The organism is Bartonella sp. ML70XJBT.G (assembly GCF_028618575.1).
GTDB lineage: Bacteria > Pseudomonadota > Alphaproteobacteria > Rhizobiales > Rhizobiaceae > Bartonella.
The window spans coordinates 1-53,778 of record NZ_JAQITA010000015.1 but is presented as its reverse complement, the minus strand read 5'-3'; the positions used below and the strand labels follow the sequence as shown (position 1 = coordinate 53,778).

The 53,778-nt window shown below is 36.9% G+C and carries 43 protein-coding genes, 3 tRNA genes and 4 pseudogenes; 15 read left to right on the top strand and 35 right to left on the bottom strand.

Annotation, left to right across the window (positions count from 1 at the left end; genetic code table 11):
- Positions 1-97, top strand: a pseudogene (locus PVV64_RS07790) (integrase); the annotation flags it as partial.
- A gap of 204 nt (positions 98-301) precedes the next feature.
- On the opposite strand, the gene PVV64_RS07785 reads toward PVV64_RS07790, so the two are convergent.
- Entirely contained in the window at positions 302-2,182 is a 1,881-nt protein-coding gene (locus PVV64_RS07785) for an AsmA-like C-terminal region-containing protein (RefSeq protein WP_273760490.1), read from the bottom strand.
- A gap of 321 nt (positions 2,183-2,503) precedes the next feature.
- Here PVV64_RS07785 and folD point away from each other — a divergent pair, with 321 nt between their 5' ends.
- A complete protein-coding gene (gene folD / locus PVV64_RS07780) occupies positions 2,504-3,403 on the top strand; it encodes a bifunctional methylenetetrahydrofolate dehydrogenase/methenyltetrahydrofolate cyclohydrolase FolD (protein ID WP_273760489.1) in 900 nt (299 codons plus the stop codon).
- A 40-nt stretch (positions 3,404-3,443) separates the two neighbouring features.
- Here the strand turns inward: folD and edd are convergent, their stop codons facing one another.
- The 12 genes from edd to PVV64_RS07725 form a co-directional block, all read right to left on the bottom strand.
- Positions 3,444-5,270 carry a phosphogluconate dehydratase gene (edd, locus tag PVV64_RS07775; RefSeq protein WP_273760488.1) on the bottom strand — a complete coding sequence of 609 codons (1,827 nt, stop codon included), beginning with the start codon at positions 5,268-5,270 and terminating at the stop codon, positions 3,444-3,446.
- A gap of 66 nt (positions 5,271-5,336) precedes the next feature.
- Entirely contained in the window at positions 5,337-6,074 is a 738-nt protein-coding gene (gene pgl / locus PVV64_RS07770) for a 6-phosphogluconolactonase (protein WP_273760487.1), read from the bottom strand.
- A 10-nt stretch (positions 6,075-6,084) separates the two neighbouring features.
- Entirely contained in the window at positions 6,085-7,560 is a 1,476-nt protein-coding gene (zwf, locus tag PVV64_RS07765; RefSeq protein WP_273760486.1) for a glucose-6-phosphate dehydrogenase, read from the bottom strand.
- A gap of 119 nt (positions 7,561-7,679) precedes the next feature.
- Complete coding sequence (locus PVV64_RS07760; RefSeq protein WP_273760485.1) at positions 7,680-8,963, bottom strand: FAD-binding oxidoreductase; 1,284 nt, start codon at positions 8,961-8,963, stop codon at positions 7,680-7,682.
- 11 nt (positions 8,964-8,974) lie between these two features.
- Positions 8,975-10,402, bottom strand: coding sequence for a glutamine synthetase family protein (locus PVV64_RS07755; RefSeq protein ID WP_273760484.1), 1,428 nt, complete (start codon positions 10,400-10,402; stop codon positions 8,975-8,977).
- Between the two features lie 648 nt (positions 10,403-11,050).
- On the bottom strand, positions 11,051-12,820 hold the full coding sequence (rimL, locus tag PVV64_RS07750) for a 50S ribosomal protein L7/L12-serine acetyltransferase (RefSeq protein ID WP_273760483.1): 1,770 nt from the start codon (positions 12,818-12,820) through the stop codon (positions 11,051-11,053).
- A gap of 26 nt (positions 12,821-12,846) precedes the next feature.
- Positions 12,847-13,107 carry a hypothetical protein gene (locus PVV64_RS07745; protein ID WP_273760482.1) on the bottom strand — a complete coding sequence of 87 codons (261 nt, stop codon included), beginning with the start codon at positions 13,105-13,107 and terminating at the stop codon, positions 12,847-12,849.
- On the bottom strand, positions 13,076-13,375 hold the full coding sequence (locus PVV64_RS10555) for a methyltransferase domain-containing protein (protein ID WP_404978423.1): 300 nt from the start codon (positions 13,373-13,375) through the stop codon (positions 13,076-13,078). Before PVV64_RS10555 ends, PVV64_RS07745 begins: the two co-directional genes overlap by 32 nt.
- A gap of 370 nt (positions 13,376-13,745) precedes the next feature.
- Complete coding sequence (locus tag PVV64_RS07740) at positions 13,746-13,829, bottom strand: hypothetical protein (protein ID WP_273760492.1); 84 nt, start codon at positions 13,827-13,829, stop codon at positions 13,746-13,748.
- A 1,202-nt stretch (positions 13,830-15,031) separates the two neighbouring features.
- Positions 15,032-16,384, bottom strand: coding sequence for an MATE family efflux transporter (locus PVV64_RS07735; RefSeq protein ID WP_273760481.1), 1,353 nt, complete (start codon positions 16,382-16,384; stop codon positions 15,032-15,034).
- 1,583 nt (positions 16,385-17,967) lie between these two features.
- Positions 17,968-18,044 (bottom strand) — tRNA-His (locus tag PVV64_RS07730).
- 136 nt (positions 18,045-18,180) lie between these two features.
- Positions 18,181-19,269, bottom strand: a complete 1,089-nt coding sequence (locus tag PVV64_RS07725) for a quinone-dependent dihydroorotate dehydrogenase (RefSeq protein ID WP_273760480.1) — start codon at positions 19,267-19,269, stop codon at positions 18,181-18,183.
- 598 nt (positions 19,270-19,867) lie between these two features.
- Here PVV64_RS07725 and mscL point away from each other — a divergent pair.
- The gene (gene mscL / locus PVV64_RS07720; RefSeq protein WP_273721434.1) at positions 19,868-20,281 is read left to right on the top strand and encodes a large conductance mechanosensitive channel protein MscL; all 414 of its coding nucleotides are present in this window, start codon (positions 19,868-19,870) and stop codon (positions 20,279-20,281) included.
- Positions 20,282-20,584: 303 nt separating this feature from the next.
- Here mscL and PVV64_RS07715 read toward each other — a convergent pair whose 3' ends face one another.
- Together PVV64_RS07715 and PVV64_RS07710 are read right to left on the bottom strand one after the other, a co-directional pair.
- The gene (locus PVV64_RS07715) at positions 20,585-22,846 is read right to left on the bottom strand and encodes a PAS domain-containing sensor histidine kinase (RefSeq protein WP_273760479.1); all 2,262 of its coding nucleotides are present in this window, start codon (positions 22,844-22,846) and stop codon (positions 20,585-20,587) included.
- A gap of 202 nt (positions 22,847-23,048) precedes the next feature.
- Entirely contained in the window at positions 23,049-25,589 is a 2,541-nt protein-coding gene (locus PVV64_RS07710; protein WP_273760478.1) for a DNA translocase FtsK, read from the bottom strand.
- A gap of 448 nt (positions 25,590-26,037) precedes the next feature.
- Between PVV64_RS07710 and PVV64_RS07705 the strand changes: the two genes are divergently transcribed.
- The 3 genes from PVV64_RS07705 to rpoH all read left to right on the top strand — a co-directional run bounded on the left by PVV64_RS07705 (position 26,038) and on the right by rpoH (position 29,538).
- Entirely contained in the window at positions 26,038-27,468 is a 1,431-nt protein-coding gene (locus tag PVV64_RS07705) for an aldehyde dehydrogenase family protein (protein WP_273760477.1), read from the top strand.
- A 32-nt stretch (positions 27,469-27,500) separates the two neighbouring features.
- Positions 27,501-28,505, top strand: a complete 1,005-nt coding sequence (locus tag PVV64_RS07700) for an RluA family pseudouridine synthase (RefSeq protein ID WP_273760476.1) — start codon at positions 27,501-27,503, stop codon at positions 28,503-28,505.
- A 148-nt stretch (positions 28,506-28,653) separates the two neighbouring features.
- Complete coding sequence (rpoH, locus tag PVV64_RS07695) at positions 28,654-29,538, top strand: RNA polymerase sigma factor RpoH (protein ID WP_273760475.1); 885 nt, start codon at positions 28,654-28,656, stop codon at positions 29,536-29,538.
- 133 nt (positions 29,539-29,671) lie between these two features.
- On the opposite strand, the gene PVV64_RS07690 is transcribed toward rpoH, so the two are convergent.
- From PVV64_RS07690 to PVV64_RS07680, 3 genes are all read right to left on the bottom strand, one after another.
- Positions 29,672-31,120 (bottom strand): hypothetical protein, encoded by a 1,449-nt coding sequence (locus PVV64_RS07690; RefSeq protein WP_273760474.1) that lies wholly within the window; start codon positions 31,118-31,120, stop codon positions 29,672-29,674.
- Positions 31,121-31,370: 250 nt separating this feature from the next.
- Positions 31,371-32,660 carry an adenylosuccinate synthase gene (locus tag PVV64_RS07685; protein ID WP_273760473.1) on the bottom strand — a complete coding sequence of 430 codons (1,290 nt, stop codon included), beginning with the start codon at positions 32,658-32,660 and terminating at the stop codon, positions 31,371-31,373.
- Between the two features lie 402 nt (positions 32,661-33,062).
- Positions 33,063-34,226, bottom strand: a complete 1,164-nt coding sequence (locus PVV64_RS07680; RefSeq protein ID WP_273760472.1) for a phosphoserine transaminase — start codon at positions 34,224-34,226, stop codon at positions 33,063-33,065.
- A gap of 407 nt (positions 34,227-34,633) precedes the next feature.
- Here PVV64_RS07680 and PVV64_RS07675 point away from each other — a divergent pair.
- A tRNA-Phe gene (locus PVV64_RS07675) sits at positions 34,634-34,709 on the top strand.
- 101 nt (positions 34,710-34,810) lie between these two features.
- On the opposite strand, the pseudogene PVV64_RS07670 reads toward PVV64_RS07675, so the two are convergent.
- Positions 34,811-35,137, bottom strand: a pseudogene (locus tag PVV64_RS07670) (XRE family transcriptional regulator).
- Positions 35,138-37,082: 1,945 nt separating this feature from the next.
- Between PVV64_RS07670 and PVV64_RS07665 the strand changes: the two are divergent.
- From PVV64_RS07665 to PVV64_RS07655, 3 genes are read left to right on the top strand one after another with little or no spacing between them, the layout of a single operon-like run.
- Positions 37,083-37,745: a lysozyme gene (locus tag PVV64_RS07665; protein WP_273760471.1), complete on the top strand. Its 663-nt coding sequence runs from the start codon at positions 37,083-37,085 to the stop codon at positions 37,743-37,745.
- The gene (locus tag PVV64_RS07660) at positions 37,742-37,969 is read left to right on the top strand and encodes a hypothetical protein (protein WP_273760470.1); all 228 of its coding nucleotides are present in this window, start codon (positions 37,742-37,744) and stop codon (positions 37,967-37,969) included. Before PVV64_RS07665 ends, PVV64_RS07660 begins: the two co-directional genes overlap by 4 nt.
- Complete coding sequence (locus tag PVV64_RS07655) at positions 37,902-38,117, top strand: hypothetical protein (protein ID WP_273760469.1); 216 nt, start codon at positions 37,902-37,904, stop codon at positions 38,115-38,117. Before PVV64_RS07660 ends, PVV64_RS07655 begins: the two co-directional genes overlap by 68 nt.
- Positions 38,118-38,254: 137 nt before the next feature.
- Here the strand turns inward: PVV64_RS07655 and PVV64_RS07650 are convergent, their stop codons facing one another.
- From PVV64_RS07650 to PVV64_RS07625, 6 genes are all read right to left on the bottom strand, one after another.
- Entirely contained in the window at positions 38,255-38,563 is a 309-nt protein-coding gene (locus tag PVV64_RS07650) for a hypothetical protein (protein WP_273760468.1), read from the bottom strand.
- Between the two features lie 557 nt (positions 38,564-39,120).
- Positions 39,121-39,675, bottom strand: a complete 555-nt coding sequence (locus tag PVV64_RS07645) for a biotin transporter BioY (protein ID WP_273760467.1) — start codon at positions 39,673-39,675, stop codon at positions 39,121-39,123.
- Between the two features lie 279 nt (positions 39,676-39,954).
- Positions 39,955-40,509: a biotin transporter BioY gene (locus PVV64_RS07640; protein ID WP_273760466.1), complete on the bottom strand. Its 555-nt coding sequence runs from the start codon at positions 40,507-40,509 to the stop codon at positions 39,955-39,957.
- Positions 40,510-40,555: 46 nt separating this feature from the next.
- On the bottom strand, positions 40,556-41,158 hold the full coding sequence (locus tag PVV64_RS07635; RefSeq protein WP_273760465.1) for an energy-coupling factor transporter transmembrane protein EcfT: 603 nt from the start codon (positions 41,156-41,158) through the stop codon (positions 40,556-40,558).
- Positions 41,155-41,835, bottom strand: coding sequence for an energy-coupling factor ABC transporter ATP-binding protein (locus PVV64_RS07630; RefSeq protein ID WP_273760464.1), 681 nt, complete (start codon positions 41,833-41,835; stop codon positions 41,155-41,157). Before PVV64_RS07630 ends, PVV64_RS07635 begins: the two co-directional genes overlap by 4 nt.
- A gap of 41 nt (positions 41,836-41,876) precedes the next feature.
- A complete protein-coding gene (locus PVV64_RS07625; RefSeq protein ID WP_275064796.1) occupies positions 41,877-43,247 on the bottom strand; it encodes an amino acid permease in 1,371 nt (456 codons plus the stop codon).
- A gap of 225 nt (positions 43,248-43,472) precedes the next feature.
- Between PVV64_RS07625 and PVV64_RS07620 the strand changes: the two genes are divergently transcribed.
- A complete protein-coding gene (locus PVV64_RS07620) occupies positions 43,473-43,793 on the top strand; it encodes a hypothetical protein (RefSeq protein ID WP_273760462.1) in 321 nt (106 codons plus the stop codon).
- 469 nt (positions 43,794-44,262) lie between these two features.
- On the opposite strand, the gene PVV64_RS07615 is transcribed toward PVV64_RS07620, so the two are convergent.
- A complete protein-coding gene (locus PVV64_RS07615; RefSeq protein ID WP_273760461.1) occupies positions 44,263-44,469 on the bottom strand; it encodes a SlyX family protein in 207 nt (68 codons plus the stop codon).
- A 465-nt stretch (positions 44,470-44,934) separates the two neighbouring features.
- Between PVV64_RS07615 and PVV64_RS07610 the strand changes: the two genes are divergently transcribed.
- A tRNA-Thr gene (locus PVV64_RS07610) sits at positions 44,935-45,010 on the top strand.
- A gap of 99 nt (positions 45,011-45,109) precedes the next feature.
- Here PVV64_RS07610 and PVV64_RS07605 read toward each other — a convergent pair.
- The 8 genes and pseudogenes from PVV64_RS07605 to PVV64_RS07570 all read right to left on the bottom strand — a co-directional run bounded on the left by PVV64_RS07605 (position 45,110) and on the right by PVV64_RS07570 (position 50,590).
- Positions 45,110-45,313, bottom strand: coding sequence for an AlpA family transcriptional regulator (locus PVV64_RS07605; RefSeq protein ID WP_034454822.1), 204 nt, complete (start codon positions 45,311-45,313; stop codon positions 45,110-45,112).
- A 624-nt stretch (positions 45,314-45,937) separates the two neighbouring features.
- Entirely contained in the window at positions 45,938-46,561 is a 624-nt protein-coding gene (locus tag PVV64_RS07600; RefSeq protein ID WP_273760460.1) for a lambda exonuclease family protein, read from the bottom strand.
- A gap of 1 nt (position 46,562) precedes the next feature.
- On the bottom strand, positions 46,563-47,423 hold the full coding sequence (locus PVV64_RS07595) for an ERF family protein (RefSeq protein ID WP_273760459.1): 861 nt from the start codon (positions 47,421-47,423) through the stop codon (positions 46,563-46,565).
- Positions 47,424-47,861: 438 nt separating this feature from the next.
- Positions 47,862-48,047 (bottom strand): hypothetical protein, encoded by a 186-nt coding sequence (locus PVV64_RS07590; RefSeq protein ID WP_273760458.1) that lies wholly within the window; start codon positions 48,045-48,047, stop codon positions 47,862-47,864.
- 154 nt (positions 48,048-48,201) lie between these two features.
- Positions 48,202-48,933: pseudogene (locus PVV64_RS07585) on the bottom strand (phage antirepressor KilAC domain-containing protein).
- Between the two features lie 12 nt (positions 48,934-48,945).
- Positions 48,946-49,362, bottom strand: coding sequence for an antA/AntB antirepressor family protein (locus PVV64_RS07580; RefSeq protein WP_273760457.1), 417 nt, complete (start codon positions 49,360-49,362; stop codon positions 48,946-48,948).
- 62 nt (positions 49,363-49,424) lie between these two features.
- The gene (locus PVV64_RS07575) at positions 49,425-49,799 is read right to left on the bottom strand and encodes a hypothetical protein (protein WP_273760456.1); all 375 of its coding nucleotides are present in this window, start codon (positions 49,797-49,799) and stop codon (positions 49,425-49,427) included.
- 173 nt (positions 49,800-49,972) lie between these two features.
- Positions 49,973-50,590 carry an XRE family transcriptional regulator gene (locus PVV64_RS07570; RefSeq protein WP_273760455.1) on the bottom strand — a complete coding sequence of 206 codons (618 nt, stop codon included), beginning with the start codon at positions 50,588-50,590 and terminating at the stop codon, positions 49,973-49,975.
- 109 nt (positions 50,591-50,699) lie between these two features.
- On the opposite strand from PVV64_RS07570, the gene PVV64_RS07565 reads away from it, so the two are divergent.
- Complete coding sequence (locus tag PVV64_RS07565) at positions 50,700-50,951, top strand: helix-turn-helix transcriptional regulator (protein WP_273760454.1); 252 nt, start codon at positions 50,700-50,702, stop codon at positions 50,949-50,951.
- Positions 50,952-52,003: 1,052 nt separating this feature from the next.
- On the opposite strand, the gene PVV64_RS07560 is transcribed toward PVV64_RS07565, so the two are convergent.
- Positions 52,004-52,225: a hypothetical protein gene (locus tag PVV64_RS07560; RefSeq protein WP_273760453.1), complete on the bottom strand. Its 222-nt coding sequence runs from the start codon at positions 52,223-52,225 to the stop codon at positions 52,004-52,006.
- Between the two features lie 133 nt (positions 52,226-52,358).
- On the opposite strand from PVV64_RS07560, the pseudogene PVV64_RS07555 reads away from it, so the two are divergent.
- Both PVV64_RS07555 and PVV64_RS07550 read left to right on the top strand, forming a co-directional pair.
- Positions 52,359-52,551 (top strand): annotated as a pseudogene (locus PVV64_RS07555) (hypothetical protein); the annotation flags it as partial.
- 3 nt (positions 52,552-52,554) lie between these two features.
- Positions 52,555-53,712 carry a DUF1376 domain-containing protein gene (locus PVV64_RS07550; protein WP_273760491.1) on the top strand — a complete coding sequence of 386 codons (1,158 nt, stop codon included), beginning with the start codon at positions 52,555-52,557 and terminating at the stop codon, positions 53,710-53,712.
- The last annotated feature ends 66 nt before the right edge of the window (positions 53,713-53,778 follow it).

The window sequence follows — 53,778 nt, the reverse complement described above, 5'->3', positions numbered from 1 at the left end:
TGGCTGGACAGAAGACCAAATGGCATCTCTTTACACAAAGAGCGCAGACCGTAAAAGACTAGCACTAGAAGCGATAAAAAAGCTCCAAAAAAGTTAGGGTTAGAGGCAAAAAAACGTAATAGAATCAGAATCCACCAATCCCCTTATATTCAACATAACTTTTTGATTTTATTTGCTTTCTTTTTGCCTTCTAAAACTTCAATAAAAGCTGGTTAGCATATCCTAAAAAATTTTACGACAACACTCTATTTTCTAGAAATTCTCTGAAATTCTTGCTACTAGCAATGATAAAAAATAGCAATTAATCTGCATCGATCTCTTTTACAACCCAGAAATTGCCATGTTTTTGTCCTTGCGAACTAAGAGAGAATGTAAAGGGCTGTGTAAGGCTGTTAGCAAGGCACTCAACATCTCTACAGAGGGTTTCTGAACTATGACTTTTTCGCAATTGTGCCTGTAATGTGAATGCATTTTGCTGGTTTTGCATGACAGTAGATACAATCCTTCCCCAAATGGATAAACTCCAATCTGCTGTACGCAACAATGATTCTGTTATCTTTATGGTACCATCTGAAAAGATGGTTTGAATATCCCAAAGATCAAAAGCTGTTGAAAGGGCATCATCACTCATTAAAAGAAATTGTTCATTTTTTGAAAGCTTTGTTTGTAAATCATTTAAATCATATCCTAATAGTCGACCAGAAGACATACTCAGTGCTAATTCACCTTGCATTTTCGCAAACATTTCTGACCAAGAACGAGCAAGCGTTCGTACCAACATGGTAAAATTCGTTTTGCTCTGTGCAAATGGGACAATCCCCAAAAGCTCTGAAGCAGTCTGCATATCAATGGAAGTCCCTGTCACGCGTCCTTCAAGTCGCATTTTCTCACCAGCTGGTGCAATTTCAATATTGCTTTGCAATGATCCACCAAAAATATTCGCATGACCAAGATCAAACATACCATGCCCATTTCTTATTTGTATTGCAGCAGCCAAATTCGTAAGAGCAATATTGCCTATTTTTGCTTGTGGCGCAGAAAGCCGTATATCTACCCCAATATGATCAAAAATTGCCCTGTTAAGAAGCAGATTCTTCTTGTTAACCGGCGAAAATGCTGATCTAAAGAGGTTAAAATCGAGGTTATCAAATGCTAAAGATCCCATTATAATTGGTACATAGTCCTGAAACTCAACTTCTAAAGCTCCACGCGCATTTGCTGTTCCTACAGTAAAGGTAACATTATCCATTTGGATGTGCCTTGGCTGTGCTAAAAAATCAGATTCCCATATGATAGGTGCTTTTAACTTATGTCCCCAAAACTGATTTCCTCCAATCCAAGATAATGTCTGACTCCACCCTGGAGAACGCATTAATATTTTCCCATCAAAAATATAATATTCAGACAATCGTGCCTGCCCTATAAAGGTTGTACCACCACGCACAGAATTGAGACTTGCCTTAACTTGACTTTTCCCTCCTGCTAAAAGAAGCAACGCTTGATCGGCATCAATGGATAATTTTGTTAATTCTCCACGCCAACGAGCATCTGCACGAAACCGCGCTTCTTTGGTCAATTCTGGCCAATCTAAAGTCGCATTTAATCCTGTTATTTTTTCTGCTATATTGGAGAGACTATCACGATATACGAGCACACCATTCTCAATAACAATACGCCCAAAAGGCTGATTTAAAAGACGATCTATCTCTGAATGATCGCGACTATGCTTCAATATTTCACGCGCATTGCGTATTGCCAATCCTAATGCACCTTGTGATCGTGAAAATCTCTCAAAAAAATCCGCTACTGTTTTTATAGGTCTTTCCATAACAAATTGGGGGCGTACAATGCGCGTCTCCGAAAAAGAAATATACCCCCGCAGCAAATCTATTAAAGAAAGATCAACTTCTATGGATTCAGCTTCCATCAACGGTACAACATGATTCATTTTTGCTGTTAAAGTAACACCCGAAAGATATGCTTTAGGATAGGGAAAAAGATTCAACCGAGGTGGATCACGCAATTGCACATTATAGCCTGTCCATGCACTTAACTCCTGTGCTAAACGAATACGAATCATATCTGTAGATACAAGATAAGGTAAAATGAGAATACCAACTCCAAATACAAAAGTAATTGTAATAAAAATCCCGCTCAAAAATTTTATTATTCTGGCGCGCACAATATTCCTCTACACTTTTACCCCAATAACAAATTAAAAAATAATCTAAATGATTGTAAAAAAAATTCTTATAATTTTAAACTTTGCTCTATTTCATTTAGTAACTTCATTATTCTTGTTCTTATCCAAAGTTTATTCAAACAGCAATGTTGCTGCTTTTTTACAAAGCAATTATTTTAAGATCTTCTAAAAACTATAGAATCTATATAACACTATCGAACCATTCTTATAGCTCTTATATAAATATTGCATAAAACTCTATTGTATTGTCAGCAAATGCTTTACACAAAAATAAACAGCTCTATCGAAAGGATCTCTCTCATGAATCATATTATTGACGGAAAAAAGCTCGCTGAAGAGATTATTGTAAAGGTTAAGGCTGAAACAACAAAACTCTACAATAACTATAATATACAGCCTGGTATTGCTGTTATCATTGTTGGAGATGACCCTGCAAGTCAGGTGTATGTCACATCAAAAAGTAAAAAAGCCGAAGAGTGTGGTTTTCTTTCAACCAAACATATGCTTTCCAAAGAAACGCAAGAACAAGAGCTTCTCCAACTCATTGCAACATTAAATTCTGATCCCAAAATTCATGGCATTTTGGTGCAACTTCCTTTACCCTCCCACATCAATACGGACCGCATAACACAAGCTGTTTCTTACCAAAAAGATGTTGATGGTTTTCATTATATCAATATAGGAAAATTGGCAGCCAATGCCCTTGAGGATGCTATCATCCCCTGCACACCAGCTGGCGCTATGATGATGATTGAACAACGATGTGGACAAGACTTATCTGGTCTTGATGCTGTTGTCGTTGGTCGTTCTAACATCGTCGGAAAACCTATGGCTGCCCTTTTAACAGCAGCCAATGCTACTGTAACAATAGCTCACAGTCGTACTCGTGACCTTGATGATGTGTGTCGTAGCGCCGATATTTTAGTAGCAGCTGTAGGACGTCCACAAATGATTAAAAAAGACTGGATTAAAAAAGGCGCCGTTGTAATTGATGTCGGCATTAATCGCATTGCGGCTCCAGAAAAAGGTGAGGGGAAAACGCGTCTTGTTGGTGATGTCGATTTTGAAGAAATAAAAGAAAAAGCAGCTGCAATTACCCCTGTTCCAGGAGGGGTTGGACCTATGACAATCGCTATGCTGATGGTTAATACGCTCAAAGCAGCTGCTCGAGCACACAATTTACCCGTGCCCAAATTTTAAATATCGATTATATGTATATCACTGTCGTTCTTTTCGTACTTTATTCATGCATAAGAACAGATGCTCCTTGATCCGCACGATTAACAAACTGGCGAAAAACGTGAAAAAGCTCACGCCCAACACCGTATTCATTCTTTGAAAGATCAGGAGCTACAATTGCGCGTGCGTTAAATTTTGATAAATCTTCCAAAAGAGTGAGCTTTCCCACATGTGCATCAAGGCACACAATATCACCATCTTGCAAACGCGCAAGAGGACCATTATCCAAAGCCTCTGGTATGACATGAATTGCGGCAGGAATTTTGCCTGATGCACCTGACATACGACCGTCTGTTACCAGTGCTACCTTTTGCCCTTGATCTTGTAAAACACTTAAAATTGTTGTTAATTTATGAAGCTCTGGCATACCATTGGCTTTTGGTCCTTGATAACGAATAACAGCAATAAAATCTTTGTCATTCAATGACCCCGATTTAAAAGCCTTTTGCAATTCCTCTTGATTATTAAAGACAAAAATAGGAGCTTCAATACGCCAATGCTCACGCTTAACAGATGAAACTTTCATAATAGCTGTCCCTAAGTTTCCTGACAAGACACGAATACCACCCTCAGGCTGAAATGGCTTTCTCCATCCTGCTAATATTTTATGATGAGCACTTTCAGTCACAGCAGGCTCACGTACTATATGACTATCGGCATAAAGCTTTACTTCAATTGCATAAGAATTGAGACCTGTACCAAAAACTGTGCAAATATCTTCATGCACTAAACCCGCTTCAATGAGCTCGCGAATGACAAATCCCATACCGCCAGCTGCGTGAAAATGATTGATATCAGCTAAACCATTGGGGTAAATCCGTGCTAAAAGAGGAACAACTGACGAAATTTCTGCAATATCATGCCATGTCAATCGAATACCGCAAGCAGCAGCCATGGCAATCAAATGAATCGCATGATTGGTAGATCCTCCCGTCGCATTTAAACCTACAATAGCATTCACGAAAGAGCGCTCATCTACTATCATACCAAGTGGACTGTAATCATTGCCAAGAGCTGTCATTTCAAGTACACGCTTTGTTGCTTCCTTTGTTAAAGCATCACGCAATGGTGTATTCGCATTGATGAAAGCGCTACCTGGCATCTGTAGCCCCATCATCTCCAATATCATCTGATTTGAATTAGCAGTCCCGTAAAATGTACAGGTTCCTGGTCCATGGTAAGAACGTGCTTCTGATTCCAATAATGTTTGACGATCCACCTTATTTTCCGTGTAAAGCTGGCGTATTCTTGCTTTTTCATTATTGCCTTGACCACTTGTCATGGGACCAGCAGACACAAAAATTCCTGGTAGATGACCAAATGTGAGCGCACCAATCATTAAACCAGGTATAATTTTATCACAAACCCCAAGATACAGTGCAGCATCAAACATATTGTGTGATAGACTGATAGCGGTAGCCATTGCAATTACATCTCGTGAAAAAAGAGAAAGTTCCATCCCCGCATTCCCTTGTGTTACACCGTCACACATCGCGGGAACACCACCTGCAACTTGTGCAACACCACCCACTCGGCGGGCAGCCTCTTTAATTAAGCGAGGAAAAGACTCAAAAGGTTGATGGGCTGAAAGTATATCATTATATGCTGTAATAATACCAATATTCCCAGCAACATTACGCTTCAAACGTTGTTTATCTATTGGACCACAAGCAGCAAAACCATGCGCCTGATTGGCGCAGCCTAAAAAACTCCGCTTGGGATGATTGGTTTGTGCACTCGCGATACGATCTAAATAAATTTCTCGCGTTGGTAGAGAACGTTCATAAATCCTTCGTGTAACCTGAGCAATTGTCTTGGAAAGTGCCATGTTTTCCCCCCTTTACTTACAGATCTCATCATCAGTGAGAGAGACCGCGTATCATCTGCATCTGTATCATCTATTCACTTCGCTTATTTCATTTTCATCCGGAGACCAATAAACCTGAACAAGATGATGGGCATTGCGTAAAACCGCACGAACAGGCATTTCCATTTCAGATCCATCCTGACAAACCGCTTCAAAACAATCCCGTTTCTGAAGACCTTCAAAATGGAGAATAATGCAACGAGATTGAATGATAACTGGCAAAGTGAGCGTGAGTCTTGGCTCAATGGCACTTTTTGCATGAAGTGGTAAAACAAGTGCTCGTGTTTGAAGATCAAGTGCTTGCTTTAGACGATCTGCATCAGGAAAAAATGAAGCCGTATGCCCATCATTCCCCATTCCTAAAACAATGACATCAAAGGGCTGAGATAAAGTATTGATACGACTAGCCGCTGAAAAAGCAGCAAGCTCAACGGTGCGTGCCTTATGATAAAGCCCTACAAAATGCGCTTTAGCTGCAAAATTTTGTAACAAATGATGCCGTACCATATGTTCATTGGAACGCTCATGATGGGCAGGGACAAAACGTTCATCGACCAAAGTGATAATAATATTTTGCCAATCAATATCGGCTTTTGATAAATAATGAAAAAACAGTTTTGGTGTTTTTCCACCAGAAACTGCTAAAATTGCGCGCTTACGCTCCAGAACCGCTACACTCAATTCTGCTGCAACATGGTCAGCCAACGCTAAAGCAAGAGTCGTTGGTGTTTCAAAATTTAAACGGTCAATATTTATTCCATGCATAGTGATTGCTCTAAACCAAATTATTCCATATCCGCCCATCACGTTCCATCAAAAGTGTCGAAGCAGATGGACCCCATGAACCAGCACTATATCCATGAATAGGCTGCTTTCTTACCCGCCACCCCTCAAGAATAGGGTCAATCCAACGCCACGAAGCTTCAATTTCATCACGACGCATAAAGAGTGTTTGATCTCCACGAATAACATCCATCAATAAGCGTTCATAAGCATCAGGATTACGCTGCGAAAATGCAGATGCAAAACTCATATCTAATGGAATATGACGAAATCGCATACCACCAGGACCTGGATCCTTAATCATCAACCATTGTTTTACACCTTCATCAGGCTGGAGACGAATAACAAGCCGGTTAGAAAAAATCTCATGCGAATCTATATTAAAAATATTATGTGGTATGGATTTGAAAACAACAACAATTTCAGACATCCGTGTGGACATGCGCTTACCAGTTCGTAAATAAAAAGGTGTCTCTGCCCAACGCCAATTATTAATTTTAACTTTAAGTGCTACAAATGTTTCGCTCTCGCTGGCTTTTTTCCCCAGATCGTCAAGATAAGATCCTACATGATCGCCCTTCAAGACACCAGAAAGATACTGCCCACGTACAGTATGGTGCTCTACATTATGAACATCAAGAGGTGTTAAAGAATGTAAAACTTTCAGTTTTTCATCCCGCACAGCATTTGCTTTATTGGTAAATGGTACTTCCATGGCCACTAAACAAAGCAATTGCAGCATATGGTTTTGCACCATGTCACGTAATGCACCTGCACTTTCATAATATTCCGCACGCCCCTCTAACCCTAAAGATTCAGCAACCGTGATCTGAACATGATCAACATAATTGGAATTCCATAACGGTTCATAAAGTGTATTAACAAATCGCAATGCCATCAAATTCTGAACAGTTTCCTTGCCAAGATAATGATCAATGCGAAAAATTTGATCTTCATGAAATACTTTTGCGAATATATCATTCAGTTCAATTGCTGTTTTTTCATCACTGCCAATAGGTTTTTCAATGATAATCCGTGTTTGCTGTGTCACCAAGCTCTTTTGCCCTAATCGCACCACAATATCACGAAAAAGTGGCGATCCAACCGCTAAATAAAAAGCCCGAATATCCGCTGAACCTTTTGATAATAATAGAGCAAGATCTTGCCATCCTTGGTTTGAGGTAACATCAATAGAAACATAACTTAAGCGCGCAAGAAAACGGTGAAGCTCAATTTGGTTGAGATCTTTTTGATGAACATGTTTTTCTAAAGAAGTGCGAACAAAATTCTGATACTCTTCAGTGCTCCATGGAGAACGTGCAACCCCAATAATGCGGGTTGGCTCACTGAATTGCCCAACACACTGACAATGATAAAGAGCAGAGATGAGTTTGCGTGATGCTAAATCGCCATTCCCACCAAAAACAATACAATCAAAGGGAGAGACTGGAATAATTTTACTCACCATGAACTTGTCTATCTTCCCATTCAATTATAAAAGCTGAAACAATTTAGAGAGGCTCCCACCATTAAAGCAGATAGATCTTAAACAAGCCATTAATTTTCTTCATTGTAAAGGGTCTTTCATTAAAAATGATCGAGCAAGGAAAACCAGTGCATTGCCAAAAATACCAACGGATAACGCAAAATCCTCCCACCTGGAAAAGAGGAAATCTTTAAGTCTTGAAAAGAAGAAAAACGCTCACGTTTTCCAGTCAGCCACTCAGCATACAATTTCCCTATAAAAGGAGCAAGTATAACACCATGACCTGAATAACCACCACAATAAGTCATTCTTGAGAAAAGTTGTCGAACATAAGGCATCCGTTCAACCGTGATGGCGACCGTTGCCCCCCAATAATGGGTTAGATTAATAGAGTGTAGCTGAGGATAAATTTCCGTCATTTGGCGTCTTATACGTTTTTCTAAATTTGCAGGATATTGATTATCATAGCTTTCTACTCCACCAAATAATAAACGATTATCCGTGCTTTTGCGAAAATAGCGAACCATAAAACGAGAATCATCCACCGATTCTCCCCCTCGAAGAATCGGGCTCTCTTTCGCCAAAGGTTCCGTTGCTCCGATATAAGAGCGAAGAGAAAAAATCTTTTTCTCAGTAAATCTTTGAAGTCCAAGCTTATAGGCATTGGTCGCAAGTAAAACATGCTCCGCCTTTATATTCCCTCGTTCTGTTATCACCTTCCAATGGCTAGCACTGCGTTCTAGCCCAGTTGCTTGTGTTCTTTCATAAAGCTTAGCACCTACATTTTTCGCATTTTTTGCTAACCCCACAATAAGTTTTAAGGGATTAATATGACCAGTCTCTGCATCATAAATACCACCATGATAAAAAGAGGAACCAAGCCGTTTTACTGTTTCATCTCTATCCATAAAAGTAAGACCGTAATAACCATAACGTTGCATCGTCTCTATATGCCGTTGATAAGATACTCGTTCACGTCTTTTATGAGTAACAGAAAGCTGCCCTCCCATAAAATCGCATTGACAATCAGGCATTGCACACCAAGATAAGATATCTCTTTTGGCTTCTTCAGCTAAATCAAACAGAGCCTTGCTTCGCTCAAAACCATATTTTTTCTCTAGTGTTTCTACCCATTGTCGTTGCCCCGTTCCTAATTGCCCGCCATTGCGTCCTGAAGCACCGTCACCAAAACGCGAAGCTTCACACAAAACAACATGCACTCCAGACTTCGCTAAATGGTAAGCAGCCGAAAGGCCGGTAAATCCACCTCCAATAATAATGACATCACACTGTATGTTTTCGTTTAAAAATGGATAAGAGGGACGTACTTCTAAAGTGTCCTCATACCAAGAAATTCCTGGAGAAATCGGATTATAATCAATCATCGTGATAAACCTCAGACATTAAGCAAGAGATATTCGCGCTCCCACGGGCTAATCACTTCCATAAAAGTTTCAAATTCCTGTCGTTTGATTGCAGCATAAGTACTCACAAACACATCTCCTAAAATAGCGCGTATCGCTGTATCTTGTTCAAATAAATTGACCGCTTCAATGAGACCACGCGGTAATTCAATGTTATCAGCATTCACATTACTTGTTGTTGGCTCATCAGGTTCAAGTTTTTGCTGTAGTCCAATGAGACCGCAAGCCAAAGAAGCCGCAAGCGCTAAATAAGGATTCGCATCTGACGAGGGAAGTCTATTTTCAACACGTCGTGCTTGAGGAGCAGAACGAGGTACACGAAACGCTGTGGTGCGGTTATCATATCCCCATCGCAAATTAACAGGTGCTGAAATATCCGGCATAAGACGTCGATAAGAATTTACATAAGGCGCAAGCATTACAAGTGCTCCTGCCATATGTCTTTGTAATCCACCAATAAAATGACGAAAACAGACACTTTCTTCACCATCCTTTTGTGTAAAAATGTTCATACCTGTCTTCTTATCAACAACGGATTGATGAATATGCATCGCAGAACCTGGCTGCCCTTGAATAGGCTTGGCCATAAAAGTGGCGTACATATTATGCTTTAGTGCTGCTTCACGAATTGTTCGTTTAAACATGAAAACTTGATCAGCTAATTCGATTGGATCACCATGGCGTAAATTGATTTCAAACTGACCTGCCCCTTCCTCATGAATGAGTGTATCAATCTCCAGTCCTTGTGCTTCCGAAAAATGATAAATATCATCAATGAACTCATCAAATTCATTCACACCGGCAATCGAATACCCTTGTCCCCCACCAATTGAACGTCCAGAACGACCAACTGGAGGAACTAAAGGATAATCAGGATCAGGATTTTTCTCTACCAAATAAAACTCAATTTCTGGTGAAACAACCGGCTTTAGTCCTATTTTCGTATAAAAATCTATGACTTTTCGTAAAACATTTCGTGGAGTGTAATCCACAACCTGTCCATTTTGATAGACAAGATCACAAATCACTTGTGCTGTGGGAGCATCTTCCCATGGTACAATGCTTAATGTAGACAAATCAGGCTCAAGACGCAGATCACCATCTGTTTTGGGATATTCAAAACCATGACCATCTTCAGGATAATCTCCCGAAATTGTTGCGACAAAAACCGCTGAAGGTAATGCCAATGATGTTTCCGATGTAAACTTTTTAGAAAGCATCATCTTGCCACGGGGCACACCCGCTTGATCAGGCGTAATACATTCAATATCTTCTACCTTACGGAAAGCAAGCCACTGCGAAACTTGCTGCCAATTGTTTACACCCCTTAAATTTTTAAGAAAACGAGCGATAGGCTTAGAACCTTTTTTTTTCATTTGTTTACCATTTTTCACAGCCATAACACACCAATTAAAAAAACAATCAAAGCCCGCTCTTATGGTATCATCTCATGTTTAAGCGTTACTAAAAATCCTTATCAACTTAATTTTTAGAGAATATGCAACTCCCCTCAAGGCGAAAGAGACCTTGTTATCATTATAAACTGCTTATCATATTAAACATAGTGAAAAATGGCACTGCACGCGATACATCGATACTAACGTTCTGTTTGTAAAAAATAAAAAGTCTAAAGCCATTCTGGTAAGCAATAACTGTATAAAATCTTATAGTGGATGCTCAACGTAATTATGACATCTCTACTCTTCATGGACACAAAAAAGCGATACGCATTGCCACTTCTGCTTCCTAAATCTATACAGCAAGATACCCAATCATAGCGTCTCATTAACTACGCCTTACCGCACTTCGATAAACGCTTGAGACAACAAGAAGCACTTAGCATTCTTGGACGGCTGAACGAAAGGCAAATTTCCTATTCTGCTAACAAATCTAGCTTGATTGAAAGCACTAACCCTCTCAATGATTTTTTACCCCTCTCTAGACGCTGTCCATATGACTTCTTATTTGCGCGGCTAAATTTTATTCAGCATTGACAATTTACCTCATCGGTACAAACCTATATAGTATATTAAGAAATACTTTTTTAGTTAATCACATATTATAAAGCTATAAATATTCTGATCATGAAAAACGCCGTTCAACAATTCAGCTTTTCTCAATCTACCCTCAAGCTCAAAGCCACAGCGCTTCGCTACTGTGTTGCTTCTCTGGTTGTCTACTGAGCATTTTATGACAAATCTTTTTATTTTGCCAGATTTTAAATAAGATTGCATCAAGGCTTTCACAGACTTCGTGATAATCCCTTTTCCTTGAAGTTTTAAATCAAGCCAATAGCCGATATAAGCGGTCTTATTACCACTATCAATCCTATTGAAAGAAAGTAATCCCACTGGAACTTCATCAAACAAAATAGCATATGTTTTTCCATCATTCTTCTGATGTTGCAAAAAGCAAACGTCAAGAAAAATAGCTTCATCATGTTCATTCGTAACATAACGTGGCCAAGCCATATATTGACTGAATTCCTTTCTATTACGATCTATGATATTAAAAAGTTCGGAAGCGTATCTCGAAGACGCGGGTGCGAGTTGAATATTTTTATCCACACTAAGAGTTTCCTCTGCATGCAATAAGTCTACTCGCCCAGCTGGTAAGGCATTTTCTGCAAGCCTAGCTGTTACGATTTCTTTTTTGTATAAAGCGTATACGGGAGGTTTAAGACGGCTCCATTCATGAGCAGTTTGTAAATCATAAGAACCGCAACCGCGAATAATAAACAACTGATCTTTACCCAAACCATAATCTGCCCTAGGAAAAAGGCGGTCATTTTCAAAACCGCTAAAACCTACTAATATCTGACCATGTTTACCACAAGCGTTTTTTTTCTCTTCTAACGGCACAAGCGAATGATGCCAAACACGCACAGAAGGTATCCAGTTCATGCTAAGATTTGTTTGTATGATATCGACCTGACCGCGCTTTTTTATACTCACAGTTCTCCCTACAGCGTAACCATGATCTTCGCTGATATACCTACCAAGCTTAAAAATCAATTTCCATCTAGCAGGTAAAGTGGGGTCTTGTTCAGATAAAACATTAAAAATTTCTCGGAAAAACTCCTGTGGTTTCGTCGCCGTAGCTTCAGCATCTGCTGAAAAGGAGTCTACTGGAAATCCGCTCCCCATATCAAGATGCCCTCCTTTAGGCATATTTTTTAAAAGGAAGGGAAGCCAATCACGCAAGTTCTCAATAATTCGTGCCGGACTTTCCAGATTCGAATCTATATGAAGATGAAATCCCTTAAGATAAACATTCTTGCAAGATTGCAGCAAGGGAACGATTTCTTCCTCAAATTCTTCCACTGTCACTCCAAAACGAGAACGCTGGCTATCTTTGTAAAAATGCGCCAATCTTAAGCCCACACCCACTACGCGGTCAGTATCAGAAACCAGATCAATTATGGACTTGAGTTCGTGTGGATTGTCGACATGAATGAGTGCCTTTTCAGCAATCCCTTGAGAAAGATCTTTGAGCGATTTATAAGGCCCATCCAATACAATCCTATCGCCAGTAAAACCCGCCTTTAAAGCTAACTGGAGCTCATCTGCCGAGCATACTTCTGCACTGAGTCCGTGCTCAGCGATTAGTCGCAACAACAAACCTAACGAGCATGACTTAACCGAAACAGCAATAACTGCGTCAAGAAAATATTGCTGACAGACCGCTTGCAGATGCAGAACCCGGTCCAGCGCAGAATCAACATCGAATATAAAAAATGGCTCATCGCTATAAGGCTGGCGTTCACGCAGTCGTTTAGCTGCCGTGATGATATTTTGAGCTACTATTTTTTGCGCCATAACTGTATGGTAACTCCCTAATAATCTCATTGAACATTAAGAGGAGCACGGATAGCAAGATATCGCTCATAAAATGCATCCTGTATATTTTCCTCAAGCGAACAAATGAACTTATTTTCAATTCTAATATATCTACGAAGATTGTCTTTAAGCTCATCATAGGATCGAGACGATAATTCATAATCTTTTTCTTGATCTAGTTTCAATCCTGCTTTGCCCAAAAAGTCATGCCAATAATGCAGCGTCGAAGCAGGATCACGTTTTAACCCTATGGCGCTCATAAACATCAGTAATCATTTTATCGCTAAGCGTCCTTCTATAGTAAAAATTCGAAGTACAAAGAACTCCCTCTACTTTCAAAACACGACTGCCCCCAAACAGTGCTTGTTCTCTTGCTTGAATAAATGCAAAATTACATCCACCGAGTACATGAGTAAATGTTTTTGCATAAAAAGGAAGGCTGCAGACGTCAGAAACTTGATAGTGTAAACGATCATCACCCGCTGCAAGCTTAGCTGCCGACTCACGAGCAATAATGATTGCTACTTCAGATATACTAATGCACTCTGCAGAAGATCCAGTTTTTTAAAACAATAACGCGAACTGTAACCGGCAGAGAAAACAAAATCTAACAACACACACCTTGCAATGAAGGCTCGTATGCTTGATCTAATAATCAACAGTATCATTACCACTAGGCGGCGTATTATCCTGTTCCATCAGCGCGACAAAATCAAGATAGCTCATCGAACAAACGTCTTCAAACTTCGCAAATGATCACTAAGCTCCATCATATAATTTCCTCCTTAATAGGATTTTTTTAAACAAATCTGCAGCGCAAAGTAAAGCTTTTGTTCTCCCTCGCGCTCTAAAAAAACGCCCAATCCGGCGTATAAGAGCCAATGAACGTTGCAATTTTAACTCCTTAGCAATTAAAAAATAATCTTATATTAGGGGCATTATCGAGATTTCGCGCAAACTCTTTCTCAATATGGCTCTCACAAATCATATAATCATAAATACTTTTCCTGACCCCGCTGACCATATGATCGCCTTTTATGACCTCATGTTACAGATGTGGAATTAATTTTATTACGCTGCGCACATTCAGCGATTATTTTATCATCTGCATGAGAGCGAAAAACATCAATACCATGAGGTGGCTTTGATAATAAATTATCCACTCAATCAACATACACGAAAATGCTGGAACAATCACAACAACGATTGCCAAAGAACATGCCAAAACTGAATTTGAAAAATACCGCATTATTCAGGATAAATTATTTGAATCTGATTTTGATAAAGAAATTAAAACCCTTGAGAAATCAAGGCATAAAAAAAGTGATGACTAAGCTTACGATGTGCTGCAATAAAACTGTCTTAAGCGCAAGTGTATACTAACCAACGCTTCTAAAATGTTGAGCAGCACTTTCCACAAATGTGTATATGCTACGCGACAACACTCCCAGCATAAGCCAACAATCCTGCATTCACAGCCACCAACGCTTCATTCCTACCTCAATCTCATCGTGCTCAATTAAAAGACAATGCACCTTTCTTTAATCAGGTAAAATCTCATTAAAGAATATGCACCTTCACGTTAATTAATAAAACCTCTATGAACGCAAAAAACTGAAGGACAGAATTTAAAATTTCATCATAAATAGGAAGCTATGTAGAAGGGAATGCAAACGATAGAAAATATTCACATGGTAGAGCACATTTTTTGGCAGTCCTGCCATGAGAAATAAAAGCACAGCTTCATCACACTCTCATTGGCAAGCGCACAACTAAGAGCATTCTTCACCTCCCTGAATAAGACCCGTGATAAACATGGCTTGCAAGAATAACACCGCCAGCAGCTATGATTTTTGACAAATGCACTTGAGCACCGCAATTGTCCTTAACTTATAAAAACAATCACTTTTTTAAAATGACCCTTCAATGGACTATAAATATAGACATGCTTTTCTCGTCACTTTTACGGTATAAACTATTCACATTTATCGAACTTACTTCCCATTGAAGCCGTATAATTTTAATAAACGCATATCATTTTAAAAACTCAACAGATCATATTGAGGCTCAATCAAAGGTACTTCTTTTCAAGATTAAGCAAGTTTTGTAACCTCTCTTGTTATCTCCATAGAAGGAAATAACCTCTATTGACGGTGAATGACTAGCCTTCACAGTTCGCTTACAGCACTTTTATAACATTGCCCCCGTACCAAACGGAGGATTGCGTTTTATTAAATAACCCACGCGCATATAATTAAAGAGAGAAACGATTAAGCTTGCACCAATCATGCCAAGCCAATAACCCATAAAACCATATTCAAAAAAATGTGCCATGAGAGCTCCCCCAAATAAGCCTATCCCCCAATAGCTTATTGTTACCACAATTGTTGGCCAAAACGTATCAAGCAAACCCACAAGTATGCCATTGAGCATGGCTCCTAAAGTGCCAAAAGCAAAAGATAATAAGATAAACGGAAGCAACTCCCAAGAGAAAACAATAACGTGGACTGAAGAAATGTCAAAGATGATTGAAAGAATGAATTCATAAGAAAAATAAACACCCCCTGATAAAAACAAGACATAAGCTATAGCAAAAATTGTGACATTCATACGTAACTGTTTTAGAGCCATATGATTCCGATCGGCTTGATACCACGCTGCTATGGTCGCAGCTGCGCTGGAAATCCCCAAAGCTACCACAGAAATAAGCATATCAAGACGCATTCCAATTGTATGCGCAGCCAAAGCTTCGACCCCAAAAGCTGTAATCATGAAGGCAATGACAGAAGGAAAGCCTTCCGCAATAAGAATACGGATACCAATGGGAAGTCCTATGAACAGTAATTGTATTATTCGTGCAATTTCTAACTTTGGTCTTAAATAATTAAAGTGAAAGGAACTAAAAGTAGAATTGCGGGACAGAATTATTGCTACTGCCATAACAATCAAAATACGGATCAAACTACTTGCAATTCCAGCACCAAAGACACCAAATCCGCTTGCAGGACCTATACCAAAAATAAGCAGCCAAGAGATAAGAAAATTTATAGGGATAGCGGCAAGCATAATCCAAGTTAAGGGCTTGGGATTACCAATTGCTGATAGTAATCCGCGGCTATTGATATAAAGATAAAAAAACACCACCCCTATCGCAGCGCCATTATTATATTCCTGCGCTATATGAGCAATTACCTCATCTTGGCCGAGAAGACATAAAATATTCCTCGTATTGAGTAAAATGATTGCACTTATTATTCCAATCAAAAGGGAAAGCCATATTCCTTGATCAAACCATGCCTTCAATGCATCTCTATCTTGTTTGCGAAAACTTTCCGCAAGTTTTGGGGAAACCGCGGTAATAATCCCTAGTCCCAACAACATAACAAAACTAAACATACTTAGAGCCAACATTGTACCACTCAAGGCTTGAACGCCTAAATGCGCCACAAGCGCTGCATCTGTGAAGGAAATCAGCATCTGAGAGACAAACCCAATAGCCAGTGGCATGCCAAGAGAGAGCAATTGCTTCATCACAACAAACATTGTGAAAGACCCTTCCCTATTGAAGAGCGTATTAAGCTCGGATCTTTTAAGCAAAACGTATTGATTTTTTCCATCAAGTCTTTCCATCGCAAGTCTTGCCTAAAGGATGCATCATGAGAACTCATTAAGCTAAGGGGAGAATTCCAGTTCTTAAAAGAGAAACGCAATGGGTCTGTATTGTTTTTTTGGACTTCATGCCATACGTTTTTTTATACAACATTATGCCCCCAAACAGCTCCAATCGTTGATAAAATATCCTCAGTAAACATTTGTTTGTCTGGTACATCCATTTTCAGTATTTTCAATAAAATTTGGGGGAAGATTTCTTGGTACAAGACTCGATACGCTCCCCCCTAAAAAACAAATTCTTGGCAAGAAAGAACTGTTAAAAAATATAAAAAATAAACGAGAGACTCGTCATCCTGTTTGAAGATTTTGTACAACGCAATCACTTCAAAATCAAGATGCAGATCCAAAACGACTTGAATATCAGACGCCGTCTTTTAATTGGAGAGGACGCACATGTCCTTTAACCGACAGCTAAAATAGATCTGTGGCGGTGGCTGAAATTTTTCTATAAGCTTTGTGATTCTGGTTGCAGCAATTCAACCAGTTTTTCTCATTGTCCATAATACGACGCATAAAACGAAGCCAGCTCAATCATTCTATAGCGTATAGTGCAAAAAATGGTTCTCGTAATACGATAGTAAAAATATTATGATCTCATCTAAAGTGCTCAAATATGTATTTAAAATTATAAATGTGCGTTATAATAGATTTTTTAGTATTTAGTACATGTTCTGAAAACACTGCTTGCAGAAATTGCAGAAACAATTAAGCCAACCGATCACAACATTCACTGATTTTACTCCATAAAACGCTGAAAGATTTTTTACACCAATTTAGCCTCAATGGGATAATGATTCATGAACACATCTTCAATGCCATACCCCAAGCGGCAGAATCCCGCCCATAAACATGCATCGATGTTTGGATGCAGAAAATTAGTCACATACCCGTTCACCTATCATTTTACATTCAAATTGCGCAAAGCTAAAAAGAGCATGCATGGTTAGGCAGCTTAGTTGAATCTCTTGTATTCAAAAATTTTGTAACCAATAAAAAGCTTACATTATAGGTCAAACAGCCCAATCATTTACGCAAAATCAATTAAAGAGCGTAACAAGCGATCAATCTTAATAAACACCCCCCATCGATCTTGTTTGCTTGTATATCTGCCAACAAAGGACGCAAAGCGAAGGGTTCCATATTACCGCCGCTAAAACCACATCATTATAATGCATCCGTAAAAAGAATAATAGAATCAAAAGATTATGTAGTTTTATTTCATGAACCTGAAGATTTATATTTTGTCTGCCATCCATAAAATGCCTTTGCTAACTCAAAAGTGATGATTTTTATAATATTGAAAATAAAGAATAAATCGAAAAGTACCTTTTTAGATAAGAACTCTGCTCATTAAAAGGCTTTTTGTTCTGTTACTAATCACACGTAAAAAAGGCCAAGAAGTGCGGAGTTCTTAAAGGAAAAAAAAGAAATGAGAATAGTCGCACAAAGCTAAATGGTACGGTTGGTGGGATTTGAACCTACGACCTCTGGTGCCACAAACCAGCGCTCTAACCAACTGAGCTACAACCGCATAAAAGTAAATGTACCATAACTGTTCACGAGTTTGTAAAGAGTTATTTTCTTTTCATGTGACATAAGGAAGATCAAAAGAGTTTGCAAGCCCCTTTAAAAAAATCTCATAGTTTTCATCAAAAAAAATAGTTTTCTCACAGAGGAAGTGCACGTTTTGCCCAATCTTCAACATTCTGATCACGATAAGCTTTTATGCTACCAACCCCATCTTGCTGCATAAACTGCAAAATTTCTTTTAAAATAGTTACTACAAGATCCGGTCCCTCATAAACCATTCCACTATACAATTGTACCAAATCTGCACCAGCTTTCACTTTTTCCAAAGCTGTTTGTGCATCTTTTATGCCACCAACGCCAATAATTGCAATGTCCTTCCCTAATTTTTGACGCATTTTTGCCAGTACAATGGTAGAAAGCTCAAAGAGTGGACGACCAGAAAGTCCTCCCTCCTCAGTACTTAAGAGGCTATTTTTAAGTCCTTGGCGTGAAAGAGTGGTATTGGAAACAATAAGACCATCAAAATCAGAACACTGTATTTCTTCAGCAATATCATCCAACGCCTTTTCCGATAAATCAGGAGCAATTTTTAAAAAAATAGGAACAGAAAATCCATGCTTTTCCTTTTGTATACCACGCGCTTGTGAAACCGCATCTATCAAAAGATGTAAACTATCACGCGCTTGTAAATCACGTAAACCCGGTGTATTGGGCGAGGAAATATTCACTGTAAAATAGTCTGCAACATCATAAAAGTGAGCAATACCAGCAGTATAATCGTCAATTTTGTTGATCGTATTCTTATTGGCTCCAATATTGATCCCTACAATACCAAGTTGTTTATATGTTTGAAGTCTTTTGTAAACAATTTGATGTCCATCATTATTAAAACCCATTCTATTAATAATCGCCTCATCTTCTTTTAAACGAAAAAGCCGCGGTTTAGGATTTCCCGCTTGGGGCTTTGGTGTAACTGTACCTATTTCTGTAAAAGCAAATCCTAAACGAAAAATAGCATCAACAACCTCTGCATTCTTATCAAAACCCGCGGCTAGACCAATAAAATTTTCAAACTCAAGACTTGCAACAGTCACAGACAAACGTTTATCGAAAATCTTCTGACAAGTGCTCAGTCCGCTTTTTAGACCTATAATTGCTAAACGGTGTGCATGTTCTGGGTCCAACATAAATAAAGCAGAACGACCAATACAACGAAAGAAACTCATCAATCCTTCTCCAAATACAAAACTGATCTACTGCATCTCACCTAAATCTTTTAACATAAAAGATCACTCATAAAGATGGCATATCATCTCAATTAAGAACGTACCACTACTACAAGGAAATTTGTAACATAACTGAAAGTTAATAACAGCATTACCATTCACTTTTATACTTACACATTTTGAAGAGAAAATGAGCCTTTTTCTTTGAGAAAAAGCTTTCTTAGCTTTTGAAAATTGTTCAGAGATTAAAAATTGAAATCACCTGCAAACACGAGAAGAAAATATTTTGTAAATAGCTTTTTCCAATGTGTGGTCATAAAAGTTTTATAATGATTTTATAAATGAAGCACATTTTTCTACTTTTAATCAAAAAATCTAAAAACACTTCATTAAAAAGCTTTTGTTGTTCTAAACTCCACCAGATACTTATTAAATCAAATAAAACCTTTTGTGAATTTTAATATTCATAATATTCTTGGCAAAAAATTTTAATCTTTGTAAGATAATGCTTACTAAGAAAACAAAAACCGCTCTTTCCTTTTTCATCAAAAGCGGTAATTAAAATTATCGTATATCTTTTCATAAAGGGGAAAACGTAATGCTTAAAGAATTCAAAGAATTTGCCCTAAAAGGGAATATGATTGACCTTGCTATCGGTGTGATTATAGGAGGTGCTTTTGGTGGCTTGGTCAATTCAGTCGTCAATGATATCTTTATGCCAATCATTGGGCTTATTACAGGTGGAATCGACTTTTCTAATATGTTTATCCAGCTTGCCGGTGAAAAACAAGCAACACTGAGTGCTGCTAAAGCAGCTGGGGCAACCATTAGCTATGGTAACTTTATCACTTTACTTATCAATTTTCTTATTATTGCTTGGGTGCTTTTTCTCTTTGTTAAAGCTATGAATAAACTCCGTCGAAAACAAGAAGAAGAGGAAAGTTCTAAAGAGATGTCTTTAGAAGAACAACTTTTGTCAGAAATCAGAGATTTGTTGGCTAAGAAAAAATAAATTTATCTATGGTCTGCTGAGCCCCCCATCTTTACGCTTGTGGAGAAGCAAATCGGCATTATTATTATATTTTCCTGCCCCCAATGTTGCAACAAACCTTGTATTTGAGAACATTCATAAGAGGTGTTTTTTGTCCTTTCCTATACAATTTTATCCGCACACTCATCCCACTTATGACCTGCAAGCGAATGATTTTGTTGATTTAACACAGAGAGATTTGAAATGAGAGAATCTTCACTATTCGGATTTTTAATTCAATCTGCATAATGATAATTATCTATATAAATCAATATTTTGAATGATTCATGGAACATATGGAAAAAATAATTCCACAGTTGTTCCATGGTTGGGTTTTGAAAATAACAAAAGTTCGCCACCACTTTCTTCTACCATAGCTTTACACATAGGCAGTCCTAAACCAGTTCCCATAAAAGCGCTGTCACCAGATCGCCCATCTTTGCGCTTTATCTGCCCATAAGGTTGTAGTGCTTGTACAATCTCCTCATCACTCATCCCTATACCGTTGTCACTCACAGAAATCTTTACACGCTGTTTTTTTTCATAAGAAACATGAACAATAATTTGTCCACCCGATGGCGTAAAACGAATAGCATTGGAAAGAAGGTTCCATATAATTTGTCGAAATGTCTGTTGTGATACACCAATAAATGGTACATGTGTTGGAGCAACAATACGCATGATAATGCCATTATGATTAGCCTGTGTTTCAAGAAATGCCATACTCGCACGCAGACAAGCTATCACATCAAATCCTTCAGATATAAGAGGTGCCTTAATCTGATCATTTGAGCTAGAATAATTTGCTTTCGAGCATTCTAGTAATTGATTAATCAGTGATAATATATGTTTTCCAGAAGAGATAATATCACGTAAATATCCACGATAACGCTCATTGTCTATCACCCCAAAACGACCATCTCTCATAATTTCGGCAAAACCAATAAGAGCATTCAAAGGTGTCCGCATTTCATGAACAACACCAACTGTTTTATTCTCTCTTACTCGTTTATCTCTTGATAAAACTGATCCTGTCATATCACGTAATATAACAGCATAATCATCTTGTCGTGCCAAAGGTATCATCGTCATAGAAACCTTTATATTTTTGTGACTTTTTGTTACTAAAATAGCTGTCTCATCGTGATGAAAAACCTGATTTTTCTCCTTCATACGGATTAACTTAAAATATTTTTCTACTAAAGATCGGCTTTGTGACGTGAATAATGAGGAGAATGGCTGTGTTAATAATTCATTTATTTCATAGCCCGTTAGCGTTAAAGCTGCACGACTGACCGATTGAATATCCCCCTGCCTATCCAACCAAAAAACACCATTCGTCGTTGTATCCAACAATGATAAAACAACGGTTGGCTCTTTTATCAGAGTTTGTTCTGGAACATTTTCTGGTAATATCTGCGCATTTGGCACCTGAACCAGTGTTTCTTCAATTAAATGCGCACCATTTACAGATGAATGCAATTCTCCACGCAATCGTTCTGCAATCTCATGAAAAGCTGAACGTTCACTCTCTGAAAGATTCGATGTTTTTATATACGGATTTTTATCTTCTTTCTTTTGTTCTTGTTCTGGCATTTTCAAAATACCAAAGCCTCGAAATCCCTTAAGCTGTTGTTGAACATCAAAAATTGGCACAGCAGACAATTCAACATCAAGTCGTTCTCGACAATTATCAACAGGCCATGGCACGATCTGTTTGCTCCAAGGAAGAGCTGCCGCAATAAAGTCACTGAGAACTTGATATCGCTCATCATGAAACTGATGAGCAAGTTCATGAAAACTCAATCCTAAAATAGAGGAAGAAAGGGGACCAACAATTTCAGCTAACTCTTTTGAAACATCACAAAACCGTCCATTCTTATCCATTTTCCAAATAAACCGTTGTGGCAAAAGTTCTGATGTAAAATGAAACGGCTCTTGGTCAGTGTTTAATGCATCCGATTCTAGTAGCGTATATAAAACTAAAAAATGCGCTGGTTTCACTCTCAAGCGTAGAATACCAACTTGTGTACGAATATCTGCTATAGAGACAATGGTTTTGACTGGCATCTCATCATCAACTGTCTGTAAGAGAATCTTGACCGTTTCATTAATAAATGAAAAATGAGAGGAAGCCTCCAACACTGTTCCATGTTCATCAATTACTGCAACGGACGTTGTTGCCTCATCCAATCCAACAATAAGAGAAGTTTTTTCTGCCTGCAAAGATTCTAGCAAAAATACCTTGCCTAAATCCATATTATCAATAGAAACTATAGAAAATTCAGCTGTACGCTTTAAACCATCCAATGTGATAACATCTGCACATTGCGCACTCTTCAATATCTTATGATATTTTACTTGGTCAAAAAAAGAGCTTTCTTTCATCATGTCAGAGACAGAAGAAAAACCAAAAAAATACGCCGCCGCACCATTTGACCAAAGAATATTCTTATAATCAGAAGAAAGAACGAACACCATCTTTCCTCGCATAAAGGCTTGTTTAATTTCTTTACATTCCAGATAATCTAAAAATGCTAAAGACATCTCCAACCCTTCTTTGTATCATTCTACACTCTGCAACAGTAGTTTTAATACAAAATATTGCTTCTATTTTGTTACTCCCCATTCCATTTTTTTAATATTTCACAATAAAAAACAAGTGTGCGGCAACACTTGCTCTTATAAAGTCAAACAAATATCAACTCTTAAAATAACAATCATTCCGTATTTTTAAAGTCATGCATTTTTAAAACTGTCTTGCTTCATTATTGTACTCACTGATTAGAATTTCACGTTTTCCAACATGATTAGCAGCTCCAACAATGCCTTTTTCTTCCATCCGTTCCACAAGAGAAGCTGCTTTATTATAACCAATTGCAAGCCGACGCTGAATATAAGAGGTTGAGCATTTTTTATCACGCATCACAATCTTTACAGCCTGCATATAAAGTGCTTCACCATCATCACCAAGATTTTCTTCTGTAGAAACTCCAGCAACTGAATCAGCAGACTCACTTTCTTTGTTTTCCTCTTCACTATCCGTTACGGTGGCTAAGTAATCAGGCTTTCCTTGCATTTTAAGATGTGCAACAATAGATTCAACTTCTGCATCAGAAACAAAGGGGCCATGAACGCGTACAATGCGCCCACCGCCCACCATATGAAGCATATCTCCCTGCCCCAAAAGAGTTTCGGCACCTTGTTCCCCCAAAATGGTACGACTGTCTATTTTTGATGTAACCTGAAAAGAAATCCGAGTAGGAAAATTTGCTTTAATCGTACCAGTAATAACATCAACTGAAGGGCGCTGCGTGGCCATTATAAGATGAATCCCCGCCGCACGTGCCATTTGTGCTAAACGTTGAATAGCATTTTCAATTTCTTTACCTGCCACCATCATGAGATCGGCCATCTCATCAACAATCACAACAATATAAGGAAGTTGCGTGAGATCCATTGCTTCTTCATGATAAAGCATTTCTCCACTTTCCTTATCAAAGCCTGACTGTACGGTACACATAATCGTTTCGCCTTTTTGTGCTGCAAGTGCAACACGTGCATTAAAACCATCAATATTACGCACACCTAACTTAGCCATTTTGCGGTAACGTTCTTCCATTTCACGAACCGCCCATTTTAAAGCTGTTACCGCTTTTTTGGGATCCGTCACAACGGGCGTTAAAAGATGTGGAATGCCATCATAAACAGAGAGTTCCAGCATTTTAGGATCAACCATGATCAAACGGCACTGCTGTGGTGTCATGCGATAGAGAATCGATAAAATCATTGTATTAATTGCAACAGACTTGCCAGACCCCGTGGTACCCGCAACCAATAAATGAGGCATTTTCGCTAATTCCGCAATGACCGGCTCACCGTTAATGCCTTTCCCCAAAGCAAGAGCAAGTTTAAATTGACTTTCACGAAAAGAATTTGATTGAATTAATTCCCGCAAATAAACGGTCTCACGAACCGCATTGGGTAATTCAATACCAATAACATTGCGTCCAGGAATTACAGCAACGCGTGTAGAAATAGCAGACATCGAACGAGCAATATCATCGGAAAGATTAATGACCCGAGATGATTTTACTCCAGCTGCCGGCTCAAATTCATACATTGTCACCACTGGTCCTGGATGAACATGGATAATTTCACCCTTAATGCCAAAATCTTCCAAAACACTTTCTAAAAGTCCAGCACCGCGCTCTAATGTTTCTCGCGGAATCATCGTGCCTTCATGGAAAATAGGTTCTTGTAATAAATCGATTGGAGGAAATTCGTAATTATCAGCGTTAAAAGACTGAATATTTGACATAAAAGCAGAATCATAATTGCTTAACAACGTATTCGCAGATCGAAAGACTTTACCTTTTGGTTTCTCTACAGAAAATTTTTCTGAATTTTGAGCGATACCTTCTCTTGTACCATCAGTCATATTGTAGGTATTTTGAGGCTCTTTCGTTGCTTTTGCATCGCTTAATCTCTCAGAAGAATCTTTAATCATAAACCCAGAATGACGCGTTTGTGCCTCTTCAACAGATTCATTCTTTTCATGCCTTAAATGAGAAACTTGTTTAATTTCCCGAGGCGTTTCTGCTAGAGATTCTGATGTGATGGAATCGTAAAATTGTGGAAAACGATATTCAAGAACACGGTAAAGAGCCGTAATTGACTCATCAAAGGCAGAAGTCATATCCAGTGAACTCTCATTTGTATCATCCATAGATATTATATCTTCTCCTGAGTTTTTCGCATCAAGCTGTTCCAGTATAAAAGATCCACACTCAAAAAATGCATCATCAGACAGATGACAAACAGGCTTCGTTTTTTTCACCTCATTGCCTACTGGTAATTTATGCTTCCTGCTTGCCTTCTCAAATGATTTATGGACAGCTTGCTGTGATAATTGCTTCAAAACCGTTGCATGACAAATTGACGCTTTCTTTTCTGTCGATTGAGAATTGATAACCTTTTTTGCTGAAGGAGAACTTGCTGTGTTCTTATGAGAGTGTATAATATTTGTTAGATTTTCCTGTTCTTTTTTCGTAAAAATTTTAAATTGTTTTGCAAAAACTGGATCCGTTTCTATGCGACGACGCAAAATTTCAACTTCTGGTGTTCGCGTAAAACGCACATTTTGTCCAAGGGTAAATGCCTTTTTCCATACTTCCGGATAAGAAAATATCTCAGCAATCTTAGTAGATGCATGCTCTTCTGCTGTATGTTTTGTACTCTCATCAGAAAAAGATGGCGTAGAAATAGGTTTTTTTTTCGAATTGTGCATGGTATCCAACAAACTTATGATAATGAGAATAATTGCTTCTTCAAAAAGAATGCATAAAGACTATCGTATGAAGGTTAATAACCTTTTGCTAACTGTTACTTTTCAAAAAAAATAATGTTTTCATTTCTCTCAATGAAACTTTCTCTCTCAATATTGGATAAATTGTAAAATTCACAGTGTCATACAGTGATATGTGCATTTTTCGTAAAAAGAACTCTAAGATAAAAATGCCGAGAAATTGCTCAGACTTCTCTTTCCTTTTCATTTCATAAAAACAATTAATACACATCTTATCATTCGTCAGTATAGGTGTGCACTTTCAATCCTCTCACCTTGTTGTTATAAAATAAGCTGATTTCTTTACCTTCGAGCAGATTATCCTTGTTATTTTTGTTTAAAAAGGCTCAAATAAAGCGAAATTTAATAATACAAAAATAGGGAGCGAATCATGTTGAACAAGCGGAAATTTTATATCAATGGTCTATGGGATGATCCAAGCACTCCTGATGATTTTCACGTCATTGATCCATCGACAGAAGAATCTTGTGCTGTTATTAGCCTTGGCAGCACAAAAGATGCAGATAAAGCAATTCATGCTGCTAAAGCAGCTTTTCAGAGTTGGAAAGCAACTCTTCCTCAGGAACGTCTTAGATTCGTTGAAAAAATTCTAGAAATCTATGAAAAACGCTCAAGCGATATGGCAAAGACCATTTCCATGGAGATGGGAGCACCTATCGATATGGCACTTCATGCGCAAACCGCAACCGGTCGTTCTCATATTCGCAACTTTATTAAAGCTTACAAAGAGTTTTCATTTCAAGAGATTTTAATAGAAGGAAATGAGCAAGCGATTCTTCATTATGATCCTATCGGCGTTGTAGGGTTAATTACCCCATGGAATTGGCCCATGAATCAAGTGACTCTTAAAGTTATCCCTGCTCTGTTGGCTGGTTGTACTATGGTCTTAAAACCCTCTGAAATCGCGCCTCTTTCTGCTATGCTGTTTGCGGAAATTTTAGATGAAGCTGCTTTGCCTGCTGGCGTTTTTAATTTAATCAATGGTGATGGCGCTCATGTTGGTGCTTACCTTGCAGCCCATCCAGATCTAGAAATGATCAGCTTTACTGGATCAACCAGAGCAGGAAAAGATATCTCTAAAAATGCCAGCAGCACTTTAAAACGGGTCTGTCTGGAACTTGGTGGTAAAGGAGCAAACATCATCTTTGCTGATGCCGATGCGGATGCTGTTCAACGTGGTGTACGACACTGCTTTTATAATAGTGGACAAAGCTGTAATGCACCAACACGGATGCTTGTGGAACAAAGTATCTATGACGAAGCTATCAAAATAGCCAAAGAACTTGCTGAAACAACAAAAGTGGGGCCAAACCATCAAACAGGAGATCATATTGGTCCAGTTGTTTCAAAACAACAATACGATAAAATTCAAGATCTTATTCAATCTGGAATTGATGAAAGTGCAACTCTTATCGCAGGCGGAATTGGTTTACCAATGGGAATGGAACGCGGTTATTATGTGCGCCCAACGGTCTTTGCTCATGTCAAACCTCATATGCGTATCTTCCAAGAGGAAATCTTTGGACCAGTCCTCTCAATGATTCCCTTTCAGACAGAAGATGAGGCCATAACCTTAGCCAATGACACCAAATACGGTCTTACAAATTATATACAATCGCAAGATCGTAACAAATGTCGCCGTGTCGCTGCGCAAGTACGCTCTGGTATGGTAGAAGTGAACGGACATGGATTACCCAGTGGAAGTTACTTTGGAGGCGTAAAATTTTCGGGACGTGCTCGTGAAGGTGGTCACTGGGGAATCAAAGAATTTCTTGATACCAAAGCAATTTCGTACTGGTAAAAGTGTCTTATTAAACACTTAATAGGAAACATATGGTAACACAGCAAATAACGGATGAAGCTGCTCTTGGACAAAGACTTGATCAGTGGCTTGCTCAACAATATCGCAATGCTCTGTCACGTTCACGTCTGCAAGCCCTCATCCGTGATGGTTATCTTAAAATTGATGGTCACCTTATAAAGGAGCCGAAAACAAAACTAAAACCCAACCAAATCATCGAATTGACAATGCCTGCTCTTCGTGATGCAGAACCTAGCGGTGAAGCCATTGTATTGGACATTCTCTTTGAAGATGATCATGTCATCGTCATCAATAAGCCAGCTGGTCTTGTTGTTCATCCTGGCAATGGTCATTGGACGGGAACATTAGTTAATGCTCTTATCCATCACTGTGGAAAGAGTTTATCTGGTATCGGTGGTGTTAAGCGCCCCGGTATTGTCCATCGTCTCGATAAAAATACCAGTGGAGTCATGGTCGTCGCCAAAAATGACCTTGCTCATAAAAGTCTTAGTGCTCAATTTTCTGACCATGGACGTAGCAGTGCATTAGACCGACGTTACCACGCCTTGATTTGGGGAACACCTCACCGTAATGTTTGGACAATCGATGCATCTCTTGGCCGTTCTCGCCATAACCGAATAAAACAGGCTGTCGTCGATAACCAACATCCGCGTGCTCGCCATGCTGTTACTCATTTTTCTCTCTTAGAAAAATACGGAACCTATGCAGACTCAACATCTGTTGCTAGTCTTCTGGAATGTCGTCTGGAAACTGGACGCACTCACCAAATTCGTGTTCATATGGCATATATCGGACATCCGCTTATAGGCGACACTGTTTATGGCAGTGCTTTTAAAACAAAATCAAACACGCTTTATCCCATCATTAAAAATGCAATCGATCAATTTAACCGGCAAGCGCTCCATGCAGCCAGCCTGACTTTTGAACATCCGGCGACAGATAAAATTATGTCTTTTTCTTCACCACTTCCCCAAGATATGACTGAACTTATCGAGCATTTAAAAAAAATAAATTGAAACTTTTTATCTTTTCAAGATTTCACAATAAAATATCTCTTTTTGAACAAAATTGAAAATTATGCTAGGATGTAATTGGAAAGATATTTATAATATCTGGAAATAGAGTTTGCCTTATAAGGGAATTCGCATAAAAGGAGGGTGCTATATGGCCCATATGAATTTATTATCAGTAACGATAGGTGACGGAGGATTAAATCGTTACCTAGAAGAAGTGCGTCGTTTTCCAATGCTTGAACCAAAAGAAGAATACATGTTGGCTCAGCGTTATCGTGAACATAATGACTTAAAAGCCGCGCATAAATTGGTAACCAGTCATTTGCGTCTCGTGGCTAAAATTGCAATGGGATATCGAGGCTATGGATTGCCTATTGGAGAGGTTATTTCAGAAGGCAATGTTGGGCTTATGCAGGCTGTTAAACGTTTCGAACCGGAACGGGGTTTTAGGCTTGCAACCTATGCTATATGGTGGATTAAAGCGTCGATACAAGAGTATGTATTGCGCTCTTGGAGCTTGGTAAAAATAGGGACAACGGCTAATCAAAAACGCTTGTTTTTTAATCTTCGTAAGTTAAAAAGTAGGCTTCAAGCTCTTGATAGTGGTGATCTTAACGAAGAACAAGTAAAAGAGATTGCAACCAAATTAAATGTTACAGAAGATGAAGTTGTCTCAATGAACCGCCGACTTGGTGGTGACACTTCACTCAATGCGCCTCTTCGCACAAAAGCAGGTGAAAGCGGTGAATGGCAAGATTGGTTGGTGGATGATGCCATCAATCAGGAACAGACTTTGATTGAACAAAGTGAATTGGAAAATCGTCGTTCCATGCTTACAAATGCTATGGACACCCTAAATGAGCGTGAAAAGCGTATCTTCAAAGCACGTCGTTTAAACGATCAGCCACTAACACTAGAAGAGCTTTCAAATGAATTTAATATCAGTCGGGAACGTGTAAGACAAATTGAAATGCGTGCCTTTGAAAAAGTACAGAATTCTATTAAAGCGTCTGCTTTGTCTCAAAGTGAAGCGTAGAATCTTTGAAGTTCAGTATAAAGCCAATTCTTTGAGCATCCTTAGAATAGACTAAAAGTTGTGCTCTGTTGGCTTTATACTTTCGAATTGATCTATGAAATTTTTTGATGGCGAGAATGCTCTTTGTCGTCTTTCATTTCACTCCTCTTGACGTTTTATTTTTTTGACCAAGTACTGTGAGCTTATCTGATTGCGTAAGCCATTGTCCAATGACTTCATTAAAAATTGATTCCCCTTTTGGCCCTTTTGCAAAGGTTAATTCATTGATGCGTCCGTTTTTATCCGTTAATATCAAACGTACCCAATCTAACTCCCGCATCAATTGTAAATTTTGATCAAGAAATGGACGATCGCCGCTCAATGCAACAAGAAAAAAATCATCACCAATCTTTGTTGAAACAGTTCTTGCTAAAGTCTGACCAATGGAATGTTCACTTGCTTTAAAAGTTAATGCTTGAACATTGCTTATCGCTTGACCTGAAAATTTATCAGAAGGAATAAAAATAAGATCTATCGTATATGCAGCAGGAAGAGATATATCAGTATTACGACGTAAAATGAGCCGTAATGATAACCCTTCATCGGGAATTGTTATATCACCTTGTATCGCCGATTCTTCCAGAGCACCCTTCCCATCAGCCTCCTTTATATGGGTCCAACGAGCACTCCCAGTTGCTACTTTTTCTACATCATAATTTGTACGTGCTTGATAAAAAATCGCTTCACCAGACTGTTCAACTAATTGCAAATTACCGGTAACAACTTTTGAGGTGCCTTCTTCGTTTACAGTATCTGCTGTTTGATCTAAACCGACATCAATTTCGCTCCCATCCTCTAATAAACGTTTCGTTAACTTTTTCGTGATCGAAAGTGCCTTTGGTAATGCATGAGAAACTTGAAGATTTTCTCTGGGCAATTGATGATTATTTGATATAAATATACGCTCACCAACAAAAAAAATACCAACAGTTATAATAATAAGACTAGCAACAACAGTAGCACTTATCACAATGCGCTTTTTCATCGACGACTGATTAGCACGACGTACAGCTTGAGAAAAAATATGCGAAACAATATGAGGATTATCTCCTTGCAAAGAAGGAGCTAAAGGAGTAATTTTTAATATCTCGCCATCAACATACTGAGAAGCTAAATAATCCTTCATATTGATAGGTTCTGCATCTGATATCCCTGATGCACTAGATTCATTAAATACCTTGTTGTTCTTTGAACTTGTAACAGAACTTTGTCTTTCTTCTGTTTCTCTCTCTGAAAATGCATTCCCTTGTGGTGATGTAGAATTTTGTGTATTCTTATCATCTTCAGTTATATCTGCAGGGCTCCAACCAATAACTGAAGAAAGTTGCTTCTTTTCAACTGCTAAATATTCTTCTTCAACGATTGCAATAGCACTTTGCAAAATCTGTCTTTGCTCATCTGCCATTGCTGGTGGTATTGTCGTTGCTACAAACTGATGTTCTAATGTCTCGATAGCTCGTTTATAAACCCGCTTACGCACTTGCGGTGTAACATTATTTTGCGCATTGATTGCTTTTTTTAAGATTCCAACGAAATCTACCATATCCTCTATAATCTTTCTCAAACTGAGAAAAGGAATCCCAGTTGTAAAGCCCAAAACGTCTCTCTTTTAACCCTCTAAATTGATAGCCATTATATGGTATATTGATAGAACTATCGTAATAATTTAAAATGAATGTAAAAAATAAACAATGCTCTTTTGCATTCTTTCTCTCACTCCCTCCCAAGTTGCCTCTTCCTAGAAAAATACGAAAGACAAAGTGAGAAACTAGACGGACGTTTCAAAATAATCATTAATTTGCAAAAGGATCAGTAATAAGAATAGTATCTTCGCGCTCAGGGCTAGTGGATAATAAAGCCACCCGCGTACCAATCAATTCTTCAATATAGCGTATATATTGGACAGCCTGTACCGGTAAATCTTCCCAACTCAAAGCATGTGCTGTTGCTTTCTTCCAACCTTCTAATGTCTCATAAATGGGCTTTACACGGGCTTGTGCTCCCATGGAAGAAGGTAAATAATCGATTCTTTTACCATCAAGTTCATAACCAACACAGATTTTAATCTCATCCAAACCATCTAAAACATCAAGTTTTGTTAGCGCTATACCCTGAACACCACAAATCGTTACCATCTGACGCACGAGGACGGCGTCAAACCAACCACATCGACGTTTTCGACCCGTTACAACACCAAACTCTTTGCCACGCATGCCAAGAAATTCACCAATATCATTGATCTGTTCTGTCGGAAATGGGCCTTCTCCAACACGTGTTGTATAAGCTTTTGCAATACCTAAAACATAATGGATTGCTCTTGGCCCCATACCTGAACCAGTACACGCTTGTCCAGCAACTGTGTTGGATGATGTCACATAAGGATAAGTCCCAAAATCATTATCCAATAAAGCACCTTGTGCACCTTCAAACAGAATGTGCTTTCCCATCCGATCACTTTCATCTAAAAGACGCCACGTACAATCCATAAAGGGTAGAATTTCATCTGCTACTTGCATCAACTCATCATAAAGCGCTTGAGAATCAATCTCTACAACCCCCATTCCACGACGCAAAGCATTATGATGTCGCAAAAGTCGTTCGATTTTAGCCATAAGCGTATCAGCTTCTGCCAAATCCATCACGCGGATAGCGCGACGCCCAACCTTATCTTCATAAGCCGGCCCAATACCACGTCTTGTTGTACCAATTTTTAAACCCGATAAACCACTTTCCCGAATTGCATCCAGATCACGATGTAAAGAAAGAATCAATGGAGCATTTTCAGCAATACGTAAAATGTCCGGTGTAATTTTCACATCCTGCTCACGTAGTTTTTTTAATTCTGCTACAAAATGATGAGGATCAACAACAACCCCATTACCAATAATGGATAACTTTCCACGAACTAAACCAGACGGTAAAAGGGATAATTTATAACTAACCCCATCAACAACCAACGTGTGCCCTGCATTATGCCCCCCCTGATATCTCACAACGATATCTGCACGCTCAGACAACCAATCTACAATTTTACCTTTACCTTCATCGCCCCATTGTGTACCAACAACTACTACATTGGCCATAACTTTCTCCGTCGAGTTTTGTCAAATAAAACCAGCATTCAAAAACAAACGTTTCTTTATAACGAAACCTTTGAACAAGTGCGACTCTTCATTTCGACTTTTTCCCAATCTTCAGATGATTAAATTCACAAATTTATGATAATAAAGGCAAAAAAAAATCCTCATATAAAATATATCTTCATTTTCAATCAGCCATTTTGCTATAAAAGTAAAAATATTTAGAGTTCTTGGTTGCCGTTTTGGCCAACACTTACCAAATCATTCATCTTCTCTTCATGATCTTTAGCTAATCCATACGGCATTTGAAAGCTGTTCGTTTGATACGAAAACATGCAAAATTGTCACAATCTCCCGTATCTTTCTTGCTGGAGAAAATGAATTATAAAAATCGCCAACAATTCATTAAAGTTGCGCTTTTTCAACCTGAAAGGCCCATTCAAGCCATTGTGTTAAAACTTCAAGATCAGAGGCTTCAATTGTTATACCTGTCCACACTCGAAGCCCTGGAGGAGCCTCTCTATATGAACCAATATCATAAGCAGCTCCTTCTTCATCAAGACGATTCACTATCGCTTTGATAAAAGATACCCGTTTTTCAGTATCCAAAGAAGTAATCACTGGGTCGACAATATCTAAACAAACAGATGTATTAGAACGGACTTTAGGATCTTTGGCCAAATATTCTACCCACGGTGTTTTGCGAACAAAAGCATCAAATACAGCAAAATTTTTCTCAACACGTGCCCTTAGCGCCGGTGCACCGCCCAGAGACTTTGCCCATTTTAATCCATCCAGAAAATCTTCAACACAAAGCATAGAAGGCGTATTGATTATCTTCCCTTTAAAAATATCTTCATTCAGCTTTCCATTTTTTGTCATATAGAAAAGCTGAGGCATAGACCAAGTTGGAACATGACTCTCAAGACGTTCAACAGCACGAGGGCTTAAAATCACCATACCATGTGCTGCCTCACCACCCAAAACTTTTTGCCATGAAAAAGTCACAACATCTAATTTTGAAAAATCAAGATATTGCCCAAAAGCTGCAGATGTAGCATCACAAATTGTTAATCCAGCCCGCTTCTCTGGAATAAAATCCGCATTAGGAATACGCACGCCAGACGTTGTCCCATTCCATGTAAAAACAACATCACGATCAAAATCAAGTTGTGTTAAATCTGGTAACTCACCGTAAGGCGCCTCAAAACGACGCACATCAGAAAGCTTTAATCGCTCAACAACATCTTTGTTCCACCCAAAACCAAAGCTTTCCCATGCCGCCATATCTACGCCACGCTCCCCTAATAAAGACCATAGGGACGCCTCAACAGCACCAGTATCTGAACCAGGAATAATCCCTATACGATGATCCGAAGGAACTTCAAGAACCTCACGGGTTAAATCAATAACTTCAGCAAGTTTTAACTCTGCTTCTTTCGATCGATGTGAACGCCCAACTAATGCATTTTTAAGAACTTCAAAAGTCCAGCCAGGTCGTTTGCTACAAGGACCTGAAGAAAAATTTGGGTTATTTGGACGACAATGAGGTTTTTTAAACATGACCATTATTTCTCCCCTTTTAGATGGCTTATCTTTCTTTTAAGAAAATGAATTATTATAAAAAGACTGAAGCCAATATTCCCTTCAAACAAAAATCAAAATGTTTTCTCTTTATTTCGCAAGCTTAAAATACGCAGAAACCTTGTAAAAAATATTCCCCTTAAATCATTCTTCTTATATGATTCTTTTAAGAGGTCCCCTCGCGTTATCACCACAATAAGATAGCATTTTGATAAAAATACAGTAACGTATCATAATATAGCTAGCAAGTTTATTTTATAACAAGCGAGCATTATAATTTACCTAGAATATAGAGATAAGTCATAAAAAAATTCATTATTTTTCTTTTGGTGACTGGACAGATGAAATTTTAATGTTATAACCGCACACGTTTCACGTGTTTTGTGAAACGTGCCCAGATAGCTCAGTTGGTAGAGCAGCGGACTGAAAATCCGCGTGTCCGTGGTTCGAATCCGCGTCTGGGCACCACCTTATACTTTTTTGAGAATGATCTATTGTTTTTACTAGTATTTTTAAAGAGTGAGGGACACTATAACAATAGTGAGGGAATAGGATTTTCCAAAACGTCTCTACAAAGCACATACTTTTTTGCTAACTTCTTTGGATTTTGCTAAGTCTTGTTGTGAAAAATTCTCTAAAGTTCTAACAAACGTACCAATAATTTCAGAGTGAAATGAATCTGAAGATTTGATTGTAAAATTTTTACGACAAACATCAGCCTCTTTTCTTAAGAGAGCAGCTATATCTTGATTCAAACCATAAAGCTCTATGATCTTGTCCTCCATACCAACTGGCACTGATTTTTTTGCCTAATTCTACAGAAGATAAAAATGATACAGATACAGCTAATTTTTAGCCATCTCTAAGAGGCATTCGAAGCGATCAATGCGAAATATTCAACAATAGAACACACTTAATGCATGAAGTTTTACATGCCTTATATTACCATCTTAAATGACGGTATTTTACGTCACAACAAGATAAAGAAGCACCGTACAGAGCGATTGGATAGTTTTATTACCACATGAGGAATTAAATTTGCTCTATACGGCTTAATATGAGGTAAATAAACCTTAGTGGTAAAATTAAGAATTAAGTGTCAGAATCTTAAAATATTTATTCTTAACAAATTGTAAATAGCTCATGCAAAAAGATTGATTACAACAGCAATAGAACATACTCTATGGGAAGGTCGCAAAGTATTTTTATCACCTTTATAAAGCCCCTCAGGCTTAAAAGAGTGGAAGATTGCAGTGAAAATCACTATCATGACACATCGGAAAATGCTGATTGAGTACAAAATATAATTTAAAGCATAGAGTGACAAGAAGAATATCTTGATAACTTTTATTAATTATGAGCATCCATAAACGATAGCAATAGAACGATCAAAGAAATATTTAAAGATACGAGATATAATGAAGGCATTATAAAATCTACAAAATCAAATCGTTAAACACATCTCAAATCCATAGAAGATGGATTATTAAAACAATCTCTTTGCACTGTATATAACAAATGCGAAGGAAGACGTATGAACATTTCACTTTATATTTATTTGTTTTGAAAATAAAAACTGAAATCGTATGTTATAACTTTTTCCAATAGCTCTGAAATATTCTTCTTTAACATTTGGATCGCGCTTAATGACGAGATTTCTAAGTTTAGTGAATAAATACTCACTCTCTTTTTTAGAAACTCCATATTTGACACATTTGCACCAGTTCCCCTCATCCCAGTTTATACCATGAGTTTTGATGCTTGCTATCAAAAGTATAGATTGGACGAATGATATCCATGGTTTTTTATTTTTGTAGATTGGCTTATAGAGATCTTTCTTTTAAAAAACTTCTTGGTGAATTGATCACTTTTGAGGCAATTAAGACAATGAGAGAGCAAAATAAAGAAATATAAAATTAATTGTAGATTTTTTGATTCAAATCTGTATAATACATTATGTATTTGAATATGGGATCTTAATCCGCATATGTAAATACATAATGTATAATTATAATATCTTTTTGTACTTTTATGGTATCTTTTTCATATAAGTAGCAAATATTATAATTCTTCAGGAGCCTCTGTCTTTATTGTGTTGATTGTTATTATTCTTACCTTTTCTTCGGTGGATTCTTGCTTTTGTGAGCAAATTGAAAGCTTTTCAAATAAAGTTGCTCTAGAACAACAATGATGGGGTAAGTTAAAGAAATTTATTATCTAAATTTTTAAAGATTCATAGGTGATTTTTATGGAAATTCTCATATTACAATTGAACAGAGCTTTATTCTGAATGTTGATGGAAATATGATATAAATTGGTAAAGAGGATGATGTAAAAACAATGATTTTCGTATTGGGATAGCCTATCAACTTTCGTTTATGGCATATGCTGTAAGGGTATTCCTCGGTGCAGTAGTATGGGTGGATAAGATGAATTAATATATGCCACCAGTTGTTTATTTTTATATTATTCGATGCGTTACCGCAAACGACTTCTTTTAAGAAGAAAGGAACATTTAGGATAAAAGCTATCCATAGGATTTATAGGATAAACCCTAGTGGTGATCAGTTGTAAAAATATTGAACAAACTCTATTTTATTGCGGATTGGATTGAGTTGGAATTGTTGCTTTTTAAGTTGAGAGGAAACTGCCTGTTACAGAAAGATAATGATTTACGTGTTCTTTTTTCAATAAATCAAAGTGATATAGATCTTAATACTTTTATCGCAGAGGTATTATAACTCTATCAGATTATTTTACTGTCTATTCTTTAAAATAGGCAGATGTGAATTTAATTTTATTCATGCCCTGCTTTGTGTCGTTTTTTATGGAATAAGGATAATGCGAAAAATATCAAAAGAAGGATTAGCACTCATTAAGAAATGGGAAGGTTTGCGTTTAAGCGCCTACGAAGATTTAGTTGGTGTGTGGGCAATTGGTTATGGACATACAAGCGCTGTTGGTACCCCACATGTCTATAAAGATATGCGGATTACGGAAGCAGAAGCGGAGAAGATTCTTTGTCAAGACTTAGAAAAATTTGAATACGTTGTTGAACAAACTGTTACTGTTCCTTTAAATGATGAGCAGTTTGCCGCACTTGTATCGTTTTCTTATAATGTTGGAACAGAAGCTTTTCGTAACTCTACACTCGTAAAAAAGCTTAATAGAGGAAATTATGAAGCTGTGCCAACTGAATTACAAAAATGGACTAGAGTAGGAGGAAAGCGTCTTCGAGGTCTTGTCAATCGTCGAGCAGCTGAGGCAGGATTATGGGCTCAGGGCTCATATGTATCTCCAAATTATCAAATAGTAGAATCACAAGGTGTAACGGGTATCTGCAAAGTAGAAGCTATTACACCAATTATAGGTTCTCTTTCAGGACTTGGAGGCCTTGTTGCGGGGAATGGTCCTGTTCAATGGGCTTTAGCAGCTATTATGGTTTTAGCAGCTTGTACCGCCATGATATATATCGCTAAACGTTTTCTGGAGTACCGCCTGTGATCTTATGGATAAAAAAATACCTAACGATAACAATAGCAATCTTAACAGCTTTTTTTATTGCTTTGGCAAGAGCTTTTTTCCTTGGAAAAAAAGCTGAACAGCAAAAACAAACAAAAAAAGCTTGCAAGATGGCAACAACACGGCTTGAGGTAGAAAATGAAGTTAATCAGAAAAGTGATGCTGATGTGCGTAATAAGCTTTCTGACTGGTTGCGCGACGAATAAACGAACTTCTTGTATGGGGTGGTTGCCCATCTATTTGAATCGGCAAGATATTAATGTCATTAGCCCAAATTTGGCGAAAGATATTCTAAAGCATAATAAACAAGGCGAACGTCTATGTGGTTGGAAACGTGGACAAAAAACAAAATAATAAGAATACAGAACGTATAGTATCAGAGAAACAGCTTCTTCATGAGATGATGAATAATTTCCAAAATATGAAAGCACAATTCATAATTTTACTGTAAAAATTAAGCTAAAACAATACATAACTGCTCTCTGTGTACTCTACCAATTGAATATAGAGAATATAGAAGTGTATAAATATTCCCCTAAGGATTTATATATGCGTTTTATTTTATGAAATAATGGCGCTACATTTTTCCAAAACACATCATGATTACCAGGATGAGTAGCTATAATAACCTTATTTAATAAAGGATCGACTTGATCCTCAACAAATAGATTTGTTTTCAAAACAGTAGAAGTAACAATAAAAGATGTTTTTCCTAGAAAAGATGTACGATCAGATGCTTTTACGATAGATGAAAACGCTAAAATAATAACACATACATAAAAATAATATCTTATATTCATATTCTATACCTTATTCTCTTTAATAAAGATCCGTAATGAATATAACATAATATTATTTTTATGTATATATTGCAAGAAATATAATAACAAAAAGAATAAAAATATTTTATAAATTCATTTAGCTAAATAATTAACGCCTCTTCTATTTTTAGAAATACATATTCAAGAATCATATATTAGTAAAAATAAAAGCAAAGTTGATAAATGTTCATTTATAATTGTATAATAAATTGCTTTTAGAATAACAAAAACATTCAAAATTTGTGTTCAAAAAAGATTTCATTTTTAAAGTAATTTAATTTCAAATAAATAAAAATAGCCTATGTTATTTATAAATTTTTTTTTGTAATTTTTATATTTCTTAAAGAGTAATCTGTTGCATGTTTTATATGCATCTCTTTTTAGATAAACACTTAAGAACTGTACAATAATACCATTTCACCCTATTATATTATCCGCTTATTACAAAACACGAGAATAAGAGAAGAGGCTTTTATCGTATTTTCTCTTTATGTCTTTGTATGAGCTGCGGTACAATATTTCAATTTAAAAGAGAACTACTTTTCCTTTGAGGTAATGAGAGGAATAGATTTTTTAATCGCAAGCGCAACGAAAGACGCAATCAGCACTTTTATAAAAGCACCAATTAACAAACCTAATGAACTTATTAAAACTGTGAGCAAAGAAGCCTGTGTCATATAAGCCACCCACGGTATTCCAAAAGAATAGACAATTCCAATACCACCTACCGTATTTATCAAAAATAATAGTATAAAATTTAACCGTTTCCAAAATAACTCAACCATAAAGCCAATAAAAAATGCCGCAAATGGAAAACTGATTAAATAACCACTGGTGACACCTGAAAAAACACTGATTCCACCACGCCCCCCTGGCAATAGAGGCAATCCAATTGCAATAAGAACTAGGAAAAGAAGCGATGCTAAAGCTCCTCTTTTTGCCCCAAGTATAGATCCTGATAACATCGGAGCCATAGACTGAGCTGTAATAGGTACCCCCAGCAAAAAAGGCAGATGAATAGGTGGAAAAAGACTCAAAACAGCGTAAATAGCAGCAAATAGAGCAATATAAGTTAGATCTTTTGTATTCACTAAACCATTCCTTCATTATGAAATAATCTCTAATTATTGTTATCATTGATCAATCATAACTTCCTGCGTTAAGAATATATTTCTATAGCATGAGAAATATCTTAAATTAATTTAAATATATAAATCATATAATATAATAAAAAATTACAAAATCAATGATTTTTGATGAATTAATAAAATATTATAAACATTTTTATTATACAATAAAACGATAATTACTTATATAATATTATATATATCAATAATCTCTCCTTTATTTTAATAATATTAAAATAAAAACTAATCTTTCTTTGTATAAATGAGAGGAACAGATCTTTTAATTGCAAATGCAACAAAGGATGCGATCAGCACTTTTAAACTATCACCTATCAAAAAACCCGATGACGCTATTAAAGCCTTTAGTAAAGAGATTTTCGTCATATATGCTGTCCATGGAACACCGAAAGCATAAATAACTCCTATACCACCTACAGCATTTATCACAAATAATGTTATAAAATTTAACCGTTGCCAGAACAATTCGACCATTAAACCAATAAAAAATGCAGCAAATGGAAAAGCTATTAGATAACCACTAGCAATTCCTGAAAAGACGCTGATTCCACCACGACCACCAGGTAATAGAGGCAATCCAATCGCAACAAGGATAAGAAAAAGAAGTGACGCTAAAAAACCCCTTTTCGCCCCAAGTATAGATCCTGCTAACATTGGTCCCATCGACTGAGCGGTAATAGGAACCCCAAGAAAAAAAGGAAGATAAATAGGAGGGAAAAGGCCCAAAACAGCATAAATAGCAGCAAATAAAGCAATATAAGCTAAGTCTTTTGTATTCATTTATAATCCTTTCATTATGAAATAACTTTAATGACTACTCGATATCTTATCGATCAGTATCATAAGAACGCGCTTCCAATGCTTCTGCTACTTCTGAAGCCATTCTTATGGTTCGTATAATTAAAGGTATTGCAAGAGCGACAATATTCGTATTCAGTCCGCGTGCTTGCTGTGCTTCACGCACTTCATTAAACTTTTCCCTCAAAAGAGGAATAAAGCGGATAGCCATAGAGATAATCATACTTACTTTTGATGGATTTATACCAAAACACCGAAATGGCTGAAGCCCTGCTTCAATTGAAGCCACCATATCTGAAACTTTGGTTGTAAATGAAATAAGTGATGATAAAGAAAAAAGGATAACAAGGCGTAATACAACCTCCACCCCTGTAAACAGACTGCTAAAAAGAGTCTGAAATGCAAAGAGAAGAACTAAAAGTAATCCTATCGATTTAAACTGCTTTATCACAGTACTCAAAGGAATCTTGGCGACTCTATAGAATAAGACTACAAGTAATAAAAATAGCCCAAGAAGCAGTATGGATGAAACCATTATTATAGTGGTTCCACACACCGTAAGAAATAATAATTTAACCCACGGACTAAGCCTATGAATAAAGGTACCCCTTGGAATATATAAACTGATCATGACATTCTTCTTATATACTCCTTGATAGCAACAAAAGGTACATCATCAATTGCTATCTCCCCTCTCTCAAAAACAAGCACTCTATCAAATTTTTTGAGGAATTCCAAGTCATGTGATACAACAATCGCTGTTTGTGATAACTCTTCTATAACCTGTGTAACACGGCGCTTATTTCGCAAATCAAGTAATGTCGTTGGCTCATCAAAAACAATATAGTCTGGTTTCATTGCTACTACACTGGAAATGGCAACAAGTTGTTTTTGTCCACCGCTTAATAAATGAACTGGGTGATCTCTAAAAGCTTGAAGATCATAGCGCTGTAAAATTTCATCTATACGCTTTTTAATTTCATCTTTACTCAGTTTTAGATTTTTGAGACCAAAAGACAAATCTTCTTCCACTAATGGTAAAACAATTTGATTATCAGGATTTTGAAAAACAAATCCTACTTTACGTTTTACCGCCTTTGCATCGCGCTTTGTATCAAGCCCATCAACGCTTACAGAACCATGCGACGGTAATTGTAACCCATTGATAAGACGAACAAATGTACTTTTTCCAGAACCATTCGCACCAATAACGGCTATTCGTCTTTCGGTAAGCTCTACAGAAATACCCCTTAAAACACACAAATCACCAAAGACTTGTGTCACCTTATCAAACCTTATAATCCCCAAGATTTATTCCAATCAATCCCTTTATATTACCTATTCTATCGTTAACGCTTAAGTTTATAGCCTAAAAATAAAAACAAACACCATATCGGAATAATAATAACTGCCAAACTCATATCAGGCATCTGTTCAGGGATATATTTTTCAAGAGAAGACACTCTCATTCCCATCATGTCAAAAAGTCGAGCCATTAATCCATTTTTCCCAAAGCCACTGACAAACATAATACAAAATAATAAAGCAAGAAAACAAAGGCAAAAATAGTTGGCATAAGGATAGAAACCAAATGCGTAACTAAAATTCCCTTTTCTGTTCCTGTGTGCCTTTCTAAATTTCAAATGAACAATAATAATAATAGCCCAAGTAATAAGCGCTGCTGCCGTTGCAAGAGCCATAATTCGCATAAAACTATTATCAGGAACAAGGGCGTTCACAACAACGATTGTCGCCGTACAGAACGATGAAAAAAGAATAGCAATATAAGGAACACGAGCAGTACTTAATTTACTGAAAATATGTGGTGCATTCTTTTGTATAGCTAAACTATAAAGCATACGGCCATTAGAATAAATGCCACTATTGTAAACAGAAATAGCGGCCATAATAACCACAAAATTTAAAATATGGCCAGCCGCAGGAATTCCTACAGTTTCAAAAATTGTAACAAAAGGACTACCGTTTTTTCCAATCATATTCCACGGACTGATGATCATAATAACGCTGATAGAACCAATATAAAAAATTATAATCCTCCACATAACTTGGCGAATAGCTGCTGGAATTGTTTTTTGTGGATTGGATGCCTCTCCAGCTGCAATACCAATAAGCTCTGTCCCTCCAAAAGAAAACATTACGACAGAAGTCGCTAAAACAACCCCTATTGCTCCATAAGGAAAAAAACCGCCATGATCCCAAAGATAATGAACTCTCGCTTGATTTTCTCCTATTCCAGTGACAATGAGAAAAATCCCCAAAATAATCATCCCAATAACAGCGGAAATTTTGATCAAAGCACAACCAAATTCAAATTCTCCATAAAAACGAACATTTGATAAATTCACTAATGTAACGAACAAAAGAACAATGAAGGATGACTTCCAATGAGCAATCAAAATCCAATGATCGAGGTAAAATCCGATCACTGTAAGCTCAGTCATGCTGACAAGAATATAAAGAAACCAATAATTCCAACCTGTTATGAAACCAGCTAACCTTCCCCAATATTTATAAGCAAAGAAACTAAAAGCACCCGATGTTGGTTCTTCTACTGACATTTCACCAAGCATGCGCATAATGAAATATATAATAAGCCCCCCCACAAGATAAGCCACAATGGCTGAGGGCCCCGCTAATTGTATTGCCTCTGTTGAGCCATAAAAAAGCCCTGTCCCAATAACACCACCCAAAGCAATCATTTGAATGTGGCGATTTTGAAGATTACGCTTCAATTCATTCTTCGCATCATTACACACGCTTCCTCCCTTTCCCCCTTGATATTGATTTTAACCTTTATACAAGAAGCTAAGAATATCTGTAATAGAATTCCCAACAGAAAGTATAAATTCACTCCCTTGTCATAATGCAACTTCTTGTTTTTTTGTGCATTATACGGTTGTTCTATTAAAGTTATAGGAAAAAATATGCTTCGCCCTTTACTTAAATTCATGGCTTTCATTTTCGTTACACTAACAATTGTAGTCTTTGTCATTGATAGCGTAAACTCCATGAGCTCATCACATTGGACGATCACTCCCTTAAATAAAATATTAGCAAATCTTCTGCAAACAGATATCTATGGACTTAATCAGTCTATCAGTAAGACCATACCAAGTTTCCTGTCCTCTGTTTGCATTACTCTCACTTATTTACCAGTATGGTCTATCTTTGGTACTTTCGCAATAGCACTTTGTATCCTGAATCACGAAAAACCAAAACCTTTTCACAAAATATTGTACACTTAAAAGCGGAATATATTTGATGTTAATCTTGAAAAGATTCTTCTAAAATTTATTGTGCTATATGCAATCAGTACACTTTGAAAAAACTCTATTCTATCAAAATAGCTAAAGACTATTTTGATAAGAGAAATAGATAAATGCCTTATTATAAACATGTGCATTCACTTAATGATGACTCTTGATTAGCCGTAGTTTCACCTTAATGTGTATTCATCAAAAGCAGTGCGTTCCCTCATTCAATCCCTCAGCAGCTCGTAAAACAGCCTACAATCGTTCATGTATTCCCTCCAAAAGTCTTTTGTTTTTAGCAGCATAGACGTTATAGAGAAAAAAACTCTTAATACTGTCACTAATCCTTATAAGATTCAAATTTCTTAAAATCGTGAGAAATTTATAAAGCTTATAAAAATCACTTACATATCTAACAAGATGGATTCTAACAAAATGAACGCTTTAAGATAAATATAAGTCCTCATTGACGAGGAAATGGCAAAATAACAGCTTCAAATACACCCAGTTCTTCTAAATCTGAAAATCGCTTCGTTAACACATCTACTTTTTTAGATATCTCATTTAAACTTTTCCATTGATCAGTTACAATACTAGAAAGCTCATCAATAAACTTTTCTTGGTAAGTTAATTTCATTTCTAATTCTACCAATCGATCTTCATCTGCCATAGTTCTTACTCCACGTTAAATAAAAAACATCTTTTATAAATTATCCCTTTTATCCCTCTTTCTATAAGAATGAGAAATAACTTTTCTACCAATTCCACTAATCTTATTCTCACAGCATAAAAGTTCATGATATTTTTTACCTCCCCCTTCTAATCACTTGCCCAATAAATTTCTCTTTTTTCACAAAAGCAGTAAATATCTTTACGAGGATATTCTTCATATCACTTTCCACCTCAGAGAGGTTCTTTTCATATTCATTTCTCAATTTGAATAAGAAGTAATTTGAAATGCACTTTATGCTATCAAGATCAAAATACTGTTCTTGTCTTAACCTTCATACTCTCTGGTGATCTCAATCATAACCACATCTTATACATTATTGAAAAAATGCATACTTGCTTTTATGTAGAGTTTTGGCTATTACCCTCGAGCTGGCGTTTTATTTCATTTAATGTACAAGTTCATGCCGCATTAGCTCAGTTGGTAGAGCACATCATTCGTAATGATGGGGTCGCTGGTTCGAATCCGGCATGCGGCACCACTTTTTGTTCTTATCGCAGTGAAATATATAGATTTTTCCTTTAAACAATCATTTTTAGACCACCTTTCAGACCACCTTCTACAGTTTATACAATTTTATCTAATTTGTTGTTATTTGCTCCGTATTTTTCTCTGGAGTAAAGGCTAAGATCTCTTTCTTTCTCCACCTCACTGCTCTCCCCAGCTTGTATGGCTTTGGAAATACACCTTGAAGAACCCAATTGCGAATCGTTGTCGTTGATACGCTAAAAAGCTGTGCACACTCACGTGTCGTTACATATCTATCGCCATCATCAAATATCATCTCATTACCTTTCTCTTTTTTATGTTATGTAAATAAGTGAGCGGCTAAGAAACACCCCCGTATTTAAAATTTACAAATTTATTTGTTAGATGTGTTTCATTTCATATTTCCAACCTTGTAATTGTGTAACAGCCAAGGCAATTTTCCCCCGATGACACATGCACACATCAGATTCAAAGCAAGTAATTGCAACACCTCTTTTGTCCCCAAAAAGCTAGTATAATTTTTCTATTGCATGAATATTATTTTTAAGAGTTGTCTTTTGGTAATCTTCAAAAAGATGTTCATAATCTTTTCTGTTTTCAGATTGCGTCTTTTTTTAGAAGCCATTTCAAGTGCCGGCATGTGATTGAATGCCAATGTTGCTATAGCTTTCTCTAATTGTCTTTTCGAAAAACCATGTTTCTATTTATTGGATTTTTACGAACATCATACAAAATTTTGATATTATCTTCTATGTAGCAATTCAGATAATGGTCTAACGATTTTCCTTCATAGCCAATGATAAAAAATAAGGTTTCTCAGCTTTATTAGAGTGAATGACGGCATGTTTGGTGTTACACATATTTCATTGCCTTATGTAAATGGTTGGTTAGTGCAGGAAAAAAAGAGATCCCCATAACTTCAAGCAGCTTGTGTCAAGATCTGCTTCAGGTCTCGCTCTATTTCCCCTAAAAAGACTGCGACAGCTTGATTGATTTCTTCAATATGTTTGTCATCACGGTCAACGCGTTTAATTTTCATGCGCAAATGAGATGATCTGCCTACAAAATGCGGATCAAAACTAATGAAATGACACCATTTGCGTCCCGTACAAGCCATTTGGAATTGCATTTGTGCGATATATTCAGGCTTGATATTGCCATCCATATAAAAGCGTAGATGGTGGATTGATTGTAGACATTTAATCGCAACCAAACCATCTTCACCAACAAGCCCATCAGGGCTTGCTCCGGCCATTTCCATTGTAGGATGTTGGATAAATCCACACTTTGTGACCTCTGTACCATAAATGAATTCATATTCTTTTAGTGCATTCTCATCATATTTAACGCCCCATTGCATAGCAGGTATAGTATAAGATTGACTTATTTCCCCTGTTAATCGCTCTGTCATAAGCTTTATTTTGTAGTCCTCATATTTGCTTGTAGGCGATCCTTTAACTGTTTTACTGAGTATGTTATAAATATTCGAAGCAGTGACTTTACCTAAACGGGCTTGAAACCACTCTGCTGTTCTTTGTTCCATCTCACACCGCCATTTGTTGTTTTTGTTGTGTTGATACATATTCGATATCTTGGATATGAAAATATTGGGCATCTTGTATAGGAGCGTCTATTTGCTCTTGTTGTGGGAGAAATTGTTGTTTCGTGGTCTTTTGTTTCTCTTTCAAAAGATGCAATACCATTTGTGCTTGTCTATCAAACATATCATCAAGTTTTTTGACTTTGATATAATTAAGTTCCTTTGCTTTTTGTGATTGGGTTTGTTCTATGAGGGTTCTGATTTCATTGATCTGCCGCGGAGAAGCTTTTTTAATAGGCTTATTCCCATCTGTATCATTTTGTTGGCTCACATCTTCTTTGCTTGCAACATTAAGAAGCATACTTAACAGGTATCGCTGTGCGTAGGTGATAGTAGAACCAACCGATAGTATGTCTAATTTTCTTCCTTTTACGTCAAGGGAAAATCTGCCTTCTATTGATATGTTTTTTCCAGATGAATGTTTTAAAGTCATTTCTATAATTACACTGTCTGCACTCTGTTCTTTGATACAAAAAAACAAAGTAAAGTGGTATTTTGAAAGAATATCCTTTGCTGTATCAATATACTGATCAAGCGTCGTATATTGGCTATTTGTATGGGTGTTTGTAGCGTTTTTTTGTATTTCTTGATATTCCATTTGTATAGCGGAAAGATCATGGTCAAAATTTTGACCGCTTTGTCGTTCTCTTTCTTTTTCTCGCAATGCAATGAGGCACTCTAAACGATCCATGTCGATATCATTTTTTAATCTTTTGTCTAGAATGAGCTCCATAGCTGTAGGTTTAATTCTACAATCGCTTGTTTTTTTTATTAATTCAGTTTTTGTGGTATTTAACTCATTCATTTTTGTTTCCTCATATTTGCACACAACTCCCCCGTGGCGTGAATCACGCACATGTTAAAAATTGTTTGGTATTATTAGAGTTTTGTCTTTACAGGTTGTACAATCCGATCAATTGGAATGCATTTGATATATGCACAATGATTAAAATATGCGTCAACAAGAAAGATCCATCTTAATTTGGTGCTATCATTTCAAATCCAGTACACGTAAACGGTCTAATTCGTGTGAAAATGCAAAGCATTGTGATTTTATAAGTTCCATTTGCACCACATTATCTTCACTTAAAAAGGTATTGATTTTGTCTTTAGGAATTATGCTATTTACGTAGAATTCCCCCTTATCTCCAGAGATAGTGATACAAATTTCATCTAAATTATGAGTATTTCTCACAACTAACTGCGAACACAAAATAGGTTTAACTTCATATTTATACATGATTTATTGTCTCTCACCTGTTGAGGGAATTCCATCATTAATAATCTCTGCGTTTTCCTGAATAAATGAATCACCACACATTTCACTATTTCCCCCCAATTTTGCTCTGATGGAAATCAATGGACTGTTATAAATTTTAGCTTTCCCATTCATAAATGCACAACCACAAACTATCGCATAATCAAACACTTAGCATCCTGTTCAATACAAGCACCACCAACAATCTCAGCGTTACCAAAAACCTCGATGTCCCCATAAACCCAAGCTTCCCTGCACCCCAACACTCATCCTCATAATTTAGCTTGCCTTCATGCCGATAAATCCACCAAGATCATTTTCATTATTAATGCATGCTTTGTAATTTAAGTTCTTGAGACAAAAGCCCCATGCCTTTTGTGGTAATTTTTGCGTAAGGAATGACTTTTTCTATTCCATTTGGGATTTGAAGTGTGATCGTTGGACAATCCATAAGTTATTTTTGGGTTTTGTCTTGATACGGTAGCAAATTTTCACCTGCTGCACGTCTATAAACCTAACCTTTTTGCTGTAAAAACTGAATGAATTGTTTTGGTTGCATCTCGAGTATTTTAGCGGCTTCTCTAAAACCGAAGAGCCCATCATGGCGCTGTAAACTTTCAAGAGCCATTGCTTTTGGTTTTAAATCTTCAATGATGATGTCTTTTTGATCTATTTGCCCTTGTCGATAATTCAGAAATCCAATCATAGTTTTTGGACTTGAATAGTCGATTTGTGAAACCGCCACTCGCTTTTCCAATTTTTGCCAACGGTCCATTATTTTTGCGCGTAAAGCAGTGCTGTAACCAGATATGAGAATTAAACATTCATACTTTAGGAGATTATAACAAGGGCGTCTTTCACCTTTGCTATCAAGATAATAACTATTAAAATCAACCATCCCAAATTTGAGGTCGTTAAGTTCTTCAAGCATTTTCTTGATATCACACATCACATGCTCATGTCTTTTACCGCATAACTCTGCAATTTCACGACTAGACATAGTTTGAACGGTTTGGTTATTAGAATTGTTTTCTGCAAGTGTCATAAGATTATGCATAATGAACTCCTTTCAAGAAGCTCGTATCTTTTCAGATGTTCTCATAAAGTTTTGCATCATCACCTCCTCAATTAATGAAAATAGAAGATTTGATATATAGCTTAGGTTCCTACGGCATTCCGCTGTAGAAACTTTCTTTTTTGTATAAATTTTGAAGTAATGATTATTGGTTTTATCTGCTTTTATTGCAGATTTTTGACAAATCTTTTGTCTGTTCCATTCTTGTTTTGTAAAAACAAAATCCACGCTTTCTTTCAGAGCAAATTTTTTAACACAATCATTAACCCACGTGAAAAAATCTTGTTTCAAATGTAAGCGTCTATGCATGACATAGGCATTGACCATTTGGACATAACCGATTTTGTTATCTACCTCGTTTTTAGGTATGAGATACCCTTCACTATTCTTATTAGTGCCGTATGCGTTCATAAGTTTACTCTAATTAGTTATTGATGGAAAAAAAGAGAGGGTTTTACAAATGCCTTTAGAGTTTAAATGACATCACTAAGACGTAAACGATTCTGCTCTTCATAGGTGCCATAAATTTCGTCATCATATTCTTGCTGTGCTAAATCATCTAAAAATCTATTGTAAGCATCACTTTCGCGTATAAAGTAATGAACCTCACTATCCTCATCGAGACGTTCAATATTTTCTTCTACATATGCTTCTGCAATCTCTTCAGAGATATCTTCACAACTATTTTCAAAAGGATTCACACGAAGGATTTGTATTGCATCATCTGCCTCATCAATAATTGCCTGAACTTGACCTGCATCAAGTGATCCTGACTGAGCAATGTGTTGATCATCATCGTAGACAACTAATAAAATTTCATCAGGATTAATAAGAATTGGCTTTTCCATGATTTCCCCTCCCTAACGCCTCTTGGCGGTTGTTTGTGTTAATTTTTATATATTTATATAACTATAATTATAAATTAGCAAGCAAAAAATTATAAAAAGTTATATTTTTATAAAAATTATTATAACATCTTGCAAAATAAGAAGAGGAAAGCATTTTTTAATATAGCTAATAATTAACGATAATATCGAGCTATTTTACTGTAAGAATTTATTGGTAAGATAGCAAAAATTTCTCCAATCCATGCAATTTTAACATTCTTAATGGGAAGCGCATTCCAAGAAAGTAAATCTATCTCACCATTCATCCCTCTGCTAATCTGCTTTATGTATCTTTTATTATCATGTGTGAGAACAACAGCTTCTTTCCCAAAGAAGGATTCTATCGTTTTGATTTGACGCCGTCTTACAATAACCATATCTCCATTTTTATACGCTGGAAGCATAGAATCTCCTTTAACTTCAAAAGCAACCATATCATCAGGTAAGGCAAAAGGAATTTCTACTTGTTCAAGACCGTCTTCTGGGATTTGTTCAAAGCTTGGATCTATCTGTGTTCCCGCTCCGATATACCCCATAAGCGGAACAAAAGTTGTTAAGTGGTTCTCCCCTTTTAATTCTCTATATAATTCCAAAATGGCATCTCGGTTAGAACCACGGGGATCAGAATCTTTTAACCACTTAGACACTGAAGCTTGTGTCACGTTCAGCCGTTTTGCCACATCTTCTTGCGTTAAGTTAAACTCAGTCAAAATCTTTTTTAATGTACTTACGATATTAGACTTATTACTCATACTTTTGTTACCCTATTTCTTTTATCGTTGATAAAAGTAAATTTACTTGACTTTATATAACTATAATTATATGAATAAATGGTTAAGAAGCTATAATTGGAGCTTTTAAATGAAACAACGAGAAGATTTTAAAAATTTGACTAAGTTAATACGGGTCAAATTTAATTGGACACAATCAGAAATGGCTAAAACACTTGGTGTAACCCAACCAGCTGTCTGTAAGTGGGAAAAAAGAGGGACTATCTCCGTAATCAATTATCTCAAACTGCAAAAATTAAAAGATAGCTCTAACTCTATGCCCACTTTTATTGCTGCTCCTACAGATAACAATGATTATCAGCAGCACCATACACACTCTTAAAGAATAAAGACTATAAGAAACGGAATATTGAAAAAACTCTACGCACAAATCTGCAAATTAATAGGTTGCAATATGAAAATCGAGAATGGAGATAGATTAGTGGAAGAATGGCATATGTCAAAATTTGATAGTTGGATGAGATGGCATAAAATAACTCTTGTAGAGCGCGACGAGACAATTGAATAACAGTAAGTAGTACTTGCAGACCTTTCCACTTTCATTAAGAAAAAAATAAAATGTTTATAAGCAAAGATTAAAATTGGATTTACAATGGGATTGATTGATGCGTTAAATAATAAAATCAGCTGCTTAAAACGAAAAAGGAGAAGCTAGATTGGTTGAGTTTCTCTTACTAGGAGAATGTATTTAATTTTGACTTCAGAAATTCCCAACTTAAGGATTGGGAATTAACAGCTGTGTTTTGAGATCAACTTCATAATAAATCTGTTTAATTGCAATAAACGACTTTTAAACGTGGTTGCGACACCCAGAAACAAGCCGTGATGTATTCTTCTTTGGATTATCAGGTAAAGTGTATTCAAGAGTACAATTTACAATATTGTAACCATTGAATTCAGAAGCGCTAAAACTTAATCGAAAGTAAAAACAATGTACTCACCAGCAGGTATAAGAAATAAATTTAAAGCAAGTGATACCGTAGCATTTAATTTGATCTCTTTGGGATCTAAAGAAATGCGTTTGGGAGTTATTCTCTTAATGATGACGGAATCTTGCGATAGATCAGATCAACACTTAGTAAATCAACCAGTATATTCAAAAAATTCGAAGAAGCAGCGTTCTGATATTTTTACGTTTCTTATTGCAATATTTCTTTTTGTGAGATTTGTAATCTTCAATACAAATCCATTATATAAGATACCACTCTTGTGGTCTAGTGGCTCTAAGAGCCTTTCGAACGCTAGATATTATCTTGAAGTAGGTAACAAAGTTTCAACATGTTGTTCTGTCCATTCAGTAAAATCTTTTGTCAATTTTTCTTGCTTTTCAAGCGCTGTAGTTTGTTTTTGGTTTTCTGCAAATTATTTGGTTATCTATTCTCTGTCTTCTTCTCGTTTTTTTGCAGCTGTTTCTGAATCCTCTTTGTGGATTTTGGCTGCTTCTTTACGGTCTTTGTATCTTAAGATAAGTGCTACCAAAAGCAATACAGGAAATGATACTAAACCTGTAAGATATATCTTTACCCATTCTTGCATCATATCTCCCCCAATTTTCGAAAATCGTTGGGAGGTTACTTTTTCAAAACAGACAATCACAATATGCTCTGTTATGTCGCACGCTTAAATACGCAATAGCCTTGAGGGGGATTATAATCCATTAATTCACAAACCATTCTTTATCTTAATCTAGTACCAAGACAAGATGACAATTTGCGGTGCAGATGGTCACTTAAGAGCTTGGTGTGAACATCACCAAATTCCTATGAAAGCATTCCGTTTGGTACAGTTAAGAAAGTAATGACAAGTAAGGGACATACCTCAAAAGAAAAAATGATTAAGTCGGTGTGTACAAAAGGGATGCGCCTAAAGACGATAATGAAGCAGATACTTTAGCAATTTTATACTTATGGAAAGAAGGGGGATATATGTCCAGTAAAATACCGTGGACGAGGCTTTTTGCAGACAAGTGGCTTCTTGATCTTGCACATTTGCCTTCTTTTGAAGGTTTTATATATGTCAAGTTGCGATTTCAAATGCTTCGCACCGGAGAACCGCTTACGAAGAATTTTCGAGTATTATCTTTATTGGCTGGCTGTTCAGTTAAAAGATTTCAGAAAGCATTAGATCTTTTATTGGAAACCAAACACATTATTCTTTCAGAAGACGGTCGTTTGTGGAGTTTGGATGTTGAAGAAGAACTCAATAACTGTAATGAAAATTTAGAAAAGGTATCGAAGGCATATCAGTCAAAAAGATTATCAGAGAGAGCACAAAAGGCAGCAAAAGCAAGATGGGAAAAACATAAAAATGGTGCTTGTGACGATGCTAAGGATCCTGAAAACCCTGAAAAATATACTAAAAATTATGCTAACGTTGTTAAGCATGGTGCTAACGGTATGCTTAAGGATACTAAGCATGATGCTTATGACATGCTTAATAATGCTTCTATATATAACATAAACAATAACACTAACAATTATAATATAAAAAATAAAACTATCGTTTTATCAAAAAAAGAAATCGATTTTGAAGATTTGGAAACAAACGATTTGGTTGACGAGCCAACAGAGGTTGCTGATGTTGAAAGCCCATCAGAACAAATCGAAACGATAGCAACCAAACAACCTCCCATTCACGAGCAAGAAAACGTTTCGAAAAAACCAAAACGTTCAAAAGCTCATCGAGGCTCTCGATTGCCTGATGATTTCGAACCTGATTACGATTTTGCACTTGCAGAGGGCTTGCCTCCAGAGCGTATCAAAGTCGAAATGGCAAAGTTTCGAGATTACTGGCGTTCAAAAGCCGGAGCAAATGCAACCAAAATCGATTGGCAAGCAACATGGCGTAATTGGGTAAGGAATTCAAAAGATCATAAAATCAATCAACAAGGTGGCAACTATGGAAATTGCACTCAAAAGCAAAAAAGCATTGGTGAACGCATCGCAGACAGCATCATGGATATCGGAAATCGAGGGTACTTTGAAGCATATTCACGCAATGATACCCCCGAGCGGTCCATTTGTTTTGAAGGATGGCAGCCAATTAACACAACAGCAGGAAGAGATAGCCTTAGATGCTTTTGATCAATTGCAAGAGCTGTTTGCAGAAAAAGCAAGCAAAGAGGATATAGCAAAGGCTATTCGCATGCT

Excerpts from the sequence above, each read along its gene's own strand:
- PVV64_RS07685 (WP_273760473.1), bottom strand. The coding sequence starts at position 32,660 with ATGGCCAATGTAGTAGTTGTTGGTACACAATGGGGCGATGAAGGTAAA.
- PVV64_RS07700 (WP_273760476.1), top strand. The coding sequence starts at position 27,501 with ATGGTAACACAGCAAATAACGGATGAAGCTGCTCTTGGACAAAGACTT.
- PVV64_RS07550 (WP_273760491.1), top strand. The coding sequence starts at position 52,555 with ATGTCCAGTAAAATACCGTGGACGAGGCTTTTTGCAGACAAGTGGCTT.
- PVV64_RS07575 (WP_273760456.1), bottom strand. The coding sequence starts at position 49,799 with ATGGAAAAGCCAATTCTTATTAATCCTGATGAAATTTTATTAGTTGTC.
- PVV64_RS07755 (WP_273760484.1), bottom strand. The coding sequence starts at position 10,402 with ATGGCTGTGAAAAATGGTAAACAAATGAAAAAAAAAGGTTCTAAGCCT.
- PVV64_RS07565 (WP_273760454.1), top strand. The coding sequence starts at position 50,700 with ATGAAACAACGAGAAGATTTTAAAAATTTGACTAAGTTAATACGGGTC.
- PVV64_RS07655 (WP_273760469.1), top strand. The coding sequence starts at position 37,902 with ATGAAGTTAATCAGAAAAGTGATGCTGATGTGCGTAATAAGCTTTCTG.
- PVV64_RS07715 (WP_273760479.1), bottom strand. The coding sequence starts at position 22,846 with ATGTCTTTAGCATTTTTAGATTATCTGGAATGTAAAGAAATTAAACAA.
- mscL (WP_273721434.1), top strand. The coding sequence starts at position 19,868 with ATGCTTAAAGAATTCAAAGAATTTGCCCTAAAAGGGAATATGATTGAC.
- PVV64_RS07665 (WP_273760471.1), top strand. The coding sequence starts at position 37,083 with ATGCGAAAAATATCAAAAGAAGGATTAGCACTCATTAAGAAATGGGAA.
- zwf (WP_273760486.1), bottom strand. The coding sequence starts at position 7,560 with ATGGTGAGTAAAATTATTCCAGTCTCTCCCTTTGATTGTATTGTTTTT.
- PVV64_RS07710 (WP_273760478.1), bottom strand. The coding sequence starts at position 25,589 with ATGCACAATTCGAAAAAAAAACCTATTTCTACGCCATCTTTTTCTGAT.
- rpoH (WP_273760475.1), top strand. The coding sequence starts at position 28,654 with ATGGCCCATATGAATTTATTATCAGTAACGATAGGTGACGGAGGATTA.
- PVV64_RS07680 (WP_273760472.1), bottom strand. The coding sequence starts at position 34,226 with ATGGTCATGTTTAAAAAACCTCATTGTCGTCCAAATAACCCAAATTTT.
- PVV64_RS07690 (WP_273760474.1), bottom strand. The coding sequence starts at position 31,120 with ATGGTAGATTTCGTTGGAATCTTAAAAAAAGCAATCAATGCGCAAAAT.
- pgl (WP_273760487.1), bottom strand. The coding sequence starts at position 6,074 with ATGCATGGAATAAATATTGACCGTTTAAATTTTGAAACACCAACGACT.
- folD (WP_273760489.1), top strand. The coding sequence starts at position 2,504 with ATGAATCATATTATTGACGGAAAAAAGCTCGCTGAAGAGATTATTGTA.
- PVV64_RS07620 (WP_273760462.1), top strand. The coding sequence starts at position 43,473 with ATGCTTCGCCCTTTACTTAAATTCATGGCTTTCATTTTCGTTACACTA.
- PVV64_RS07740 (WP_273760492.1), bottom strand. The coding sequence starts at position 13,829 with ATGATTTGTGAGAGCCATATTGAGAAAGAGTTTGCGCGAAATCTCGAT.
- PVV64_RS07735 (WP_273760481.1), bottom strand. The coding sequence starts at position 16,384 with ATGTTTGTTGTGATGAAGCAATTGCTCTCTCTTGGCATGCCACTGGCT.
- PVV64_RS07600 (WP_273760460.1), bottom strand. The coding sequence starts at position 46,561 with ATGGAACAAAGAACAGCAGAGTGGTTTCAAGCCCGTTTAGGTAAAGTC.
- PVV64_RS07580 (WP_273760457.1), bottom strand. The coding sequence starts at position 49,362 with ATGAACGCATACGGCACTAATAAGAATAGTGAAGGGTATCTCATACCT.
- PVV64_RS07760 (WP_273760485.1), bottom strand. The coding sequence starts at position 8,963 with ATGATTGATTATAATCCGATTTCTCCAGGAATTTCTTGGTATGAGGAC.
- PVV64_RS07635 (WP_273760465.1), bottom strand. The coding sequence starts at position 41,158 with ATGATCAGTTTATATATTCCAAGGGGTACCTTTATTCATAGGCTTAGT.
- PVV64_RS07570 (WP_273760455.1), bottom strand. The coding sequence starts at position 50,590 with ATGAGTAATAAGTCTAATATCGTAAGTACATTAAAAAAGATTTTGACT.
- PVV64_RS07650 (WP_273760468.1), bottom strand. The coding sequence starts at position 38,563 with ATGAATATAAGATATTATTTTTATGTATGTGTTATTATTTTAGCGTTT.
- PVV64_RS07640 (WP_273760466.1), bottom strand. The coding sequence starts at position 40,509 with ATGAATACAAAAGACTTAGCTTATATTGCTTTATTTGCTGCTATTTAT.
- PVV64_RS07615 (WP_273760461.1), bottom strand. The coding sequence starts at position 44,469 with ATGGCAGATGAAGATCGATTGGTAGAATTAGAAATGAAATTAACTTAC.
- PVV64_RS07725 (WP_273760480.1), bottom strand. The coding sequence starts at position 19,269 with ATGAGTTTCTTTCGTTGTATTGGTCGTTCTGCTTTATTTATGTTGGAC.
- rimL (WP_273760483.1), bottom strand. The coding sequence starts at position 12,820 with ATGGCGCAAAAAATAGTAGCTCAAAATATCATCACGGCAGCTAAACGA.
- PVV64_RS07705 (WP_273760477.1), top strand. The coding sequence starts at position 26,038 with ATGTTGAACAAGCGGAAATTTTATATCAATGGTCTATGGGATGATCCA.
- PVV64_RS07745 (WP_273760482.1), bottom strand. The coding sequence starts at position 13,107 with ATGTTTATGAGCGCCATAGGGTTAAAACGTGATCCTGCTTCGACGCTG.
- PVV64_RS07605 (WP_034454822.1), bottom strand. The coding sequence starts at position 45,313 with ATGATATTTGATGATGGCGATAGATATGTAACGACACGTGAGTGTGCA.
- PVV64_RS07595 (WP_273760459.1), bottom strand. The coding sequence starts at position 47,423 with ATGAATGAGTTAAATACCACAAAAACTGAATTAATAAAAAAAACAAGC.
- PVV64_RS07625 (WP_275064796.1), bottom strand. The coding sequence starts at position 43,247 with ATGATTGCTTTGGGTGGTGTTATTGGGACAGGGCTTTTTTATGGCTCA.
- edd (WP_273760488.1), bottom strand. The coding sequence starts at position 5,270 with ATGGCACTTTCCAAGACAATTGCTCAGGTTACACGAAGGATTTATGAA.